Below are 53,022 nucleotides of genomic sequence, written 5' to 3'. Positions count from 1 at the left end.
ATTAAGTTAATCGTGATAATCACCGAGCACATACCAATACATGATGCCCTAAGATTCGTGAACTACGCAAAGAGGAGGGGCGTGACCATAATAGGGCCTAACTGCCCAGGGGTTGTAAGCCCACTGAGGTCTAAGGTCGGGATACTGCCAAACCACATATACACGAAGTCTGGGCCCGTTGGTATCGTATCGAGGAGTGGAACGCTGACCTACGAAATATCCTACCACCTAACCCAGGCGGGTATTGGACAGTCAACGGTGGTGGGTATTGGCGGAGACCCAATAATTGGGACGGACATGCTTGAGGTCGTGAAGATGTTCGAGGAGGACCCAGAGACGAAGTACATAGTAGTCATTGGCGAGATAGGCGGCACAATGGAGGAGAGGCTCGCCCAGTACATAGGGTCTGGGAAGGTCACAAAACCCGTGGTGGCATACATATCGGGTAGGACAGCACCACCAGGTAAGAGGATGGGCCATGCAGGGGCCATAGTTAGCATGGGCATGGGCTCCTACGAAAGCAAGGTTAAGGCATTCCAGGAGGTTAATGTACCCGTCGCCAAGACACCCACCGAAGTCGTTAAACTAATCAAACAATACATACGTTAAAGCACAACCTAAAAATTGCTAAAATAAAATTAACTAAGTTGAATCGTTATTATTAACGTGAAGATCAATGTAATCATTCAGAAGAATCTTAACAAGACCCTCATTAATTATAGTACTAATCAACTCGAGATATGCGTCGGCGGGCGTTACAGACTTAATGGTGATACCCAACGACCTGCTAATACTTTTAATATTATTGGTGCATTCCTGGAGTAATGGGCACCTTGGGCAGGCCCTTGGTGACTCCTTACCATTAATAATTACAAGCCCAGCCCTCTGATCGACAATCGCCCCCTTATCGTTGAGAACCTCGAGAACCGCGTAGTCACCGAGCTCCCTAACCCTGTAGACTAGGAATATCGTGGCCGCCAGGTAATAACCACCATCCTTCCTAACCAACCAACCATGCCTAATGAGGGCGTTTAGGTACCTGAAAACCTTAGCCCTGGGCATGTTCAACCTCCTAATAAGCTCCGTAGGCTGGCCACGCCGAAGGCGATTAGCTTGAGGAGCTTAGCCCTATCAAGCTGAACGCCGAAGTCAAAGTTATACTCACTGAGTATGCGAATACCGCCACTAATGACGCTGGGGAACTTGGGTACCCTAATACCAACCCTAACCTTAATACTCATCAATAGCCATAGTAAAAACAGGTATTAACCAATTACTCTCCAGACCAGGGCAAAGCACTGATTATGTCGATGATGACTCGGCCGCGGCGGTAGCACCACCGGATTGCTCAATGACCTTATCAAGCTCCTCAATCCTCTTCCTGATTTCATCCTTAGGCAGTGCAATCTTCAATAACTTACCATCCTAATCTCATACTTAATAACCCTCTCAGACTCGTCATAAACATACTCAGGGGGTCTAGACATATCCTCAGGCTTAAACTTAACCTCATCAAAATCAACATAGGCAATATCGTGAATAGGCGTTGGTATTAAAGCACCGACTGGGCACGCATCAACACAGAAGTGGCACAGTATACACTCCGTATACCTAATACCCGGGTAGAACTTACCATTCGGGGCCCTATACATTTGGATGGCATTGACCGGGCAAGCCATGCACATTGGAAACAGCTTATGCACTTCCTAATGTCCAGCATTATCCAACCCCTAAACCTCTCGGTACCCACCTAATCTCGCGCGGGTATTGTATCGTGAGTCTATTCGGTTCCACAGCCTCCTTAAAGCCCGTGATTAATGCCTTCGCATGGTAAATTATGTCTTCGGCAAGCGTTCCCTTCGGTGGCTTAATCTTAATGACCATTGATGATGAGTAATGATAGCACTAATTAAAGCTTTAACCCATAATCAAAAGTATTAATCGTTCATCTCATTTATAACTACTCAATTAATATATGAAGGCTTCTGCTTTAAATTGAAAGAAAAAAAAGTTTAAAAACTGAATATGCATGAGAAATAAATTGAATATGAGAAATATAATGTTAAACATAAGGAATAAGAGACTTGCCATACTAACGTTAATAGCGCTGGCTGCTGTTGCAACAATAGCGTTGGCTGACGTAATATTCGTATATACAGGTACTGTTAACGTAAAACCAATGAGCACTTCACCGTTGGTCTTCGCAACAGGTCCAAACGCTGGACCAACAAATACTGCCGCTGAACCGTTCATAAACTTTACAGGAACAAATAGTGGCTTCACGGTCAGCTTGGTAATAACCAATAGCTCCGCTGTCTATTATTACGAGGCTGGTCAATTAACGGTTAATACCGCCGGTTACCTATATGTAACCGGCGTATCAAGTTCGGGCACAGCAGCCGTTAGCTCAATGACGATCTACATAGCGCCACAAGCAAGCCCTAACAACCCGACGTGCACGATAGTATTAACATACTCAACTACATCAAGTAGTTGGACATGGACTGTTAATGGGGCCTCAACAGGCACATGCAGCCTAGGCTCAGGCACATATTACATACATCTGTATGTATCACCGAACCTACCAGTGACCAGTTCATCCACCGAGTCAATAACTGTGAACTTCGGCTATAACACGGTGAGTGGCACAGCCATACCTATACCGTGAGGTGATTAATTTGTGGCTTTAAACACCCCCTTTAAAATCACAATTCTTATCTCCATCTTAACCCTTATCCTCTCCCTAATCCTGATATGGGGCACGGCTAAATCAGCCATGAGCCTAATTCACTATTACGTATTAAGCGACACTCCATACATAAAGGTAGTGTCCCTGAACGTGACCTCCAATGGCGTGATCATAAGGCTAGCCGTAGTAAATAATGGTAACTTAACCTTCAGACCCTCCGGTGGTTGGGTTGAGGTCGTTGAAACAGGGCAATATGGTAATATAACCCTTATGAACGGCTCCCTAGTTGTTGAGCTACCCTTGACACCGCAGTGGGTCGGCCTTAGTAATGCTGGTATTAAGGGTTTAGTTAGGGGTTATCTTAACGGTAATCCCGCCTACATAGCCTTCTTTGACGTTGCGCCCGTCCATGTGGTAAATAGGGTTTACATAATTGGGTTCAATTACAGTAATTGCGTAATTACGATAGAGCTGGGTATTAATACGGTAGTTCCCGTAATAATAAATTCCGTAACAAATATGAGTCTATTCACGCACACAAACCCAGGCTATTACCTGTTTAATGACATTGGGTCTACGATTATTAATACCTACGTGACTGCCGGGGATCATATCATTAATTTAACAATACCCATCAAACCAAGTAGTAATACTTATGTGTACGCATGTAGCCTCAACGAAATGCTCAGCAGCGGTTATGTACTTTATATGCCCATGAAGATCACGTATATATACCCAGGCAAAAACGTTACAATTAATCAATTAATGGTAAAGGTGATTCAGCCGGGTGGTTAGCATGAGGCTTGAAGTCTTACTACAATTACTGCTTGCCGTAGTCTTTGTGGTTACGTGGTTCTTTATGCCAGCCTATGGAATTTATGGTAGGGATTATTCAATAGCCTTAATGCCCTGGGGCTATTTGGTGGACTTCTTCGGCTTAAATTACGTTGCTCCACCACCGACCGTATTCGCTGTGTGGCTCTTCGCATTAGATGCTGGTTTAATACCGGTTATTTGGCGTAGGACAAGGTACCCGCTCTATCTCTCGGCCTTCTTCGCAGTACTCTCACTAATGATGCTACTGGACACAATATTATTTCAACAGAGGTACCTACAGGTTAAAGGCTATGCGGTGTTCCCAACCCCAAATGGTTACTTATACGTATATTTACTGCATACATCAGTGCTTGGCCTGCCCACGTACATACTCCTGGCCCTGGCTATATTATCAGTATTTAATATGGCCACTGGGGCTAAGTGGCTTGATGTTGATGTGATGTTAATCATTAGGCGTAGATATGTATTGCATCGTGATGCACTAAGTACGGTTGAGCTCATGCTCAGAAGGATTAACATTAAGTATGTTAGGTACGATAACGAGATTAGGGTAGGCAATGTCGCATTAATTAAAGATGGAGACAACTTAATAATTCGCAAAGACTCGAGTACAGAAGCCGTTGGTATTGAAAATGCGATTCTAGAGCTCATTAAGGCCGGGTTTAGCCAAGTGATTACTGAGGGGACGATTGATTATGAGGGTGAGTAATACAATATTGATGGTTCTTATACTACTGTTGTTACTAGTATTATTATGTATACCCATTATAGCTGACGTGATATTTAAGTACAATGGAATAATTAACATTAAGCCAACTCGTTCACCAATAACCGTAATAAGCGGTTCATGCCCATGCGGCTGTGCCTCGTGGAGCCCAACACCTAGTGGTTTCTCATCCACATTAACCGCGTATACCATGAGCACAACGAGTGGTTATGTACTGACCACGCCGCTTGTGGTGCTGAATGCGAGTACGGCAGGCACAATAACCATGACCCTCAGCACGAATACAATTGTGAGCTACGACTACATAAATGGCACGCAGATATACAGGCCAGGGAAGCATAAGCCTAAGGGCAGGTACAAACCTACTAATACAAAAGCTCGTGCTAAGTAGTCCCGTAACGAGCACCATTATGCTCAACGGCCAGTACAGCTACTCACTAACCACCGGAGTAACGTATTACTACGGATTCGCGGAAACCATAAACCCACCCACGTCAGACGTAATGAACCTGCTAAATGGCTTACAGGCGTGGTATGTACCCATGTTTACCAGGGTGACCTTGGTAATCCATTTACTGGGTACTATCCTACAAACTCCTGGCCCGCATATTACGGCCCCTCGAGCTCACCGAATAACTACTGGTATTATATATCGACAAGCATTAATCAGCCTGTCCTTAAGATGGTTAGCTCAGCCTATAGCTGGTCCTCAGGCGCCATGTTCTGGCAGGAAAGCTATAGCGGCGGTACAGTCACCATAACAATGATAGGCGTGTACTCCAATAATGGGACGCCCCAGACTTCGCCGGCATATCCCTACGTTGGTGATGGCTACGTAATTTACCTATTCCTAAAACCCACCCAATGGCAAATCAGTAGCAGTTACAATTACTCAATACCCTACGTCTCATCTAATATCTATACATTCGCAATATCACCCGTGCAGGGTGACGTGATGTTCCCGCAAAGTCCATCACCCTACCTAGTCATTGAGTGGAACCCACTCTGGCAATACGCATACACGACCAGTGGTGCGCCAGGCCAGTGGGATGTTTGGATAGCCTCAAATCGTAAAGGATCTTCTGCGAATGTTGGACCAAGTCCATCCCCGAATCTGGGTAGCCCTTACTCCGGTTGGGATGGTATTGGAACCGGCTATTTCCAGCCCAGGCCCGGCGACTACATATGTATTACGGTGAGTTATAACCCTAGCACCAATACATTAACTGGTACGGCATATGACCTAAACACGGGACAGTCGGCAAGTTTCACGCTGAGTTTAAATGGCTACTTTACACCACCGGGTAGTGGCACCTACGTATTTGGTGTGGCAGGGACAAATGGTGCTGGACAGGCTAATTGGGGTATTATCTACGTTAATTACCAGAGTTGATAGCCGTCGTTACCTCAACACCTTCGGTGTTATTTGCTTTGATTCTTTTATCTTCTCTCATGATCCTTTCGTAGATCGAATTTTTATCTATTTTTATGAATTATGAATAGAGTCATTACCGTGATTCTATACACGGACTTAAAAATAGCCCCTAAGTATAACTCAACCTTGCACTCACGAGTGCAAGTCGTTTCTTCTCAAACTTGAACCTGCGCCATAGTAAGGCTGTTTCTCGTCTTTATGACTCACATTCCTTAAGATTGCGCCTTAACGGGTATTAAAAACGTTAAGTTAATTAAGGATGAGTTTAAACTCCTCTCATTAACGTAGTCCTTACATCCTGAACTCACCAAATCCCCATTCACTCTTCGTAATTATCTTTTTTTCTTGGCTCTTCCATATTTACTATAAAAATACTTTCATTCTTAATTCCACAATGCCTTATTTTTATTTACGAGACTTACCACATCATTAACCTGGCCAGGGCTTGATAATCACTAGTCTAGAAACAAGAACCCTATAAGATACCGGATTCTCCATCAGTTAAATATACTGCAATGGTTTCGCTATGGCTATGTATGTGTTGTTGTGTTTGCTTATTGTAATTGTGTGGAGTCTCGATAGTGCCGTGTTTACTAATCCGTGTATGTAACCCTCCGTGAAGGCTGTGTTTAGTTCTTCGTCGAATGGGTTTGCGAATTCTATCTTTACCTCGTTTCTCGTCATTTCTATGCTTTTTATTATTAGTCTGTTGTATGCCGTTGCCGTGTATAGGTATGTCCTTATCGTCGTTATTGGGTCTCCCATGGGTATTTCTGTAACTATTGCTCTTGCGTATTCGTAGCCAAGCCTGTATAATGTTCGTTCCACTTCCTGCGCACCTACCTGCTGCAGTACTGCCTTAAATGCTGTGAGGAGCTGCCTTTGGGAGAAGGCTAGTGGTGTTATTGGTTGATTTATGACACCTAGCGGTTCAATATCTTTGATAATACCTAGATCATAGATTGCCTCACTCACGTGATCCTCTATATTAAGCATTAGTGCGTATGAGTTTCCAATTACGTTCCCTATATTAACGCCCTGTTTTAGTAATGACGCCGTTATCTCATTTAGTATGCCGGGTCTGTCCTTGATTACCCTTATTAGTAGCCAGTGCATTGTTTCTATTTGTTATCACACTGAATATAAACCTTAGTGTAATATTATTAAAAACATTTACACGTGTACCAATTAATATTTGTTTTATTGCTCATGTCTTAATTAGATACTATTAAAAGATTAAAAGTAAAAAGAAAAGAGGGAACCATGAATACACAATGTTCGGGCCTTACTTACCGATACATATGTAGTCCCAGTAGGCTACGCCCTGGAACTTGTAGTAGCCTTGGTATGGGTTTGGTAGGTAGATTCCGAAGCCTATGTATTGGTATGTTGGGTTGCCCCGTATGTAGTTGCTTACAGTGAGCATATAGTTTATCCATGTGCCCGTAAATATCGTGCCTCCCCTAATGTTGATTACACCATTAATATTAGGTAGCAGACTTTGTATGGCATTATCCAGGTTGCTTATGGCATTGCTCCCCGATGGGCTGGAGCTTGTGGTGTTTGATGGCCAGTAAATGACTAATGCCTTTCCATTACTCATTACAATAAAGAGGAAGAAGACGGTGCCGTTAACAACGAATTGCGCGGGGTATAAATAAGCAGATACGTGCGGGTAATTGCTGGGTTTTATTTTTAGGGAGGAGACGTCGTAGTAATACATGACCACGTAATAACTTTGCAATCCAAATTCCTCAATTGCATACGTATATATTGGGTTAGGAACCCCAGCTAAGTTGCCCTGAAACACCGCGACTCCCCAGTAGGGATTTGAGCTACCCTGGGGATAGGTACTATATTGCAATCCTGCTAATGATGCGTTTCCTACATATCCAAATGCCATGTTTTGGCTTTGGCATGGTGCTGGGAGCGGTATTGAGGCGCTCGGTGGTTGTTGCACACTTATTTGTGCAGGGAGTACTACCTCCGTGTAATTATTCACAAGTACTGTTATTGGTACTGTCATCGTCCCAATACTCGTTATACCAATTGGGATTGCTACAGCCGTTGAGCCTTCTGGTGGTAATATTGTACTGTTTGTTACGGTGTCTCCATTAACATTGGCTATTACCGTGGCATTTACCCAACCTGTGGAGTTATTCGTGAGTAAAACGATTACTTGCACCGTACTCACCGAGCCTAAGTAGACCACTGACGGTGCTATCACACTGACCTCTATTGGTCCTCTGTAGAGGTCTATGCTTGGTGTTAATCCATTACTCATTGGTATCGTTATTATTAAATTCCCTATTCCTTCATTGATTAACGTGTTTGGCACTGTCACGTAAATAGTGTTGCTGATCACCACGTAGTTACAGTACTGCATGTATTGGGTATTTCCCGTATCGTATTTACAAATCGCCTTGACACCACTAAGCGGTGTGGCTCCACTTAGTTTTATAGCTACTACGTAGTTATTACTGGCTGGGTTGAAGCTGTTGAGAGACATAGTCACCTTAATGCTCATGAGAGTTTCCAACGTCTGTTGTCTTTCCATTACGTATTTACTGAAGCCGTTAAGCACTGAGTAAATTATGGTGAGCGCCATTATGACTATTATGATCATTATCACCATTACATAAAGCTCCCCCAAGCCCTTACTGCCCAAGTCCCTTCTCAGCCGTAAAGCCATCACACGAGACCACCCTCACCAGGTAATTCGTGCTATATGGTATATTTAGGTTTGGAAAATTGAGTATAACTACCTGCCCGGGCCAAGCCTAACCAGTGGGTTTGTTACGCAGTTACTCGCCACGGACACTGGGTATATGGTTGACTCATTCAGTATGTACACGCCCGATATACTGCACGGCTTATTACCATAGTTGTATAGGCTATGCCTACTGAGGTTATTGAGGAGCCCGTGGTGTTGAATGCCGTACTCATTATCGAGAACTCGCAGGAACCACCAAGCGCATTTGCCAGTGAGTAGCCAAGTGACTCCAGGTATCCGTAGAAGTACCCGAAGATTAGTAGGCTTAGGGCCACGGCTATGACTAGCAGTATTGTTGCACCAACAACCTCACTGATGCCGGAGGAAACCATAGAAAACCACTTATGATTTAATTTTTACCCAACAATACATAATGCATTTGTCTGACTACGATGAAGCTACTACGGATGCTGCATATTTAGTGCCGCTTGATGTCACGAATAATAGTTCATAGGATGTGCCAGGAGTCACGCTACATGTTGATGCAAAGTTTGAACTATTCGTGATATCCACGGTAGCTCCTGGTGATATAGAGGTTGCGGTTATTGGTATCTGACATATTAGGTTCCCGTTCGTTGCATTTAGTAGGTAAACGCCTGTTATGGTTACGGTCACCGAGCCCGTGTTCTGGACGTAGGCATTTAATCCCTTACTTATTGATAGGCTTGCCGCGACTACCTGGAATTGCTCTGGCGTCGCCATTGAGCTTACCTTACTCGTTGTTGCTGATAGGTACCCGCTGAACCACATGTAGAGTAGTACCGCGGCTACTACCGTTATTACTATCAGTAATATGGCCGCGACTATTGGTTCTATACCAAGCTTTTTCTACTATTTCTATTCTGCACCATCAATTCCTAATCCACACGCCCTCTTTATAAACCTATCTTTCAATTCACCGAATCTCTTCACACGATGTGTACGTACATTATCACGTACATTAAGTAATTTATTAGGGCTGTGATAATTATTAGAATAGATGCATGTAGTAAGCCCACGGTTGATTTCCCATATACTATTCTCCCGATTATCGCACCTGCAATTATTGATTGAATAATACTACTTATCATTATAATTGACGAGAATAGTTGCACATTAATCATGGACAATGTTGGCACTGCTATCGCGCCAGTTGATGTGCTTATCGTTATTTTACCTATGCTTGGCATCATTAGGTAAATTACTACATCAGCAAGTATTATATATATTGCAATGACTACGTATATTAGAGCTAGGTAAGGCTTAACTTGATTCGCCTTTTCTAGGTAATAACTTACTAAGTCCTCAAAGGACTTATACGCCATGTCCAGTGTCTCCTGGAGCCTTGCCCCTGACTTTATTGCGGTATCGAGTATTGCCGCAAGCATCGCAAGGTAATTATTACCCAACTCGCTGGATGTCTTGGTGAGACCTTCCCTCATTGTTGCCACACCCATGATTTCCTTTCTGATTGACTCAGCTATTATCCTGCCAAGTCTGCCCTTACCGGCTTTCGTTAGCGTTTCAGCAACACCACTCAGAGATTGACCCGAGCTTAAGCCGTCTCTTATTATTCTTATTATCGTGGGCATGTCCATGAGTATTTCATTATTTACACGCCACAGCCTATACTCGATTATTGATAGGGGTAGTAATTCAATGGCTATCGCTATTGCCGTTACTGTGACACCTAATACGCTGTAGGGTATCGGTATGCTCAATGTTAACTTGCCAATACTCACCTGTACGTATGTCTTTGGCAGTAGTATGTACGATAATGTAATCGTAATTATTATGGTTGTTATCACCACTAATATTAATGTCGTTTCTCTATTCATGTTATTGCCTTAATTTAATGCATTCTACTTCTAAGTTATAAATCTAAATTTTAAAATTAGGATTTAAAACCCAGAATTGAAAAAGACAAACCGTGGATAAAGAGGATGTTGAGCTAATTGACGAGTACGAGGTCATTAAGGGGTTAGTGGGCGTGCTCATTGTTAGGGACAGGGACACGGGCTCTATCTATACAACGTTATTGAACCGACACTGAGCGACAACGCCAATAGGGTGCTCATGAGGACCAGGGAATTAATAAAGACAGGCAGCGCATTGCCCGAGAGCGGCGATATCGAGGAACACCTCAGGTCATTGGTCAATGAGGCAATGAGTAAATTGAGAATTAGGCTAAGCGATGATGAGTTGAGGAGTGTCATGTACTACCTGGTGCGGGACACCGTGGGCTATGGCAAGATAGACCCACTGATTAGGGATGAGTATATCGAAGACGTCAACGTTAATGGGCCTAACAAGCCCGTCTACGTGTGGCACAGTAGGTATGAGCACCTCAGGACCAATATCACCCTAGGCAGTGAGGAGTTGGGAAGCCTCATTGTGAAGGTTAGCCAGAGGGTTGGTAAGAACGTTAGCTCGGCATACCCAATACTCGAGGGCCTACTGCCCGAAGGTCTTAGGGTAGAGCTTAGTCTCCGAGATGTCGCGCCCCATGGGCCAATAATAACCATTAGGAAGTTCAGGTCCAATCCAATAACCATTGTTGATTTAATAATGAATAATATCATTAGCGCTGAGGCGATGGCGACTCTATGGTTTATGCTCGAGAACGGCATAAACTTGGTCATCATCGGGCCCACTGGCGCAGGTAAAACAACACTGCTCAACGCCCTGTTATTCCTTATAAGACCTGAGGCTAGGATCGTGACCATCGAGGACACCAGGGAGATCAATATTCCGCATGAGCAGTGGATACCACTAGTCGTTAGGGAGTCCGAGACGCCCAATGTGCAGAGTGTTACAGCTTATGACCTGGTCAAGGTTTCAATGAGGATAAGGCCTGATTACCTAGTCGTTGGTGAGTTGAGGGGTGAGGAGGCCTACGTATTCTTCCAGGGATTAGCGAGTGGTCATACCGGCTTGGCGACCATACACGCCGGTTCACTTAACGCTGCCGTCAGGAGGCTTTTGTCTAAGCCCATGAGCGTGCCCCCTGCCCTAATACCGCTGGCTAATATATTCATAATGATTAATAGGGTTAAGCTGGGTGATAGGGTTGTTAGACGTGTTATTGACATTAGCGAGTTGTTGGATATTACTAGGGGTGGCTTGAGGGTTAATACACTGTTCAGGTGGAGTAAGGATAGGGATGCCCTAGTTAAATTAAGCGATAGCGCCTTAATCGCTGACCTCATTAGGGCAGGTAGGGCGTCTCAGGAGGAGGTTGATAGGGAGCTTAGGAGGAGGGTTGAGGTCTTGGACGCCATGGCGAGGTACGGGTTTAGGTCACCTGATGCCGTGTTTAGGGTTACTAGGAATTACTACGTTGATCCCGAGAGGACCTATAGGGCCGTGATTAGCGGTGAGTTGCCTTGATTAATCCATTGACGGTTTATAGGCGCTGGGTTAGTAATTACGTCAATAGGCTCTACCTACTCAGCGGTTATGGCTTTAATAGGGACTTCGTAGCCGTGATAGCTACGTACACTCCAATAATCATTGTGGCATTAATGGTGGCCTACGCACTTACGCTGGTGAGTACGGTGAGGAATGCATTGCTCATGGTAATTATTGTATTATTGATTGATTACCTGTCCGTGCTCATGTATGCCAATGCGAGGGTCTACGTGAGGTCGAGCCACTTCGAGAGGTACTTGGTGAATACCTGATGGTCATGATACCGCTGGTAGCCAGTGGGGTTACGCTTGAGGAGTTGGTCAGTACCCTAGCCACCATTGAGAGGGACCCGTACATAGCCAGGGAGTTCAGGCTAATACTTAGGGACGTTAGGGAGGGCGGCATGGACATACTCACGGCCATTAGGGCGAGCCTGGACCGTGTCCCCTCCAGGACCTATAACGAGGTTTTCGGCCTAATAGCCGAGTCATACTTACTCAGTGCGAACCTAGCTGACATATTGATGCTTAAGCTCGAGTATCTAATTAGGAATAGGTATAATAAACTAAGGAGTACGACCCAGGTGCTCGGCCTATTCATGGAGATTTACCTAGTCGCTGCGTTACTCCTACCCGTACTGCTTGTGCTAATCGTAATCACATTGTCACCATTGGGACCCATATATTTTGGGCCCATTGTCCTTAGTCCGATGCTCGTGCTTCTAATAACTACTTTAATATATTCACCAATAATGGGATACATCATATACTTACTAATTGATTCAGTAATATCATCAATAGAGTAATCCATTATCAATCATGAGCTTAAGCATGTTTCCTTATCTTAATGATGCAAATATGGGAGTACGGTAAATCAAGTAGCTAATGTAATTACAGTAAAATAATACCTATGGTAGTATTATTCACCAAGTAGTTTAGTTATGTCCATGTTTAGTGGCCACTTGTTTTTAGCCTCGGTGAAGTTCTCAACCTCCTTGGCCTTCTTGGTGTGTTCTAGACTTATTGCAATTATTTCGATTTCGTCTAATGATTTTATTCCGTATTTTTCCCTGGCTTCCCTCGGTATTGTGAATTGCTCGATGCTGTGTGCCTAGGCCTCAGTAGGAGTACATTCCTCAACTCGATGACCCTGCCTCCATGCCTAATCACAACATCCCCAAAGGCTTCCTTACTAACTAAGTCTCAACGGACATTGAGAGCATTAAATTTAATGGAGAGTAACCTAACCTCGTCTCCAGTAACATAAGGCCTCGACTAATATCAGCCCATTAAAACCACCTTATCCCAGCAAGGGACTCCGTAAATTACTAGGATTAATTACTGCAAACCAGCTTCCTAATTAACGTTCATAAAGTATTTATTCCCGGTTCATTGCTTAATGCCTAATCATTAAATGGAGGTTAGGGAGTTGATTAGAGATGTTGCCGTTAATAGGAATATGCTTGCCCATGCATATAGGTCCTTTAGTAGGGATGAATTACTGGGTTTAAGGCTTGGGTTCTTAGGAATATACCCGCCTGGTGAATCAATTATTGTCGTTGATTAATAAGAGTGGTATTGATCCATCAACATCCGGTGAGATGCTTAATAGGGTCTTCGCTAGGCATGGCGTGGTGCTGGCGTTCCTCTTTGGTAGTCGCGCCAGGGGTAGCGCTGGGGAGGATAGTGACTATGATATTGCGGTCCTTGCGAGGGGCCCACTTAATCATGAGGAGGTTGTTGAATTAGTTAAGGATTTAGCCGACGCACTTGGCGTGCCCGTAGATAAGGTGGACCTCGTAGACCTGAGCAGGGCACCCAATGAGTTAGTGTACGTGGTTTTAAGGGATGGCGTACCTATCTACGCTGTCGATTGGGAACTAGCGCGTAGGTTGGTTGCCCGTATGTACGTGAGGATTCTGGGCGAGTCCGACTTAGATTATGTGTATTACAGGGTGTTTAGGGATAGAATTTCTAAAAAGCGTTATTAAGCGATTTGCGGCGTTTTCAATGTGGAGGTTGGTTACTTAGATTATAAGAGGGACCCCAGGGCGTATGTCTATGCCAAGGTCCTTGACGGCTTAACCGAGGCTAGGCTAGCGCTGGAGATGCTGGGTAGAGGCATGATTCAGAACGCTTCAGCTAAGGCGTTCATGAGCGTTAAGTCTATAGTCAGTGCGTTGGTTGTTAAGAATTTCGTCAAGATCATAGAGGGGGTGGATGAGAGGAGGAGGGCTTGGTATGAGGACGTGGGTTACTCGGCACCAACCACTGGGTTAGTAGGTATTTCTAAGGACCTGAAGAGACTGGGCATAGAAGTGGAAGTCATAGTAAAAACCGCATTGATGCTTCATAGATTCTCCTACAACGGCTTCGACCCGAACCTAGTCGATTATAAGGACCCTGATGAGGTTAAGGATGACATCACTGAGGTCGTTAACTGGGTCTTAACGATTAAGGAGTTATTCCTAGACGTCTGGGACGAGAGGCTAGAACGGGAGGTTGGTGAGTTAAGGAGGTTGCTTGGGCAGTACAGGGCTTAATGAGTATCTGAGACTTAATTATTTCTCAGAAATATTTATAGGCTCAGATTATTAATAGTTTAAGGTATGCTGGAGGTTAGGGTTAGGGTTTCTAGGAAGAACACAATTTACATACCTAAGGCAATTTCTGAGGCAGTAGGTATTTCTGAGGGTGATTACGTTGTTTTAAGGGTTGATGGTAATAGAATAATCATTGAGCGTGTTGAGGATCCATTTGAGTATGCGTTGAAGGTTAAAAAAGTTCGCTGAGGTGACCTTTGAGGAGTTTGAAGGGGAGTCTGAAGGGATGCAGAATGAGTATTGGGGCAGGGATTCGGATACTTCTTGATACGACCTACCTCCTACCTATTGTAGGTATTAATGTTAAGGGTGTGGAGGAGGTATTAATCGCGCTGTCAAGGGTGAGGAGGAGGTTTAGGGCTGAATTCTATTACACGCAGTACAACATTATTGAAATCCTGGGTAAACTCTCCAGGCTTAATTACGATGAGGATATCGTGAGGAGGGGTTTAAAGATCATTGGCGGTGAGTTCATACTCACCGAGCCAACACTTGATGGTTATATTAAAGCCCTCAGGCTTAGGCGAAGAGGGTTCAATGACTTAATAGACCTACTTCTATACGCCACAGCCGTCACAAGGGATTTAAAGCTATTAACCAGGGATAAAGACCTCATACAATTCCTAATGCGTGAGGGCGAACCACTCAATAATATTCTTCCCGAGGAGGATTTCTTAAGTAATGCCTAGGTCAATTGCGGTGATTTCCGCAATCACGTAAATTGTCGCACAAACAGCATGTAGTACTCGGTCTTCTCAATCCTGCCAGTCACCGGGTCGACCCTGAGCCCAAGGGTCTCCAAGGTATCAACACCGATCACGGGCATTGCACCACTGAACGCGAGTATCCTCACAGGGCCCCTCCTACCCTCAATCTCAGCCTCAGCAATGAACACCCTAGCCCTCACCACCCTATCATCACCCAACCTAACCTCAACCTCGAAGGGGGTCTCTATGAAGTGTTCCTTAGCCAATTCCAGGGGCATGACCGTGAAGGACGCGCCGGTATCCACTAGCACCCTCTCCATTGCGAACTCATCCCTACCCCTAAAGCGAACACTAACAAATACGTGACCCACCGCTCCACCCACCTGTATTATGGTGAATCTAAAAATAAATCTTTTAGTAATTGGGAATACTTAGTCTCATAGCCGCCTCCCTGTACATTGGTCCAGGAATTCGTAATCCCTAATTATGCTTAATCTCTCCAGGGTCCTTATTACGTTGCTCAGCGATGTCGGTGACACCGTTGCACCCTCAAAATCCTCCACGCACTTAACGACCTTAGACCACGTATTACCACCATTGGCAATACACCTAAGCACCAGCGCCGTCCTCCTGGCGTTAACGACTGAGTAATTCGCCTTAACCCTTATGAGCCTCTCTAGCTCGTTTAAAGCCTCATTAATCGCGGCTTCCCTAATCATGGATAGGTCCCCAGCGCCCCTAATGTAGGCGTTGGCCGCATAGACAAGCCAACCAGGTATGCCGTCAAACACGTTCGTGATTTCCTCAATAATACTCATAGGAACTTCAATGTTTAACTCCTTAAACCCCCTCCTCAGGAAGTCGATGGACTCATCATGAGTGAACCTATCAATCCTCACCTCATGGAAATACCTACCAAATAATGGTGAGTTTGGGTCCTCAATACCAATGAAGTCGTAAAGTAAGCCAACCTCGGAACCCGTGAGTATAAATGTTATGTTCCTATCAAAGTCATAGGCGTGGGCTAAGGCATTAAGAACCTCACCCGACAATGGACCCTTAACCTCTGGGCCTCATCAAGTGCTATCACGATTCTCTTCTCATTAAGTCTATCAAATAGCTCGGCAAGGCTGATCTGTTCCCTACCCCTCCACCTAACCTCGACAGTGTTACCCATGATTGAGATACCCCTAATCCTTCTCAGGATATCAATAAGTTTATCAAGACTCGATGATAGGGCATTGGATATTAATCGATAAAGATCAGATCTACCATAATTATCCCTCAATGATCTACAGTCAATTAATACATAGGGTATGCCAACTTCATTCAATGCCACATTAATCACTGATGTCTTACCAATCCTCCTAATGCCGGTAACAACGATCAAGGGCTTATCAATGTTGCTTAGGATATCATTCAATTCTTCATCCCTATCGTAGAGGTCAACCCTACTTGTCTTCGGTCTCTCATCAAGGAGCATGGCTACAACCCCTTTAATTAACTACAACCCCTCTAGCCATAAAAACCCTTCTAACCAATGTGAACCTCCATAACGGCCCTGGTAACGACTGGGTCAGGTATGACGTACGTATTGTTGACCTTACTTAGGTAGCCATACCTAATGAGATTCTTCATAAGCCTATTAAACACAGCATCAGAGACCTCACCTGTCCTAACCTCAACATATCTCCTAATCTCACTCCACGTATTTAATCCATGGGCCACGGCATTAAGTATTGCCAGATACCTAGCCCTCGACGGCTTAATAACAGCGTCAAGTTCACTAAGTACCAGCTTAACACCATCATTGAACACCTTATCCAAGGCCTCCCTGTGGCCCAACTTATCAATACCCCTTAAGTAACCATATAACGTCAACCAACCAACAATGCCATCTAACCGCTCATAAACCTCCTCCAACTCACCCTCACTGACCTCAACACCCAACTCTGTGAAACCCCTCCTAAGGAAATCGAGACTGGCATCCTTACTAAACCTATCCACGTAAACCTCCTTGATATACCTACCATAAAGTGGCGCCTCGGGATCGTCAATCCTCAGGAAATCCCTCAAAGCACCCACTTCACTCCCGGTCACTATAAACGTGACATTACTTAAATTATCATAAGCCCACGCCAACACACCATCATACCTAACATTCGAAAACCTCATGTACTGAGCCTCGTCAAACACCAGTATAAACCTCGTGGAATTACGGCCACACCACCCATCAATTACATTGAGCAACTCCATCAAGTTCATCCTTGACCTCCTAGACAACCTAACTTCAACGCCACCTGCGCCAACCCTAACCCAGTCTATACTTCTCAATGCATCTCTAAAGCCCTCCCAAAACCTCTCGTTCCTTCCCATGAATTCCCTAAACCCATCAAGAACATGCCTAACCAGGCTACCAACATTAACATTACCCTCAACAAAGTATATCTGCCTCACATCAATAAGTACGTACGGTTGAGAAAGGTCGCTTAGGAAAGCCTTGACCAGGCTCGTCTTACCAATCCTCCTAATACCATAAACAGCAATGAGTCTATCACCCCTAAACACGCTATCCCTTAGTTCATTAAGCTCAACCTCCCTATCATAAAGATCCCTTCTGGTCGCCTTGGCTCTACGCTAAATAGCATGACTAACCCCCTCTATTAGTTACTAACCCCCCGGGTTAGTTATAAGCCTTTAATCAAGCAGTAATGATCAAGAATACTTGAATACAACGCGCAGGTTAAATCGCTTATGTAGGTCGTGATAGCGAGAGCCGAATTACTCCTGACCCTGACCAAGCACCTCACTGACTATCCTCTCTATCGACTTAACCAACCTCCTATCAGCACCGCCACCACCCAGGGAGTTTATGAATGAGTTAAGGACCTCGAGGTCCACGCCGTATCTGCCGTAGTAACTCGGTAGGTAGTGGAGGATTATGTTCTCTTCATACCTAAGCACCTGTAGAACCTTCATTAGCTTAAGGAAGTCTATCGAACCCTCAAATATGGGCAAGCCAAAGAAACCACCCCGCTTATTACTGAAGTAAATAGCCTTAACATAACCACTCAACTCAACAAACCTCCTAACGAAATCCCTTAAACCCCTCTCCCTAGCCACGTGAAGGGCGAGACCGAGCCTATGCGGTGAAACCTCATTAGCAAGCTCAGTGACCTCGCCGGGGCTCCTCAGGAAATCCCCAACACCAAACTCCCAAATAACCCTGACACCATACATTGAGGCCTCATCGAGTAATTCCGCCAGGGTGTTGGCATCGTTAATGCCGGGCCTGGCCACCATGGAATCCACGTTAAGGTAATCAAGTAATGCCATGAACCTCTCCGCATCACCCCTCCTCCTAAGGTAACCAACCCTAACCTGGCCAATCCTAAGCCCAAGATCCTCAAGCTCCACCGCGAGGCTGGCAGGAACTTATCAACGCCTGGGAAACCCCTAATGTCGAGCTCCGCCTGGCACTTAGCCTGGGTAGGTCCCTAATGGGCTTAACACTAATGAGTAGCTCCACAACATCGATAATGCGGGATTAATTAATAAAACTATCGATAATGAACAGGGAACCAAGCTTTTTAAGCCCGATAAATAATTATAGATTCACCATGAGCGAAAACCTCGATGAGATCGAAAGGAGGAGGATAATGATGAAGATGATGATGGAAATAATCAACAAGGCCCAACAGAAAACCAGCACCAAGCGTGAACTAACCCGTGAGGAGGTTATTCAATTAATTAGGCGGATAACGAGGGGGGAGAGGGCTGGCGAGATAATAGACAATGCCCTGCAGTTATATGGTGACACTGCGGTTCAAGTATTTAGGCAACTAGTTGAGCTTTACCTGGGCGGTAGGCTGGGTGAACTCCAGGATTATGAACTCTACCAGATACTCGAGAGGGTTGGGCTTCACGTACCATTGAGGACCAGGATAAGGATTGTGAGGCACGGCAGGGAAGAGAGTATTGGAGCGTCAGGCGAGTAATGGCTATAGTAATAAGTTACGCCTCGGCGGAATCACCACGCCCTGGCTTCACACAATGCTTCAGCACTATGTACATTATTATTACAATCGTCACCGCAACGGCAACAACGTATAAATACCTATCGATCAATCCCATGATTAACGACCACTGAGTCGCAAACGCGTAACCAATATACACGAGGATTGAGTCCCAGATCAAAATGCCCAAGGAATGTAACGGCAACGAAACCCGTAACCCTCATATCGGCCAGCACCGCGCCGTACTTACCGAACCACCAATTCAATGAATTAAGTCTCCTCCTATCAAGCCAAATAACCTAACCATACTTAAGTAGGAACAGTATCCCGAGGTAGTAAGCAATGCAATAATCAATTAATGAACCAACGAGATTACCGAATGTACCAATTAATATACCGAGCACAGGGTCTATGAAGCTCAGCGATGCGTAGTAACCAACAGGGGCATAACGACCTCGCTGGATATTGGTAGCGACATGCCCTCGAGAACCCATAAACGTCAGTTATGGCGAAATTAATATCTGTCCTCTTATTAATGATATTGATTAAATAATGAGGATTGGTGCCATAGTACTTGCCGCAGGTGAAGGTAGGAGATTTGGCGGTAATAAACTACTGGTCAAGATTGGTGGTGAACCAGTCATACTGAGGGTTTTGAAGGCATTAAATGAGTTTGAGAGGGTTGTCATTGTTGGGGCCTATGCCAACGAGTTAATGCCCTACCTATCCAATGAGATCGTTATTTACAACCCACATTACAGAGATGGAATGAGCACATCGATAAGGCTTGGCCTACGCTTCTTCCAGGACTACGACGCAGTCCTCGTGGTGCTTGCGGACATGCCCCTAATAACCAACGAGGTAGTATCAAGGATAGTTGGTGCGTACCGCGATGGGTGTAGTGCCGTTGCGCCAATGCACAATGGCGTCAGGGGGAATCCAGTGCTCATTCATAGGGCCCTATTCCCAGAATTAATGAGGTTAAGCGGTGATGTTGGTGCAAGGGAGATATTGAGGGGTAGGGCTGACGTGTGCGTCGTGGAGTGCGGTCCCGAGGTCCTCATCGACATAGACACAGTGAATGACCTAGCCAGGGTCCTCAACATGGTCAATACCAATAGCCAGTAATAGGCTTCCAATGAACGTGATTATTGGGATTGCATTAAGCACCGGTCTTGGCGATGGGAGGTGCTGAGGCGTCGCTAATCACAAATGCGTTGTCAAACCCCTTAACCCTATTCGTAAACTTATCCGCCTGAACAAACCTATCACTATCAAGAACGTCCTCCGGCACGTACTTAATATCAACACCAACGTGCGGCGGTATGACTATTACAGCATCAAACTTAAGCCCCTCACCCTCCATGGAGTAGCCAACCCTCTTCTCAGGGTCTATATGGTCAAAAGGAGAGAAGTTAGTTGATTTTAGTCCCGTGGGCCCTGGGCAAGGTTATTGACAGCTTAATCTTGCCATTGCCCTTGCTATTGACCTTGCCCTTCTCTCCTTGCCCTCGCTGATTACTTCCTCGAGCATTCTCCTTAATACCTCACAGACCTTAGCAACCAACTCAGGGTGTTTCTTAATTGCATCTATGTTTAAGTAGACCACGTATCTCCCACTCCGCTTACTCAGCTTGGCATCTCTATAACCCGTATTCCTTAATAACTCCAAAATCCTCACAGCCTCCCCATAGTCCATACGATGCACCCTAAGCTCAACAGAATAATTGTGCGCGCAAACGTTCATCCTAATGCCTTCAACGACCTCAATCATTGAACGGCCCAGTGGTTTAATCCTCATACTCGCCAGCACGAGTAACCGCTTAAGCTTCTCCGCATCGAGTAGTCTACTCAAGTCCTCAATCAACGCCTTACTCACTTGGTCACTGACTATTTTGCGGGCTAGTTCAACGGCCTTCGAGTAATTAACCGCGTACTCCATCTTGTACTCTCCATCCCTCTCCCTAAATCCCAAGCTCTTTATTTTCTCGATTATGTCGCTCCACAACCCATGCTTCGACTTATCCATGATAAGTTCAATCCTCTTCTTCTTAATATCTATGCTGCCATCACCCAAAATTGCGAATAGCAGAAACGCTAAGAAATTCTCATCACTTAATTTGACAACATCCTCGGCAACCTCGGTCTTGCTCTTAAACACACCCCTGTAGTCAACAGCCTTAATTGCCACACAACACTCACGCCACCATCATTGACACTTAAACCGTTTATGTACACATGTACCTTGCCTGGAAACGTTAATGGAAAGATTACTGCTTGCCAAAGCCGGTTAGTGTTCATTATCGGGTAGCCATCCTTATCGATTGAGCCGTCGGTCAGCATTAGCCCACATTGCGAAGCTCTCAATACCTCATCGTTGATTAACTTTAGTGTTATGACATGGACGCCCTCAAGCCCGGCCAACGTTATGTTCACCATTACGCTATTCCTGACCCTACTTATTGCAACTGCCAGTTTCTCCGCGTACAAGTGAACCACGAATGGCTTATTACTATCAAACGGATCGCCGCTTATTATTACCCTTGCTCCTCCACTCCCTAGTTCGTTGATTAACTCCTCAAGCTCTGGCTTATACGTGCTTAGCCACCTCTCCCTTGCCCGCTTTAGTAGCCTCAGCATCCTCTTGGCTATCTTGTGCATTGCCCTCCTTAGGTTGCTATACTCTCGTCATTGCTTTCCTCGACCTTAGCCTTAATTTCCTGCAGCCAGTTGCTTAGGGCGTTGATTGCGTAATCAAACGGCGTTGTTATATCACTAAGCAACACACTTCTATGTTTCCCGACCCTATTGAGAAACTCGTTGATTAGTTTCATGGTTTCCTCAATGATTCTTGGGTCGTTAACGGGTTCGCCGCACTCGAGCCTCTTATTACCCCTGACCCTCCTGCCCCAGCAAATCTCTAGAGCCATGGAGACATCATTGATTGACTCCCAACAGGCTAATAAGCCACTACCGGACTGGTACTGAGCCGGTTTAAGCATCGATTGAGAGGTGGTCGACAAGGTTAATGTAGTTCACGCACAAGGCAATCACGTACTCAATCGAGGAGGAGAGTAATGAGGACGGCATTAAGCCCAAGGCGCACATCAAGGAGGCACCACCCAACGAATGCCCATTCAACGACATAACCGAATGAGGAGACAAGAATCCTAAATCAAGGCATTAAAACCACACCCTCAACCATTGTTCCCAAACCCAGGCGCCGGAGAACAATATTTAACATAATGCCGAGTGGCAATACATATGGTATTAGTTAGAGCATAAATGTGCCCTACTAAACACAGACCCTGTGAAGTTCGTAAATGCTGTGTAATTCGGCGGTTTTAAGTACACGGTTGAGGACTTCGGGAACTATGTATCACCAATCGTAGATCAGGCGGTTAGTCAGGTACTTAATCTGGTCTCCCTAAATGAGGTCTACGCAAACCTGCATAAGGTCACTGATGCCGTAACGGCGAGTCTAAGGTCATTCCTTGATGAAGTTGGTGTTCACCTAATCACGTGTAGGATTGTTAGGTTGGAGCCTGAGGATGAAACGATGAGGAGGGTTGTGCAGTTCATGCTCGCGGAGATCATGGCCCAAAGAAGCGATCCCGCGGCCACCAACATGATGCGAGGAGCCCTTGTTTCACGGCCCTCCAGAAGAATAGGGAGATAGAAATATCACCCAAAAATGCAACACCCATACCTACCATAGCGACTAGATAGGGCATTGGGGTAATATGTATTATCAGCACTAATAATGGACTGAGCATTAATAGGACAGCGCCAATAGACCCAGTACTCAACGAGTGGGAGTACCCGTTGAAGCCCAGGTACATCATTACTGAGGATGGTAGGTATGTCAACGTGATTAATAGAATTGAGATGAAACCAAAGAATCTCGGGCATAGGATAAGCATGAAGTACAGGAGCTCAGCTACGAACTCCAGGACCAAGCCGAACCTAATAAGTCCACGGTTAAGCATGACAATAATTAACCACACTGGTTTAAAAGGCATAGGGAATAGAAATAGCCAAAGAAAGTAAGGACATGAAGGTTTATATTCGGCATTCTCAACCATGTTAATGTGGGTCACACGTACATCGACGTAACAATCAAGGGCAGGGCAGGCTCAAGAACACTCAGGATGCTCGTAGACACAGGCTCAACATACATAGTCCTGGACCCAGACACGGCTAAGGAACTCGGCTTGCTTGAAACACCATACACCGTGGAATTAACGATGGCCAATGGCACTAAAGAGAGGGTCAGGGTATACATCGGCGAGGCTGAGGTCAAGGGTAGAAGGGGGCCGGTAATAATTGCCGCCCTAAAAACACCAATACCACTACTTGGGGTGTACACCCTGGAATCACTTGGGTTTAAGGTGAATCCCAGGACTGGAGAGCTCGAGGAAGTAGGGCCGGAGGGAGGCTACCTGCTTTAATTCGTTAAATACTCCCTAAGCCCAACCTTAATATCCATCCTTCATAAACGCCCCACCTAATGTGGTGCTTACATACTAAAACGCCTAAGCATATTAGTAAAGCCTAATCAAGCTGATGATCAACATTGCCGACTTACTTTCCCTGAACACCCGAGCTAAGATTTAAGGTTTCACTAGGTCACAGGTATCATAGATGGTTGTTTATGATTGTGCTTGTTATTGCCGTGGTTATCTCCGTTATTGGTGCTTACACCTATGTGCTCTTCAATACTGTCGTTGAGGACCCAGCCCTTAACGTAACCGCCAAGTACGTGCCCAGCCTATTGTCGGGACCCAGCTTCGTGGTTCACGTATATAATGAGAGCGGTCAGCCAGTGATTACCTGCCTCACTGTCTATGGGTTGATGCCCAACGGCTTAATAAGCCCCATAGACTTCAAGTGCGGTAAGGGTTCGGTGAGACCCAACTGCATAGTCATTAGGGCTTCGCGAAGTCCTGGAGGGAATCCCTAAGGGCTATGGGTAATGACCCAGACATTGCAGAGAGACCTAATAATGCTTGGTGTCGTTGCTACGGCAACGACATTAAGTCATTCATTAAGGGCGTACTAATAAACTCAACATGGCGGTCTAGCCGGTCTATTGGGAGCGTTTACTTCGTACTTGAGTACTAACCGAGTACGCCCTGGGTAGTCGAGGAATTATCGATTAATTATCCCTCGGGTGGCATGTACGACGTGATGTACAGCACCAGCAAGTGCCCATGAGTCACGTAGCCACTCCTACCTAAAGACACCCCTAAACTCAACCTCAACACCCCTCCTCTCCCTAACAGCCCTATCATAAACCAACTTAGCGAGCACTAAATCCTCAACCGCAATACCCAGGGACTTAAAGATGGTTACCGAGTCATCACCCAACCTACCCCTGACCCTACCAACCACAACATCAGCCAACGGAACAACCCTAGACCAAACGACATCACCAGCCATTATCAAGTCCCCAGCCTCCTCCCTGGCCTGACCCACATCATCAACCGCAATAACGTCTGCCCTAAGAACGGCATCAGGCGCCAACTCAGCCTATTAGCCCAATTACTACCAATGGCATTAATGTGCATCCCAGGCGCTATGTGGTTGCTGCGTATGAATGGGTCCCTCGAGTTCGTCGCCGTGACCAAAACATCAACGCCCTTGCAAACCTCGCCATAATCACTAGCAACCACCGCATCAAAGCCCCTGGACTTAATAAAACTGGCGAACTCCTCGGCATGCCCGCGAGTCCTACTAAAGACCTTAACCAACCTAAGGTTCAAGACCCTACTCAACGCCTCAAACTGAGCCCTAGCCTGAACGCCAGCACCAACAATACCCAACACCGACGAGTCCCTCCTGGCCATGTACCTGGTGGCCACGGCCGAGGCAGCCCCAGTCCTAAGCTGACCAAGCCTATCAGCCTCAATTATAGCCAACAACTCACCACTATCAAGACTAAACAAAACAACCACAAACCTAGTACCATACCTAGTACTCAGGTAAGTCTTTAGACCGGCTACTTTATAGTCACCGAGGACAATTCCCTGGAGCACATGGAGCACGGCACCGCTTGCAATTGCCCTACGTCTAGGCAGGTTAACCGCACCACCACTACCCAACAACCTAAAGCCATCCTCAACAGCCCTAATGGCATCATCAAACGAAACCAACTCATCAATCTCAAACTCCCTAATCAACAACACAAGAGGCATTAGCAAAACCCCTTTAAAGAAGTGCCCCGGCAACAAAAACAGTGAAGAGGTCAGAGTTAGCTGAGAAGGTGATGACCCATTCATGAACAGATAACGCCTACGCCACGCGTAGCACCATCATCGTCATACCATAAAGCGCCAGGTTGGTTATGAACCAGGAAACGACGGAAGCCATGGCAGCCTCCCTCCTAACCGCACCAAAGACCCTAAGCAGGGAGTACATAGTAACCACCGAAATGACGTCGCCAATAACGCCAATAACGTCGAGCAGCACCGCCGAGAATACGAGCTCCGGGTATAGGATGAGGATTACAGTAACGAAAACCGCGCCGAGGAAGCCATTCATCGAAGTAATCAATAACTTGAGGAACTCGATATCGCTATAAAACGCTGTTATAAACCACATAACGAATGCGTTGAGGAAGAGCGCCATGGCGAGAATCACGACACCGCCAATCATGAAGAAGGGCTTAAAAGGCTCAACGGCGTTCAGGTTTATCTTGAGGAGGGTGACCATTAAGAACTTAAAGAACTCCCACTGACCATAAACAACAACGAACATTATAAGAAGACCCGACAGGGCTAGGTAAACCTCGTACCTACCCATCACAGCCACCCAGGAGCTGAAACTACTAGGTAAGCCTCGATGACAGCCCCAACAAACGTGAAAGCCAGGGCAAGCAACGCCAAATAGATAATATGCTTATCAATCCCGAACTTATTATACATAATTAACTTGATTATGGACTCCGCAATCGAGAAACCAACAAAACCACTAACAGCATAACCAAGATACTCAAAGACGCCGTAAGAGAGGGTAATGAGCACGTAATGAGGTGGCGAGACGCCGTGATAGAGGTAAACCCCACGGACAGTCACGGGACTAAGAACCCTACCAAGTCCAGTACCAAGATCAAAGAGCCAAAGTGCCGTGGGCAAACCAACGGCGAAACCACCAAGCATAACCTTAACATCACTAAGGGCGTTGGTCAGGAATATCGTTAATAGGTAGTAGAGGTAAGAGTGCACAGGCCGAGGGATACCCTGCAAAGAGCCCCTACTGACGGGAATACCGCTAATAAACCCAGTGGCGAAGCCGACCCCATGAGGCTAGGACGAGTGCGGCTTTAGTAATCATGGAAAGCTAGGCATGCTCCATCACGTACCTAATCCTCCTCTCCAGCCTAGCCCTCAAGCCACGGTTCCTAACCGGCACCTGCTCCATCAAGGACCTCAGAAACTCCACATACCTAGCCCTACCAACAAGCCTAGCGGCATAAACATCAGCATCACGCTCACTTAGGTCGGCTAAGGCATTTGAGAAGTAAGCGTCTAGGAAAAACAGTAGAACAGCTAACAAATACAGAGGCACGAATAGATGAAACATCCCCGTCAGAAACATGGCAACGGAGGACGTAATAAGCAATGCTATAATAAATGAACCAGGTATACGCCCCAATAATCTTATGACAAAATTCCTGGAGGTTAGATGACCAAGTTCATGCGCTATGATGGAACCAACATCGAAACTAAGCGCATCTTCCTTTACAATAATCATTTTAGGGATGTAATTGGACATAGCCAAAAAATCCGTAACTCTAGACGACGTGTAGCCATAAATGAACAAGCCATACCTAGGCTTTATAAGAAGGACCCTAATCGATGAAGCGCCTAAATTACTGCTAAGGAAATCACCCGCCATACCTAAATACTTAACTTTATGAATATACATACCCGAGGTAATATACGGAGAAGTGCCATAAAATACGTCGATCATAAAAACTATTAACCACAGAATCAATAATTCAACAACGACATTCCGCCCAAGTAAGTTAAATAAGGCAGGGATAAAATAAAATAAAAATATAGACGTGAATAAAATTAATATAATTATCGATGGATTAAAGTAGTTTATTAAAACATCTTTAAAACTCAGCATATTATATCGCGACCTAAAAACCACATATAGAGAGCCCAGTAATACCACACTAATTACGATATAAAAAGCAAATATGAATAAGGGAATTCCTAAACTTACGAACCTTAAGGGAATCACAAGGATATGCAAATATGCAGATAAAATACCGGATAAAATATAAGGAAGATATATACGTCATAAAAAAATACAAACCTAAAAATTTGATTTAATTTAAGGTGCATACGAAACCCTATTATTCACATACAACCAAGTGTCCATATACCTAAGACTAAACCACCCGTCGTTACAGTTAAACCACCAAACAACGGCACCCACCCTGGAAGTGTGACGGTTTCCGGCAACCCTAATGCGGCTAACCCAGATGTTATAGCACCAGAAATCACACCATCAGTGAAATGATCAATAAAATCAACAGCTGGGTTAAAAGCCATGCAGATAACATTTGCATAGAAATTCTGTTGCCACCATCCTGCCGCCGAACCTATAAGATATATCATTGGCATTATTATTGGTGTTGATAGCATTAGTGCCGCCATTGATGCCGCCAGTACCAACCTCTTTACCTTCTCGGTAGTCACGAGCTCGCTCATCACCGATTCCTTCTTTAACTAATATATATATATTGCACTCCGTAAATACCTAAAATATATTCACCTAAAGACAATAACCAACACAGCCAGAACCTCGCACCAACAAAAACATGAACAATCCCAACCAAAACACCCCTAGCCTACCTCCCACTCACGCCTTCCATGAACGAATTCACGGCAGTATAAAACTCCTCATAAACAAGCTACCCACGTCACGGCCAATAAAATCACCACACTTAATAACAACCCCACAGACACCCACACTGACTACTGCGACCCCCTCACCCTCGACATGCCCAATACCGAAATCGGCAACCTAACCCCTTAACACCCGCCTATCAACGCCATATTACTACTTAAAACATACTTCATTGATTACTAGTCCATCCCAACAATATGATACAGAACATAAAATACCTAGGCAGAAACATAGTAATAACACTGAACCAGGAAGCCACAGCCCTGGCAAGCACGGTAGATGGAGGACTAAGAAGCGGCATCAAATACATAATACATCACCAGGTCCCAAAGAATTTCAACGAGGAACCAACCAGAGAGATTGAAAAGACCCACAGGGAATTAGCAATAAGAGGCGAAGAGGCAATAACCTTCCTAACAGCCACCGAGTTACCGAGAAACCACGTAATGCGCAGGGAAACCACAAACGATATAGAGGTCTATGTATCAATAACAATTGGATTAACGAACCCATATAAAATAGAGGGGTCGGAGATAAGGACCTGGTTAACGGGAGTATCGACAATAAACATGGCAATAATTGTAAACAAACCATTGACAATACAGGCAATGATAGATGCAATAACACTCGCAGCCCAGACAAAGGCACTAACACTAGCCGAGCTAACCGGTAACGGGATGCACGGAACAACCACAGACGCAATAGCAATACTAACGCCAACAAACGGCGATAAAGAACCCTACGCAGGGCCAGCAACAGCAATAGGCAAAGCGTGGTCCACGCAATACACAACGCACTAATTAAGGCGTATGAAGCATATACAGGCAGGGCGCATGAGGATTAAGCAAAAGAACTTAACCCGGCGGTGGGCCGGTCCCGAGGCTCTCGGGCCACCCCTGATCACGCCCTCCCTGACGCACTTCATTAGTATTAGGAAGCCGCGTAGTGCTATATTTATGGCGCCAATGACATCCCTATCACCCTCAAAGCCGCAGTAATTACACGTCACCTTACCCCTAGCCCTACCCAGGTAATTACCGCACCTTGGACACACACTACTGGTGTACTCAGGCTCAACAAGTATTACAGGTATTGAATCCCTAACAGGCATCATCACCTCGCCTTATAACTCATCCAGAACCAGGAAACCTTAACGGCAGGGCACCTACTCACAACCCCACCAAACTCATTAACCATAAACTCCCAAACCACCCTAGCCCTGGCGAGGTCACGCTTATGCCCACTAAACCGCCTAAGGTCCTCAAACGCCAGACCAACCAACCCATCACGAACCCTCTGAACACTATGGGAAGCCCTAATCACGGCACCTAATACCTTACCAACTATGTTACTCGTTAACTCATTGCCACGGTACTTATCAATCCCTGGATACTCAACCTCAGCCACATAAGCCCTCGTCATAACATCATATACGCCCAACGGTATTAACGAAACACCATTCTGCCTAGCATATATCACGGCCAACTCATTAAGCAGCCCAGCCCTCACACCAACAAACGCCACAACAGAACGCCTAACACCAACATCGACACCCACCACAGTCACGTCCACGGCAGGCACACGCCCGTCCTTACCTTCCCCATCCTTACCCATACCCGTCACCCGAACATCCACGGGGCGGGACTGCGGGAGGGACCCACAGCCACCGCCCCTCGTTATTAGACTATGGCGGGGCGGCCCGCCCCGCGGATATTCGGGTGACGGGTGTTTTTTTAATCAGTCTTTTCTTTCAATCACTGGTCATCTCGTGGGAATTCATCACGGCGTTTCTCAGGATATCCGAGGACCAAGCCATCGGCTCGGTCTCTCGGTATCCATCATCCTCCCCTTCCTCCTCCCCCTGATTGGGGGATTGAAAAGAGGAAGGGATTTTTAACGGGTTCGCCTGCCGTGGGCATGACTATGGTGGGCTAGGTTTTTGTTTCGTTGAGTAGTTTTTCACGTAGTTTCTTTGTTTCGTGTATCCTTATTTTCAATTCCTCGTTAATACCCATGTAAAGGGCCTCACCTGGCTTTATCCTGCTTAGTATGTCCCTTAATCTTGATTGTGACTTAGCTGGTCCACTATGGCTTGTTATTATTGTTGGTGTGTTTAGGTCCTCAATGCTCAGTTTACCGATGCTATGTAGTACCATCCATGTGTTTGTAATTCCCCTCGTCATCCTAACAATCCTTAGTAATGCATCCTCTTATGGTAGTATTGTTATGTCGTCCAGTATTAGTAGGTTGTTCATGCTTTGCTGACATATGCTATTGAGTATTAGGGCCGTTGTTACGTATGCTCCCTTAACGTCTCTACTAATAAGTATTGTAATTACCCTGCCGACTTCATTATTAATGTCTTGGTCAGTCACGGCATCACGCAGTAGTATCATTCGTCCTAGAAGCCATAGTGCGTGGGTATTACGTGGATTTCTACTGAGGTACCTTAGATACCTAACGTAATTATTGTATGCCTTATACCTATAAGCCATGGATACTAATAGTGATATTCCTGGCCTGGTGCTTAAGTCCTCGTATGAGTCGAGTATTAGGAATAGGTTGTCGCGTATGCATTTCCAGGGTATTGAGGGTTTCGTGATAGACCCAAGTGCGTCGCTTGGTTTATGCGTTACGTACGTCATGGACGAACCCATCAACTTAAGCCTCATTAAGCCCAGCGTGGTGACTATGGTCGTCTTACCCGAACCCGGCGGGCCAATAACTACTAATGGTTTATCACCCAAGTCAACCAGTATCCTGGCCAGCTTCTTATCAATTCTCAACTCCCGGCCTCGGACCGACCCACCACCTAAATCGCCTACGAGGTTTCCCCAGGCTTGACCCTGGAGATTTCCCTCGCGGTTCATGTGCCGGTATTAATCATGGTTAGCCTACATGCCTAATCACCGTGGTTATTAATTTCGAACTTATCTTTAAGTGATGTTTACCGTCACTTTCTCGATGCACCATACCTGGTGTAATAATAAGTGCTCTTTCGCCGTGAGTCGTTATTGCGCCTTCTCTGGTATATAAACTGCGCAGGGAGGTCTTGCATGGTTGCGCACGATTTGTTATGTTTAAATTATTCCTTTTGCATGTCTTTACTATGGAGTTGGGGCTCGTTAGTTCGGGGAGTGGTCAGTATGTGGAGTTTGTCCTGCCCTATCTTAGTTCTTACAAGCCGTTTATTGCGGTTTATGATGCCAGGGGTGTCAGGGTTGTTGAGGGTGGTAATGTTGTTAGGGCTCAGGTTGTTGGCAGTGATTATGCCGTTGTAAAGGGTTACTTCGTTAATTCTAGGCCGTACATCGTGGATGTCAGTGTTAATGGTGATGGCGCTAGGTTCTTGCCAGCCTATTTAATCAATTAATTAGTAGGGCGTCTCCTGGTAATGGTGATAGTGTTGTGCTGTACATCCTGGAGTTCAGGGTCCCTGATGACGTGGGTATATCCGTGAAGTTTCATAAGGAGGTTAGGAGGTGCTTTGCGAAGTATGGCCATGCATGGATTGGCCGTGAGGTTTGCATCAATGTTGACAGGTGGAGGGAGGTATTTTCGAGGTATGGTAATGCTTCATCCGTGTTTACCCAATCCACGTGAGTGTTAATGATGCCCTGCGTATTGTTGATTCAATAATTGATTCGATGAGGGCTAGGATAAATTACTTAAGTGATGACCTGAGGTACGAGCTGAGGGCTTACCGAAGGGCTAGGCTTAGGAAATTGATCGCAGAATTCAATGAGCTGTTGAGGGGTTGGGAATCATTTAGGGCCTCCCTGGTGAGCAACCATGCAATTGGTCAGGGGATCCAATAACTGTAACCTGGTGGTTAGGGAGCACCGCGTGGATGAGATTAAGGGTAAAGATGCTTCGTTATTTGTTGATTTATCCATGGCCGACTACGTGGAATTAGTTATTAGGGACTCGGTAAAAGGTGTCCTTGTTCACTACCCATACAGGGTGATTTACACGCGTGATGGGGACTTATTACTCATTAGGACTGAGAGTTATGGTGATAATAAATTGAGGAGGCATAAGTCCAGTGTTTGTCCCTTCAGGGACTGCCGTTACTTATTGGGTCCGCTGGCCAATACGCGTCTTGTGGTTAGGGTTGTGGGGTTTCGCAATGCCGACCCTGTGATTAGGCTTTCATGATTCAGTATTGGGATGGGCACTGTAATTCATGCCTTGAGATTTCCCTATAATTATTTTCCCTAGCCAGTATTAAGGATACATTGTCTATCAGCAATGATTTGCCTGAAGTTTACTTTCAATTCCTATTTCATAGGCCGTCTCAAGTATTTCCTGGGGGTCTATTTTCTTTGTCTTTATGTAAGCTATTGTTATGTGCGGCTTAAACTCACCTGAGTACTTATCGCTCATTGGGACGCTTGAATCCCTCAGTATGCTAATTATGACCGACCTAAGCCTACTCAATTGCTCATTATTAATTACCTCCACGGCCAGTACCTGGGCTTGAGAGCGCTTGGCAGCAGCATTAATTGCCCGAGTTTAACCCGGAAGCATGGTATCGAGTTTAAGCTTACCCCAACCCTATCGTCAACCTCTTGGCTTGGTCTCTTATCGCCAATGTATGCAATGGTTATGTGCATGTTTTCGCTATCCATGGGTATTACGGGTAATGCCCTAATCAACGGCGCCACGTCTAAATCCCTAGTGAATACTCCGTAGAAAAAGCCCACGGGATTAACCCGGGGCATTAATCTAAATACTTTTTCGGTATTGCCCATGATTTATGATGACGTAGGTGAAGGTTACGGTTAGGCTAATTGGCCGTGTTCTCGGTGGTATGGCTTTACTTAAATTCCGTGATTCTTACGAAAGCTTTATAAACCGGCTCATTTGACATTTGTATCGTGTCTAACACTGTCAAGATAACCGTTAAGAGAACGCCAATGGATTATGTCGAGAAGAGGAGGAGGCCTGATTGGTGCCCTGGGTGTGGTGATTATGGAATTTTACAGGCCCTTTATCAGGCTTTGGCTGATTTGAATCTCGACCCACATAATGTCTTCTTGGTTTCTGGCATCGGTTGTTCTGCCAAGACGATTCACTACGTCAATGCCAATGGTGCTCATACACTTCATGGTAGGCCCATACCGTATGCAACTGGTATTAAGTTGGCTAATCCGAACCTCGAGGTTATTGTTATTGGTGGTGATGGCGACTTGATGGGCATCGGCGCTGAGCACCTTGTTCACGCTGGTAGGCGTAATGTGGACTTCACGGTCCTCATGTTCGATAATGGCGTCTACGGCTTAACAAAGGGTCAGGCGAGCCCAACCCTCAGGAGGGGCGTTAAGACCAAGGCCCTTGCTAGGCCGAACATTTATGATGCGATTAACCCGGTGGTTTTGGCCCTTTCCGTGGGGTTCACGTTCGTGGCCAGGGGCTACGCCTACGATGTTAAGCACCTCGCATACCTAATCAGGGAGGCCATTAGGCATAAGCTCTGCTTTCATCGATATACTGCAGCCATGCCCAACGTATAATGACGTGAACACCAAGGAGTGGTATGAGGCTAGGATTTACAAGCTTGAGAACGAACCTGGTTGGGACCCTGTGGTTAGGAGCCCAAGTGAGGAGGAGGTTACGAAGAAGCTCACGCAGGCCTTCCTTAGGGGTATGGAGTGGGGTGACAAGATACCAATTGGTATATTCTACCAGAATGAGTACGTACCGACATATGAGGAGAGGATTCTCGAGCAAATGCCCAACTACCTAAAGGCGCCACCAGCCTGAGCCCACTCTATGGTCCAGACGGCTCAACAATAGTTAATGTGGAGGAAATTCTCAAGGAGAAGGAGGTTTGGTGACTCAGTACCTCCTCATTAAATCACCTATTAATTTAAACACAGAATCAACATCACCATTACCTCTCACGTTCGTTAGGGCCGTCATTAAAATAACGAGCCTAACCAAGTGCCTTAAATCCTTAATACCGCCCCTATAAACAACCTTAACACCCTCAATCCCCAACTCGCTTGTAAGCCAAACCTCTAGGTTAATGCCGTACTTCCTACCAACATCCTTAACAACCCTATATATGGCATTCTGCACTTGGTCACGTTAATGGCCACCAACGTACTCGGCGGTTTATATAGGTCGTTCGTAACCTCAACCCTCTCGCCCACGCAACCCCTAAAAGTCTCCACACTTACCGGTAGATCAGCCAATGCTAGGACTGAGCCATTGCTTAGTAAGTACATTGGTATTGTCCTTGGGGTCTTGGTAAGGAGCATTGGTGAGTTTGGAGATATTATTACTGTGCCCACTGCCTTAATAACCCTGCCCAGGGCGCTGTAGGCATAGACATCGCTAATGCCCAGCGCATTACCGTACTTATTGTGCAGGTCCAGCACAAGCTCTATGAACCTCGAGGAATCCATCGATCAAGTAAGGTTTAGTGCGCCATTATTTTTAACTTAACCCTGGCATTAATGATGAACGTGAACCATGCAAATCACGGCTTAGGTGGACCTTTAATTCATTATTAGTCTCGTCGATGATTCGCGCATAATGGCAATTAAATTATAGGAGAGTTAACCGGTACAGGGTAATGCCTCAAAGGCGTATGCTGGTCCCTGATTGCCTGCTCTTGATATTACGTATTTATGGCCTGGCGTTAATGTGTAGTTTAGAGTATTTGTACCCATTGTTTGTATTATTACGTAGCCGTTACTTACGTAGCCATTTATTGAGACTGTAACATTGGTGACTAGTAATATCCTTGAGCTGACGTAGTAGCTCACCGTGTAATAACTAGGTGGCGGTAAGGCACCGCACATATCTCTTATATCTACGATATTATTATTGTTAAAACCATTATTGAAGATCATTGAGTAATAACCTGTTCCGTTTAGGATCATTGCATATACCTGGCGTGGTTCATCCTGGTCTGAGACTGTTCCAGACAGTAGTATCGCTATGACCTTGTAGTAGGGTGTGCCATTCACCAATACAGGGCCTAAGTCTCGAGCCATGTATGGCTGGGTGCACGGTTGATAGGCGCCATGGGGTACTGCTACCATTCTTGTACTATAAATAGCCCATACATCAAGCCTAAAGAGGCCGACTGCCGAACCATACTTGCATAAATTGCTGCGGGTACTTGTGAGAAAACTTCACTTATTAGGGTGGTGGGTCCTGAATTGAATATATAGGTGGCCGTATAAGCAAGGGATTTTGCACCTGCATATCCTGCATATGGGGAGTTGAGTAATATAATTGGCGTCCATAACACGCCCTCTGCAATCATGGGACCGGGCTTACATACATAACCAACATCGGCTAATACGTAATTCGTAAAGACCAGGATTAATATTAGGAAGACCATCGTAATAAAGCGTGGTGATTTATAGACTTGCAAAATAAAGCTCAATGCATGACTTAACCTCATGGCTTCTTCCCTCCTTTTGTAAATCATAACTTAAGTATTTAAGTAGTGATCGATTGTGGGAGTGAGTTTTTTTATTTCGTTTAGAAGTTCCCTAATCTGTGGAGGGTTCGATTGAGGATTTGTTGATTGGTGTTGAGGATGGTGATGTGGAGTCCTTCATGAAGCTTATTAGGTTTGTTGAGGATAATTATAGGAAGGTCCTCTATACAATGGGTTATGTCGAGCTTGGTGATTACATTCTCATCAAGTCCTGCACATACATACTACTGAGTAATGATGGCATGGCATACGCCCTGCTTAATGGTGATAAGCCCGAGGTAATTAGTCTCGAGGCTGTTGGCAGTATCAACGAGGTTATTGATGAGGTCTGTGGTTCTGAGGAGGAGTGATGGTAATGAATTTGTATTACGTGATTTAATATTACGAAAAATTTATATTATGTTATTCAGTATTACATATGTGGGTTCTACCGTAATCCTTACCGTTAGGGTTAGGAGGGAATTGAAGGAGAGGGCCGAGCAGCTGGGCATAAATATTAGGGAGGTTGTCGAGAGGGCGCTTGAGGAGGCAATTGAGGAGAGGGAAATGGAGAGACTTAGGGAGATGGCGAATGAACTTAAGGAATTACTTGGTGGCATTAGTGGGGAGGAGGTTGTTAGGTTGATAAGGGAGGATAGGGATGCGAGGTAAGTACTTATTCGACGCATCAGCCTATTTTTACTACTTCAACGAGGTGATATCATCACTAGGAAGGCGGTGATCAAGGACATCTATATACTACATTTAACAATATATGAAATAGGTAATGTACTGTGGAAGGAGGCGCACGTGCTCAAACGTATTAAGGACCCCCACAGAACCGCCGAAATAGTCCAGGAAATACTTAAGCAGATTAACATGCTCGCTGACCCACCACTCGCTGAGGTGTTGAGATTATCGTTAAGTAGAGGATTGACGTTTTACGATGCAAGTTATGTATATGCCGCGGAGAGTATGGAGATGACATTGGTAACTGAAGATAAACAAATACTTAAATCAACGAGTAGCGCCATTAGTTTTAAGGAGTTTGTTGATGCCGTGGCGCGTGATGATTCACGGCATTAGCTAGAAATGGATATAAATGCTGCGGTGGTTATATACCGTGTGAAGATGACCGCCATGACTGATGGCGAATGATGAAGAACTTGGGTTCTTGATACTCACTCATTGAGTGATTTCGTGAATTCCGCGTAAAGGCTTTCTAGGGCCCTTACAGTGTCATCATTTAGATAATTGCCGTCGGCGGCGTCCACGTACTTCGTTAATTCCTCAATGCTTGTTGCTGTAATCGTTACCGTGCTAATTGGGTAGGAAAGCACGTACTTAATGGCTAGGGTCTCCAGGTCCATGCCCAGGGACTGGGCTATGGGCTTAATCCTCGTATTCGTGAAATCAAGTGCCTTAATTAACCAGTCCCTATCCCTCAAGTTTCTGTGGTCATTTGGTCCGAAGTTTATGTCCTGCCTACTCGTTAGTACGTTTGATGCATGCGGAACCCTGGTTATCAAGCCGACTGACCTATCAACACCACGCCTTATCAATGACCTGCCAGGCTCCTGCTCCAGAATGTTGAATACGAACATTATTGACTCATAACCCTCATCAATGGCTGCTAAGCCTTCATTGAGTATGTTTGTCTCTGGGCCGAGGGCGACGCCTACGTGCTCGACGTACCCATCCTCCACAAGCTTTAGTAAGGCTTTGTGTAATTCCTTGTCCCTAATTACATTGATTGGTGGGTTGTGGAGTTGAAGGAGTGTTATTTTCCTACCCAGCCTATTGAAGGATTCCCTGACAGCATTAACAATGTAATTAACGCTGAAGTTCTGGACATGCTTACCATCGACCAATTTACCAATCTCATAACCAACCTTAGTGAATATATTAACGTCATAACCCCTGAGGACCTCACCAAGTATTTTCTCACTAAGCCCATCGCCATACATGTCCGCGGTATCGAACGTATTAATACCGAGGTCCAAAGCCCTCCTTATCAGGGCCATGTCATGGTCGCGGTCATGCGCCCCATACATGCTCGTACCAATAACCCAAGCGCCGAAGCTAATCTCCGAAACCTTAATGCCAGTACTACCCAGGACTCTATAATGCATTATTCATGGCTTCTACGGACCTGGTTATAAATGCGGATTGAGTGACCAGACACTATAACTGGTGCTAGCTATTGCTGGCATTGCATAGAGTTTATTAGTTCATGAAGTTAATTAATGCCTAGCCATGGAGCTTCCAAAGCCCTGGTTTGACATTAATGGTTATAGGAGGACGAGACTCCTTGAGGCTAGGTACGAGGCTGAGATAGCGATTAACATGCTTAGAGAGGGATTGGTTAGAAACGCCGCTGGTAAGGCGTTTCAGGCATGGAAATCATTCCTCGCGGCAATATCCACAGGCGAAATTAATGAATTGAGCAAGGTGTATAGGCGTAGGGTTAAGGTTAGGGGATTGAGGGAAAGGATTAATGAGGCGCTGTATATTGTTGCCTTCATGCCAACGACTAGGATGTTTGAAGTATCAAAGATACTTAGCGCCCTCAATCCCATGATACCATACCTAACCCTGGCGTCCCTTGAATTGCATAGGTACCAGTATAATGGGCCTGACAGGGAGGGCGTATTCAGCGTATTTAGAAACGATAATGATGCCAAGGAATTCATTTGTAAATTTCTAAGTGACATGGCAACCATATATCGGGAACTAGTTAAGGAGGAATTCATAGACCTAACACAGTGTAAGCAAGCCAATAGTGCCTAAATCACTGTATCTGGCTGCGGTCTATATATCCCGTGGAAATTACGGTTCAGGTCATCGAGTATTTAATTAATAAATAAACTATTTAATTAATCAATAATTATACATATAGTACTTATGCCATAGCCCAATGCGCGCGCCCGCACCCACTCACCCAAGGCTTTATTTCAATTACATATAATGGGACTGCGCGCATCCTTAATTAAACTAATTATTAATTATCATATATTAATTTACTTAGTACTTCATGTATTTCAATCTTACACTGCATTCAACGCATTACTTAAATAAATGGTTCGCTACATCACCATTAATTATGGACCTGGGTAGTGCTAGGGTTTTGGCTGGAGTTGGTGCGATACTTGCTGGTGTTGGTTTCCTTGGCTATGGTGTGTTAGGTGTTGTTGGTATGGTCATATTCCTAGTGGGGATTATCGAGATCGCCAATAACCTCCGTGACAATACATTGAGGAATGACGCGATTACTTGGTTCATACTAACCATTGTGGCCTTTGCCGTGTTCATCACCGGTCTTTTCCTACTCTTCTTCATTCATAACCCTGCCTTCTCCATGCTCGTTATGATTATGACCCACGCCATCGGCATGCCTGGCGTGTATTATGGGCGTAATGGCGTGTCTGGGTTTGTATATACTCCGTTTACGGAGTTTCTACAGTTCATGGAGCTCATAATGGTCGTGAGTATTTTCGCGTCCATACCATTGATTGCCTCGTCAGTATTCATGTACCGCATTACCAAGAAGACCCATGCATATACGGGCAGTAATTACGTTAGAATTGGCGGTTTACTCTACGTAATAGGTGCTGCACTAACGCCAATAGTCATTGGGCTGATACTACTGCTCATTGCCTGGATAATGATTGGTGCTGCATTACTAACCACTGAGGTTAAGCACCCATGATTACTGCCCTGCCGCGCCCTCGGGCGTTATTACCTTTATCCCCATCCTCTCAGCCATAACCCTTACGTAGTCAGGGTTCCTATCGCCTATGTACGGCGTTATTACCAATACCCTATCAACCGCCTTGCCCGTGACCCTCATGTAGAGCTCGGCCTTACGCTTAATAATGATTAAGTCACTCCTCCTTATTGCTGATGATATTTCCACAATCATGGTGATATTATCCTTAACGATTACATCAAGCTCTATTTCGCTTGGGTATCCATAGACGTAGCCGTCCGCGTCGTAATAAAGCCACTTCTCGACTGTATAACCTGCATCCCTAAGGATCTCCCTCACGCCATCCCTAAAGGCGTCTTCATTAACTACGCCCCAACGGCACCAAGGGCATCAAGTTTGATGGACAGGAACTTAATCTGACTATCAACATACTTCTTCAGCTCCTCAACATCCTTTTTCGTAGCCATCGTGTCCTTAATCATCTGTATCTCCTTCCTTAATTCCTGAACTTCCTCCTTAGTCGCCATTCTATTCCTTATATCCTCAACCTCACGTCTTAACTCCTCAACCTCTTCCTTTGTAGTCATTCTATTTCTTATATCCTGGACCTCCTCCTTAGTTGCCATTCTACTTCTTATATCATCAACCTCCTCCTTCGTAGCCATTACGTTTTTTTTATTCCCTGCACCTCCTTCCTTATTTCTTCGAATTTGCCATCTGCGTACTTCCTCAGCTCCTCGATGTCGTGCTTCGTGGCTAGGTTCTGCCATGGTGTTAATTTGGCGAGGACTTGGTAAATAATCTCAGGTCTAGAAACGAGAACCTCAACTAAAATATTTGGGTTCTCCAACAAAACCCTCTTAATCTCCTCAGCCAGCGACACTACGGGTTAAACATCATAATCCTTAAATTTAAATCTATGGTTTCACTAGGCCACGGATACTACTAGGAACCGCACTTGATATTGATTAGTTCCGCACCACCTGACCCATTAATCATCACCGCGGTGTCTGTGGCATTTATGAACCTGTCTATCCATGAACCCGTGTTAGCTATGCGTAGTCCATTATTTATATTGGGTACATGCGTATGTCCAATCACGACCCAGTCATCCCTCCCAGCCCTCACTACGAACCTAACTAACCTGTCGTATGAACCATTAAGTAGTTTATTCATAAGCGATGCTATCAACCCATTCCTAACAACGTAATCACCATGCAAGAACCAGAAGGTCTTACCGCCTATGATTATCTTCATTACACCACGAATCACCCTAACGCCAACACCATCAATGATGTACCTAACCTCACCGTGGTTGATCCCCGGATCATGATCGTACATAGCCATCACGTATATAACCTCCCTCAACCCATTAATGCCTGTTAAGTTTAGGCGGTGTATTAATTCATGAATATGGTACTGACTCAATGCTTGTCCGTGCGCCCTGTCAAACAAGTCCCCATTAATGACCAGGTAGATGCAATCCTTACCCAAGCTCCTTAAATAATTACCAATACAGCCCAGATTCCTCCTGTTTGATTCTAGGTGTAGGTCTGATACGGCGATTATTAATGGGTCATTACCCAACTCCATCGTTGTCACATGGACATTGCCATACGTGAATGGCATTTCGTAAATTAATAATGCAGTAATTAGCCCCAGCATTAGTAATGCCGTAATTGTCACTTGGTTCATGGCGCATTAAGTTAACGTGCATTATTTAATATTTAATGGTCAGTACTCCGCCGTTTATCTTCATCCCTCGTAGCCCTTGAACCTCATCACCATTAATTGTTTAAAGGGGAATTGGTTTTAAGGTTTTAGTGATGAGATCCTAGCCGTTGGATGTAATGACATGGATCACCGGGCTGATCAATCCATATTATCTATAGCTAACGCAATGCTTATAAATAAGTGTTGCGGCTTAGTCTATTGGGTGGTTTTATTGCCAGGTATGCAATAATTGGGCTTGGTAAAATAGGGACCGCCATAGCCAAGTCCCTAATAAAGTCTGGTGTTGATCCTTCAAGTATAAGTGGTAGTGTTAGGAGAGTCGAGAGTATTAATAGGGTTGGGCGTGAATTGCCCGGTGTCTTTGTCTCCACGAATAACGCGGAGGTTGTTAAGGATGCTGATGTCGTAATACTTGCCGTTAAGCCTTACCAGGTTCTCGATGCCTTAATGCCGATACGCGGTGTTCTCAATAGCGATCAACTACTCATCTCTGTGGTTGCTGGGGTCACCACGGGCATTATTGAGGGGTTAGTGCCTTCCAAGGTTGTTAGGGCTATGCCTAACATAGGCATTGTTATTGAGAGGGGCGTAACAGCTATCGCGCCTGGATCAAGGGCTTCCGAGGATGATGTTAAGAGGGCATGCGGCATATTCGGTTCCATGGGCAGGTGCGTCGTTGTTAATGAGCGGTATATGGATGCGATAACGGCCATTAGTGGTTCAGGGCCCGCCTTCATAGCCCTAATACTTGAGGCCCTTTGGGAGGCTGGGCTTCTGCTCGGCATACCCACTGATATTTCCTGGGAACTAGCCGTAGGCACACTGGAGACGAGCGCCGAATTGCTTAGGTTTAAGAGACCGTGGGAGGTCGTTGAGGAGGTCACGACGCCTGGCGGTGTAACTATTAGGGGTATTAAGGTCGCTGAAGAGGGTGGTCTCAGGGGCTTGATTATGAGGATGATTGAGGAGACTGCGAGGAGAGGTGATGAAATTAGTCGTGAGATTGAGGAGAGCATTAGGTCAAAAATCAGTGATTAGGTACGCAATGCTTAATACCTCTGTCAAAATTCGTGAACCCCGTGGGGAAGGGCACAAAGAGTGTACGTGGTGGCGTTAGGCATGTTAATGATGGCATTGGCTCCATCATAGAACCCATTTACCAAACCTCACTCTTCGACTATAGGGAGCCTGAGCAAAGGCCGTCACTTCACGCATAGTCCCACTTAAGTATAGTAGGGAGGATAACCCGACGGTACATGCCGTGGAGAGCAAGATGGCCGAGCTCGAGCATGGCGCGGATGCTTTAGGAACCTCCAGCGGTATGGCCGCAATAACCACACTAATGATGTCATTGCTCTCCAGGGACTCCACCGTGCTCATGCCCCTCGACGTCTACGGCTCAACGCTAGTCTCATGGAGAGATTGAGTAGGTTTGGCGTTAGGACCGTGATTACGGACCCGGGTACTGACAACGTAATTAAGTCATTAAGGAGTGGGGTCAATATAGTATTTATTGAGTCCGTCTCGAACCCACTTCTCAGGTTTATGATATCCCCGAGATAGTTAAGGCTTCCCATGAGGTTGGCGCTGTCGTGGTTGTTGACAACACCCTAGCCACACCAATAGGGTTAACCCCAATAGACCATGGTGTTGATTTCGTAATACACAGCGCCACTAAGTACCTTAGTGGGCATAATGATGTTGTGGCTGGCTTCATAGTTGGCGGTGATGATAGGATTAAGGGTGTTTGGGAGTGGAGGAGGTTCCTCGGCACAATCATGGAGCCATTCACGGCATTCCTAGTCGATAGGGGATTGAAAACACTGCACATAAGGATGAGGACCCACGAGGAAAACGCCAGGGCGGTTGCCGAGTTCCTAATGGATCATCCAAAGATCGAGAGGGTCTACTACCCATGCCTCGATAATCATGAGACGTACGAAACAGCTAAGAAACTACTCAGTAATTGCGGTGGTATTGTAAGTTTCGAGGTGAGGGGTGGCCTGAGGGAGGCGATGGCCGTTTATAAACACGTGAAGATGATAATACCGAGCGTCAGCTTTGGCGGTGCAGAGAGCATAATAACGCATCCAGCGAGCACAACACATGCGCATTGGAGCCCCGAGGATAGGGCCAGGGCAGGCATTAAGGATAACCTACTTAGACTGAGCGTGGGCCTTGAGGATCCCGAGGACATAATTAACGACCTCAGCCAAGCACTTAATTATGCCTAATCTTTATTATGATTTTCATGAATAAAACGATAGGTAAAAGGTACGATACGATATTTATAATCTACTTACTATCGTTTCTTGGTAGGTTTTTGTTTACATACGTGTTTTTATGGGCATTATTTACCTCGGGTACCAGTGGGTTTAGGTTATTCTTGGTGACCATTGCCTACTCGCTATCAAGCCTCGCAACCTTCACACTGGTTAGGGTCAGGATTGCCAGGGTTCTTTATTCCTTTATGTCCTTATTTCTTCTCATTAACCTTCCTGACCTAAGCTTATTCATCACCGCATTACTCATGGGTATGTTGAGCATCCACATATCCTCAGTGCTCCCAGGCCTAGTTAGTAGGGAGAGACTTGGTCGTGTGAATTCGGAAAGGGTTATCGTGGGCTCACTGGGTGACTTGGTGGGTGTTGTGATGGCTCTAATCGTTAAGCCCACCTGGCTTTACCTAGCAATACCCCTCTACCTGCTGACGATGCTGCTCCCACGGTTTGAGTATAGGGGGAGTGAGAGGCTCATCTTTTCCGAGGCTAGGTTGGTCTACCTTAACTCATTTCTATTGGGCATAGCTATAGCTTAACCCCAACACTCATGGCCATGTGGTCCAGGGGCAGCGCCTACGAATTAGCCCTAATATATTCAGCACCACCAGTAAGTGGCGTAATCAGCGGCTTCCTTGGCCGTAGGTTATTGAAACTAGGGCGTGAGTTAATAATCGCCATCGTCTCCGTGATTGTTATGGCCACTGCCACTGGATTAATGGGTGTTGTAAGTAATCCCATAATTGCCTGGGCCCTCGCCTTAACCCGCTGGTTCTTCATGACCATGTTCGGTACAGCCATAACAACATTCATACAACTCAGGTGGAGAAGGGATGCATTACCTGGGGTATTCTCCACAAGCGCAGTTGTGGGAGAGTCTGGGAAACTCACAGGGGCCTTCCTAGTATTGCCCTTAACGTCGATGACCGTGCAGTGGGCCTTCACAACCGCAGCCCTAATAACCCTAACGGCAGCGCTCGCATTACTGCCATATAGGCATAAGAATTATTAGAAAATTAACAAAAGAATATTAAGACCCCTCATTAAACGTGAAATACCATAGAGCTTATAATTATGAATTTTATGAATTAACCTTCGGTAATTGCTCATAATTAATAAGCACGCTGAATTGCTTAAAAGCCATTCGGTGTATTATCATTAATGCAGACACAGAGGCTACAAAAAACTTTCAGACAACGTATACGTAGTACCTGGTAGGACGAATGCCGGTGTATTAGTCATAGACAATAATGAGTGCGTGATAGTTGATACGGGAATTGATGAGGACTCAGGGCGTAGAATACTCAATGCCATTAAGCCCTTAAACCTGAGGGTTCGGGCCATAATCAATACGCACCACCACGCAGACCACATCGGTGGTAATGCATTAATCGTTAAAAGGAGCGGTGCCGCCGTCTACGCAACACCAGAGGATAAACCCTTCATAGAGAGGCCCGTGCTTGAGCCACTCTACCTCTTCGGCTCCTTCCCACCCAAGTTACTTAGGACTAAGCTCCTCGAGGCTGAGGGTGTGCCGGTTAGGGATTTGGACGACATACGTAGGGAGGTGGGATTTGAAGCAATACCACTACCAGGGCATACGATGGGCATGGCTGGGATATCCTACGGTAATGTATTGTTCACGGCCGATGCGTTCTTTCCATTAGACGTTATTCGAAAATATGGAGCGCCATACCACTTAAATGCTGGTCTCGCGCTTGAAAGCCTTAAGAAGCTCTCTGAGTGTGTGAGTAGGTATGGATATGTCGTGCCGGCCCACGGCGATATACTGAAGCCTCAGGATGCTATTAACGTAATTAATGAAAATATTAATGCAATAAATAGGTTGAGGGAACTTGTCCTCAATAGCATTAATGATTCCGTGGCGCTTGAGGACCTGATTGTGAAGATATTCTCGTTGCTAGGTATAAGCATTGATTCACCACATAATTACCTACTTAACCGCTCCGCGCTGCTCTCATACGTTGCCTGGCTGACTGACGATGGCTTACTAACTATTGATACTGTGGGTAATAAACTGATCGTCTCAAGGTCGAGGAAGTGATATTTTAACTGAACTGGCATCTCCCTTCTAAATGCCATTGACTTAGGGCGTTGTTTTATATTCACGTGGCTTAACCATGCCTTAATGAGTACGTCCCGTAAGAAGGTAGTCATTGTTGGTGGTGGGATTGCTGGGTTAACAATCGCGAATACGCTGGTTGAGAAAGCTAAGGACTTAGTCGAGGTTACCGTGATAACTAGGGATAGACACTACGTGGGTGGACCCACGAGACCATTACTACTGACCAACGAGGAGGAGTATGGCAGGATCATCAGGGGTTATGAGGAGGTTGGGTTGAAGGGTGTTAATGTCGTTACAGGTGACGTGGTTAGTATTGACCCTGGCAATAGGGTCGTTAATTACGCCGAAACCCTACTCGGCAATAAAGTAAGGAGCCTAGGCTATGATTACCTGGTACTGGCGCCTGGCGTGGTCTTTGATGGCTCGTCAATAAACGGCTATGATAAGTACTGGTACGTGAACGCGAACGTTTACGACCCAGGCAGGGTTCATGTGCTTAAAAATAGGGTGTGGAGCATGAATGAGGGCACTGTGGTTGTATATGCACCAAAGGCTCCTTATAGATGCGCCCCTGCACCAACGGAAACGGCATTGCTTATTCATACGATACTCAAGTACAGAGGTGTTAGGGATAAGGTTAGGATAATACACATTGATGCGAATGATAAGACGCAACCGCCCGTAATAGCTGACGTTGTTAAGGCGATTTATGATAAGGCGGGCATTGAATTAATCACTAATCAGGAAATAATTGAAATGAACAATAGGGAAGTCGTGACAAGGAGCGGCGAGAGGTATAGGTACGACCTACTGGCAATGCTTGAGCCAACAGGGCCCCGTCATTCATTAGGGATGCCGGCCTAGGCACTGATTGGGTTGAGGTTAGGTCGCCGACAGACCTGAGAAGTCCTAAGTTCGATGATGTACTCGCCGCTGGTGATGTGGCGAAGTTGCCATATCCAAAGAACCAGGAGATTGCGTTCGAAAGTGCATTATTTGCGACAAATAAGATCCTAGAGGACCTTGGCAGCAATGAGAGAGTGCCTGTGCAGTATGCATTTGTTGGTTGGGCTTATGTTGGTAATGTTGAGGGTAGGTTGGAGACCGTTAGCGTTCAATTCGGCTTTGACTATACACAGCAACCGCCAAAGCCGAGTAAGGACCCTGAACCAAAGAGGGATTATACCGTACAGAAGGATCGTTGGATGCAGACGTACTTAAGAAGGCTGTTTGGCTACTGAGCAGCACTTGCTTATTAGCATTTCAAATTTATTGTCCTCAAGAATCATTAGATATGCATCCTCACCATCATTGTAGTAACTCCTTAATACATCGCGCACGTCAAAGCCAAGCTTCCTATAGAGCGTTATGGCTGGTGTGTTTGATACTCTGACCTCGAGTATCACGTGGTCAATGCCCCTCTCAGCCATTGAACATATTGACCTGCACATTAATGCGTTGCCAATACCCATCCTCCTGTACTCCCTTAGGACCCCCACTGATATTACGTGACCCCTGCCAAGGCCCTCTATGCACGATATTATGTAGCCCACGGGCCTTCCATTCATGAATGCTATGTAGGAGTAATTTGTGCAGTTCCTGCATAGCCAATTAATGAAGCCTAGGGTGTACTGCTCGCTCGGCTTAAATATTTCCCTTTCGAGACTTACTATTATGTCCATGTCATTATCCGGGTCGCACCTACGTAATTCAAGACCACTCTTCATTTGTTCATAGACCTGGAAAAGTAATTTAATAATATGCTTTACCACCTATTAAATGGTTGCTAGGGTACTCGCCACCGCGGATATTCACTCGCCGAAGTACTTCCCAAGGTTTAGGGAGTCGATTAAGGACTTGGCAGGTTTGATGCTGTTTTCATAGCGGGTGATTTGATGGAGGAGGGGAGGATTGAGGGTTTGAAAATATTGATCAATGAATTAAGGAGGCTCAGTGATACGATAATTGCGGTACCGGGTAATGAGGATTATGATGAGGTCATGCCAAGGGCCAGGGAACTTGACATCATTAAATGGCTTGATGATGAGGTGATCAAGTTAACAATAAATGACGTAACACTCAGAATAATCGGTTCGAAAGGATCCCTAGAGAGGCCAACAACATGGCAGTTGAGGCACATACCCCACATAGCGGATACGTATAGGCGTAGGGTTGATTGGCTTAAGAGGACGATAAATTCATCGAGGGAATTAACAATCCTACTAATACACTACGCACCAACGTTTAAGACGCTTCAGGGTGAGGACCCAAGAATTTGGCCGAGCCTTGGGGTTAGGGATTTGGAGGGTACGATCTTTGGTAATAACGTGATCGCAATACATGGGCATGCCCATAACTCAGTGGTTAGGTGCGTTAAGTCTGGCAAGTCCTACATCATTAATGCTGCATTCACGAATATATGGAAGCCAATAATACTCGAGATTGGTAATGATGGGTTAAGGTCAATAAGTATCGATTGCCAGGAGGTTAAGTACGAGAGGGGTAGTGGGCCCTCAATACTTGATTTCATGAGGTAATTACTTAATAAGTCCTTAACCATGGCTTTGATGAATGAAGAAACCACCTAGTGCCAGTAGCCTGGTGGTCTACCTCGGTATAGCTGTATATATCGTGCTGATTTCGTACTACACATTACTGAAGTACCTAACCTTCCATACCCACGCCGCAGACCTCGGAATCTTCGCCCAGGCGCTGGCATCAACACTGTACTACCATAGATTATTTTATGAGAGTGTTGATGTGGCGATAATACCGAGGCCGGGGCCAATAGGCTATAGCTTCTTAGACGTCCACTTCTCGCCAACGCTATTTCTATTCCTACCCATATACGCGGTGTGTCCAAGCCCCATCACGCTTCTCGTGACGCAAACAATACTTATAGCCCTTGGCGCACTTCCGATTTATTGGTTGGGCAGATACCTAGGTAGGGATTGGTTGGGTGCCTTCTTCGCAATAATTTACCTAATGAACCCGTTGGTTCAGGGCGTGAACTCCTTCGACTTCCACATGGAGCCGTCTTCATGCCGTTGGCCCTGTACTTAACGTACTTCCTAATAAGGAGGGAGTGGAGGATTTACTACCCAGTGCTATTGCTTACGCTTGGTACCATCGAGTTTGCGCCAATACCCATAGCATTGCTCGGCCTCTACTATGTGGTCGTAAACCTCAGGAGAAGGCGTGAACTAGTGCATGGTGTTTTAACCATCGCCATATCAATTGCCGTCCTACTAATCGCCCTATGGACAAAGGCAATACTTAACCCACTCGGCCCAACAACAGCCTCGCCGCTCTCGGGACTGCCCGAGCAATACGCATCATCATTTAGCTTCGGCATCCTTATCTCAGTCATTAAGGACCCATTATTAATACCGAGGCTGTACTCGGTGTATGGTACGGAGAAATTCCTATACTTCCTGGAGCTTTACGCACCCACCGCATTCACGTCCTTCCTAGACCCGTTAGTCCTCCCATCACTCGCGTGGCCGCTGGCATCCTTCCTGACGAGTGACGTCATTTACTACAGCCCATTCTTTCAATACAGCTCCTTCTCAATACCATTCATAATAACGGCGTCGCTGATGGCCCTATCAAAAACACCCATTGAGTGGCAGAGGAGGTTAATGGCATTGGTACTAATTTCAACGTTGGTGGTGCTCCTCGGTGTCAGCCCACTGATACACTTCCAGTACCAATTAACGAGGACCGACTACGAGATTTGGAACGCATTCAGCCTAATACCGGGTAATGCCACAGTGCTTGTCCAGAATAACCTATACCCGCCATTCTCAAACAACATAAACGCCTATACACAGTGGTACCCATGGTTAAGGCCCGAGTACATAATTGCCCAGCCAAATAGCCCCTGGTTCACCTGGTGGGGTACGCCATATAATGAGTATGTGAATACGGCATTAATGGAGGGCTACGGGGTCTATATGGTGATTGGGAATTCATTATTGGTCTTAAGGGCAAACTACACAGGTAAGCCAATAATATGTGAGCCGCTAACCCTAAATGTAACGCCAAGCATGGCATCCATAATCAATGGACAAGTAATAAACGGGGAAATAATCCACACACCAAGTGAGGCGTCGGGGACTTGGTTCACGGTAAGTGAGGCATTACCGCCAGGTAAGTATTACATAGCAATACTATATTCGTGGGTGGGCCCCGAATACTTGAAATCATTAAATGCAACCCTCGCATACCTACGAATTAACGGTTACGCAGTAGACCTAACCGCAGGCAATAACGAGGCGTCAATCACGATTTACAATAAGTACTACGGGAACATCACGATAACGGCATACGCCAACTACATCGTGAACACCACCATATACATAAGGCAATTACTGATAAGTGGACCACTCTGCGGTTAGGATAGTCTGAAGGGCTTTATGTCTATTATCTCAACCTCATCACCAGGCCTAATGCCGTAGGCCTCCCTAACCTCCCTGGGTATCGTGAACTGCCTAGAGTCGGTGTGCTTAGTCCTCAATAACTTAACGCCCTTAATAGTGATTGGTATGCCGTTGTAGGAAATGGTGATGACCGCGTACTTAAGCCCGGAAATACCCAGAACCCTCACGAGACTCGCGGGTATGAGGACCTGGTTATTCAGGTAAACCCTAACCCTATACGGCAACTTAGTAACCCTATAACCCGGCGCACCACGCCTCTGCCTCAACTCCTGCCCATCCATTACAAAACCAAGCCCCAGGGAAGTATAAAAAAAATTAATGTTTAATAGAAAGAGAAAAGGACGAACTAGACCACGGACAATCCTCCCGTAATAAATCATCGCGTAAAGACTATAAGGAAAGGTGTTAAAAAAATGCGAAAGGAATGATTTTAAATAATGCATTATGTTTATTCTAAACAGTAGAGGTCACGAGTTACATCGAGCGCCCAGGAGCCATGATGGGTAATAACCACTCGCATTTACCATCATGCCCATTGGATAGAGGGATTGCGAACCTGTGGTGCTTGTTACCTGTGGGCTTCCTATGAACGTTACGTAGAAGGTGGAGGATGGGTAATAATATATGTATACATTGGCGCTCAATCCAAAGTTGTTTTGGTTAAAGAGTGCCGTGTTCACGAAGGCGCTGACAATGGTTAATGCATCACCGGCAGCCGTAATCACGTAATCAACGATTTCGGGTAGATCGCCGAAGTAACCACCAGCCAGTAGTGAACCGAACATGAATGCCCAACCGATTGGGTTGGGGTTGTATGTGCTCGTGATGCTTGATAGTGTGTACTCAATGTAATTCGTGCCGATGCCTGGCTGCGGTGCGTTTGAGCATGGGGTCCAGCTAATACCTTGATTATACTCATAGGCGTCCAGTAGGTTTATGAGCAATTGACCGTAGTTCTTATACATATAAACCACGCCATCGAACACCCCGGTCATCGAGCCATTACCGACATCCAGGTACGGATAGACATATAGGTACTGCCCATTGAAGTCAGACTCAAGTGGAGCCAGCGACTCGGTGCCGTTGGCCCAGTAGCCCGTTGGCATTGCCAAGCCAGGGGCTACTTCGTATTCCTGGAACGCCACGTAAGCCACGTATGAGGGCAAACCAACATAAAAGAAACCACCGCTGGGTACGGTATATTGTAGTATTTCCATGCCACTTACAGTAGATGTTTCTTCATTAAGTGGTCCATAACTAATGGCCGCTCCAACGATATTATTAGGCATCTCTATCGTATATGTATTACCGAATTCGTATGTTGGTCCTACGAGCACTAGCCCATTTGGTACGTTTATACCACTCTCGTTTAGTACACCGAAGAGTCCAGAGCCGCTCTGTGCTGTCCCCTCAATGTTGTTAACATCGATTGAACTTATTTGCTGTAATGCGTTGGAGCTCCAACCAATGAAGACTAAGGGTACTCCGCCCTCGAACTCGCTGCATTGTTCTAATTCCCACACGTAAGAGACACTATCTGAGCTTGATGGCGTTGGTGGGTACGCAACATTACTACTCGATGAGCAACTACCTATATACGTGAATCCAAATGGATCATTGCTCCCATTAACCCTACCTAGCTTAACCATTTGAGTATTTGCCATCGCATCAATGCTACTTAGCGGCGTTACGTGAGTAGGCTTCATTTCATCAAATTTGGCGTTAACGGAGATCTCGATCGGTCTCTTCTCCACTACCCAGGCTGGGTTGTACGGTATTGCTGTTATGACGGTCCAGGTCTCGTTATTGACCCCGTAGGTTATGAATGCTATCAACGAAGGCCAAACGGCGCCACCGTAATCGCTAATCCACGTGTCGGCAACGTTCATAATCAATGGGCTTGCCAAGCCTATGCTCACCGTGCCAACGCCGTAATAATAACCCACAGCGTATATCTTTGTCGGCGTAATTGCGAAGAGGCTCACGGAGAACGGAACTGGCGCGCCATTCATGGTGCCGTGAATCACCAACGTGGGTGCTGGGAGACCACTCGCATTGTAGTAATCAATCTCATATGCCTGACCTCTGAATGTCATGAAGGGCTTTGGCTGAGCCGGTATTTGCGCGAGCACTGCAAGCGCTATTGATGCTATGCCAATAATGAGGACTATTAACGCGACTAAACGCGACCTACCAATAAACAACCCTAACCTGGTACCCATATTTATCGAGTTCCCATAATTCACGGGATTTTTTTATAACTCCAGCTATTCTTAAAAGTGATTCGAGCAGTATTAAGATAATTTCCACAATAATGAGGGCTAGACACGATTTTAACTGCTGCGCAATATTGCCGCACGGTTTGGGAGGTAGATTCATCATTCATAGAGGGTGAGGGATTTCCCAAAACGATGGATGAGCTAAGCTTGGGCTTAAATCCGTTAATGTATGTAACGATACGATACGGTGCTCGACTACGTCATTGAAAGGTACTAATCCCACTTTCTTAATAAATCACTGATAATGCTGTATGCCATGTTGAAAGTATGGCTTGAGTAATCGATTTTTTTACACTGCCTAAACACGTAATAAAATTATTAAGGACTTACCGTATGACCTTATGGGTAAAGCCATGGCTGTAGGTAAGATTGAGAGGGTAAAAAATGTTCCTTGAGGATGCCGAGAGCTTCCTTACCAGAGGCTCTAGCGAGCTTGAGGAGGGCATTAGACTTAATGACCAACTTAAGATCCGCGATGCCGCAGAGAAGCTTTGGAATGCCGTTGTAAGCGCCACAAATGCCTTAATTCTTTATTACCTAGACGTTGTACCGGCGAGCCATTGGGAGAGGAGGAAGTTCCTTGATAAGTTGGAGGATGAGGTGCCTGAGGTAGAGAGGCTTGGCTTTAGGGATCGGTATGGAGCCAGAGAGCGATACCTACACCAGATGACCTTTTACGATGGAATAATAGACCCTGAGATGCTTAAGAAGGAAGTCGATAAGGTGAGGAAGTACATAGATGATGTAAAGAAACTCATTACGGATAACCCTACGGCAATCGCAAGGTAATTTCGCACTTATTTCATGCCATACCACATTAGGTGATGATGCTAATTCCATAATCATCATCGATTTAATTCGATACTTGTTAACAAATCCATTGATATAATCTCCGCACCTACCATAACCTAAAACATGATGAATGGCCTAACTTTGCTCGGCTCACCTTTT

General features: G+C 45.6%; 81 protein-coding genes and 4 pseudogenes (1 of these 85 only partly in view). 42 read left to right on the top strand and 43 right to left on the bottom strand.

Translation table 11 applies throughout. The features are described 5' to 3' along the window. Positions 1 to 609 carry the 3' portion of a succinate--CoA ligase subunit alpha gene (sucD, locus tag JCM16161_RS12120; RefSeq protein ID WP_054856048.1) on the top strand. 270 nt of this gene lie to the left of the window's left edge, so only the last 609 of its 879 coding nucleotides appear in the window; its start codon lies off the left edge, out of view; its stop codon occupies positions 607 to 609. A 33-nt stretch (positions 610 to 642) separates the two neighbouring features. Here the strand turns inward: sucD and JCM16161_RS12115 are convergent, their stop codons facing one another. The 4 genes from JCM16161_RS12115 to JCM16161_RS18805 form a co-directional block, all read right to left on the bottom strand. Next, positions 643 to 1,062 (bottom strand): hypothetical protein, encoded by a 420-nt coding sequence (locus JCM16161_RS12115; protein WP_054856001.1) that lies wholly within the window; start codon positions 1,060 to 1,062, stop codon positions 643 to 645. A gap of 2 nt (positions 1,063 to 1,064) precedes the next feature. Beyond that, positions 1,065 to 1,241 carry a hypothetical protein gene (locus tag JCM16161_RS18815; RefSeq protein WP_243671596.1) on the bottom strand — a complete coding sequence of 59 codons (177 nt, stop codon included), beginning with the start codon at positions 1,239 to 1,241 and terminating at the stop codon, positions 1,065 to 1,067. Positions 1,242 to 1,409: 168 nt separating this feature from the next. Beyond that, positions 1,410 to 1,652, bottom strand: coding sequence for a 4Fe-4S binding protein (locus JCM16161_RS18810; protein WP_243671595.1), 243 nt, complete (start codon positions 1,650 to 1,652; stop codon positions 1,410 to 1,412). 67 nt (positions 1,653 to 1,719) lie between these two features. Then, positions 1,720 to 1,884 carry a hypothetical protein gene (locus JCM16161_RS18805; RefSeq protein ID WP_243671594.1) on the bottom strand — a complete coding sequence of 55 codons (165 nt, stop codon included), beginning with the start codon at positions 1,882 to 1,884 and terminating at the stop codon, positions 1,720 to 1,722. 163 nt (positions 1,885 to 2,047) lie between these two features. Between JCM16161_RS18805 and JCM16161_RS12105 the strand changes: the two genes are divergently transcribed. The 5 genes from JCM16161_RS12105 to JCM16161_RS12085 all read left to right on the top strand — a co-directional run bounded on the left by JCM16161_RS12105 (position 2,048) and on the right by JCM16161_RS12085 (position 5,646). Next, complete coding sequence (locus tag JCM16161_RS12105; RefSeq protein ID WP_054856000.1) at positions 2,048 to 2,668, top strand: hypothetical protein; 621 nt, start codon at positions 2,048 to 2,050, stop codon at positions 2,666 to 2,668. Positions 2,669 to 2,827: 159 nt separating this feature from the next. Continuing rightward, positions 2,828 to 3,484 (top strand): hypothetical protein, encoded by a 657-nt coding sequence (locus tag JCM16161_RS12100; protein ID WP_243671593.1) that lies wholly within the window; start codon positions 2,828 to 2,830, stop codon positions 3,482 to 3,484. Next, a complete protein-coding gene (locus JCM16161_RS12095) occupies positions 3,477 to 4,235 on the top strand; it encodes a hypothetical protein (protein WP_054855998.1) in 759 nt (252 codons plus the stop codon). The genes JCM16161_RS12100 and JCM16161_RS12095 overlap by 8 nt, the downstream gene beginning before the upstream one ends. Before the next feature lie 10 nt (positions 4,236 to 4,245). After that, positions 4,246 to 4,644 (top strand): hypothetical protein, encoded by a 399-nt coding sequence (locus JCM16161_RS12090; protein ID WP_243671592.1) that lies wholly within the window; start codon positions 4,246 to 4,248, stop codon positions 4,642 to 4,644. Positions 4,645 to 4,935: 291 nt separating this feature from the next. Then, entirely contained in the window at positions 4,936 to 5,646 is a 711-nt protein-coding gene (locus tag JCM16161_RS12085) for a PA14 domain-containing protein (RefSeq protein ID WP_243671591.1), read from the top strand. Positions 5,647 to 6,189: 543 nt separating this feature from the next. On the opposite strand, the gene JCM16161_RS12080 is transcribed toward JCM16161_RS12085, so the two are convergent. The 5 genes from JCM16161_RS12080 to JCM16161_RS12060 form a co-directional block, all read right to left on the bottom strand. Continuing rightward, on the bottom strand, positions 6,190 to 6,804 hold the full coding sequence (locus tag JCM16161_RS12080) for a hypothetical protein (protein WP_054855995.1): 615 nt from the start codon (positions 6,802 to 6,804) through the stop codon (positions 6,190 to 6,192). Between the two features lie 169 nt (positions 6,805 to 6,973). Next, positions 6,974 to 8,380, bottom strand: coding sequence for a hypothetical protein (locus JCM16161_RS12075; RefSeq protein WP_243671638.1), 1,407 nt, complete (start codon positions 8,378 to 8,380; stop codon positions 6,974 to 6,976). Positions 8,381 to 8,529: 149 nt separating this feature from the next. Beyond that, entirely contained in the window at positions 8,530 to 8,793 is a 264-nt protein-coding gene (locus JCM16161_RS12070; RefSeq protein ID WP_054855994.1) for a hypothetical protein, read from the bottom strand. A gap of 55 nt (positions 8,794 to 8,848) precedes the next feature. Next, the gene (locus JCM16161_RS12065) at positions 8,849 to 9,211 is read right to left on the bottom strand and encodes a hypothetical protein (RefSeq protein WP_054855993.1); all 363 of its coding nucleotides are present in this window, start codon (positions 9,209 to 9,211) and stop codon (positions 8,849 to 8,851) included. 158 nt (positions 9,212 to 9,369) lie between these two features. Further along, positions 9,370 to 10,278, bottom strand: coding sequence for a hypothetical protein (locus JCM16161_RS12060; RefSeq protein WP_054855992.1), 909 nt, complete (start codon positions 10,276 to 10,278; stop codon positions 9,370 to 9,372). A gap of 238 nt (positions 10,279 to 10,516) precedes the next feature. Here JCM16161_RS12060 and JCM16161_RS12055 point away from each other — a divergent pair, with 238 nt between their 5' ends. The 8 genes from JCM16161_RS12055 (at position 10,517) to JCM16161_RS12030 (ending at position 15,142) form a co-directional block, all read left to right on the top strand. Beyond that, entirely contained in the window at positions 10,517 to 11,830 is a 1,314-nt protein-coding gene (locus JCM16161_RS12055) for a type II/IV secretion system ATPase subunit (protein ID WP_243671590.1), read from the top strand. Further along, complete coding sequence (locus JCM16161_RS18800; RefSeq protein WP_243671589.1) at positions 11,827 to 12,123, top strand: hypothetical protein; 297 nt, start codon at positions 11,827 to 11,829, stop codon at positions 12,121 to 12,123. The genes JCM16161_RS12055 and JCM16161_RS18800 overlap by 4 nt, the downstream gene beginning before the upstream one ends. After that, positions 12,123 to 12,656, top strand: coding sequence for a type II secretion system F family protein (locus JCM16161_RS18795; protein ID WP_243671588.1), 534 nt, complete (start codon positions 12,123 to 12,125; stop codon positions 12,654 to 12,656). The genes JCM16161_RS18800 and JCM16161_RS18795 overlap by 1 nt, the downstream gene beginning before the upstream one ends. A gap of 608 nt (positions 12,657 to 13,264) precedes the next feature. Continuing rightward, on the top strand, positions 13,265 to 13,417 hold the full coding sequence (locus JCM16161_RS18790) for a hypothetical protein (RefSeq protein ID WP_243671587.1): 153 nt from the start codon (positions 13,265 to 13,267) through the stop codon (positions 13,415 to 13,417). Next, the gene (locus tag JCM16161_RS12045) at positions 13,392 to 13,841 is read left to right on the top strand and encodes a nucleotidyltransferase domain-containing protein (protein ID WP_243671586.1); all 450 of its coding nucleotides are present in this window, start codon (positions 13,392 to 13,394) and stop codon (positions 13,839 to 13,841) included. Before JCM16161_RS18790 ends, JCM16161_RS12045 begins: the two co-directional genes overlap by 26 nt. 21 nt (positions 13,842 to 13,862) lie before the next feature. After that, positions 13,863 to 14,393 carry a PaREP1 family protein gene (locus JCM16161_RS12040; protein WP_054855990.1) on the top strand — a complete coding sequence of 177 codons (531 nt, stop codon included), beginning with the start codon at positions 13,863 to 13,865 and terminating at the stop codon, positions 14,391 to 14,393. A gap of 66 nt (positions 14,394 to 14,459) precedes the next feature. Further along, on the top strand, positions 14,460 to 14,642 hold the full coding sequence (locus tag JCM16161_RS12035; protein ID WP_243671585.1) for an AbrB/MazE/SpoVT family DNA-binding domain-containing protein: 183 nt from the start codon (positions 14,460 to 14,462) through the stop codon (positions 14,640 to 14,642). A gap of 122 nt (positions 14,643 to 14,764) precedes the next feature. Then, positions 14,765 to 15,142 carry a PIN domain-containing protein gene (locus JCM16161_RS12030; protein ID WP_243671584.1) on the top strand — a complete coding sequence of 126 codons (378 nt, stop codon included), beginning with the start codon at positions 14,765 to 14,767 and terminating at the stop codon, positions 15,140 to 15,142. 23 nt (positions 15,143 to 15,165) lie between these two features. Here JCM16161_RS12030 and JCM16161_RS12025 read toward each other — a convergent pair whose 3' ends face one another. The 5 genes from JCM16161_RS12025 to JCM16161_RS12010 all read right to left on the bottom strand — a co-directional run bounded on the left by JCM16161_RS12025 (position 15,166) and on the right by JCM16161_RS12010 (position 18,577). Then, complete coding sequence (locus JCM16161_RS12025) at positions 15,166 to 15,543, bottom strand: aspartyl protease family protein (RefSeq protein WP_243671583.1); 378 nt, start codon at positions 15,541 to 15,543, stop codon at positions 15,166 to 15,168. 54 nt (positions 15,544 to 15,597) lie between these two features. Beyond that, positions 15,598 to 16,212 (bottom strand): ATP-binding protein, encoded by a 615-nt coding sequence (locus JCM16161_RS18785; protein WP_243671582.1) that lies wholly within the window; start codon positions 16,210 to 16,212, stop codon positions 15,598 to 15,600. Then, entirely contained in the window at positions 16,185 to 16,643 is a 459-nt protein-coding gene (locus tag JCM16161_RS18780; protein WP_243671581.1) for an ATP-binding protein, read from the bottom strand. The genes JCM16161_RS18785 and JCM16161_RS18780 overlap by 28 nt, the downstream gene beginning before the upstream one ends. Before the next feature lie 50 nt (positions 16,644 to 16,693). Beyond that, positions 16,694 to 17,728, bottom strand: a complete 1,035-nt coding sequence (locus JCM16161_RS12015) for an ATP-binding protein (RefSeq protein ID WP_243671580.1) — start codon at positions 17,726 to 17,728, stop codon at positions 16,694 to 16,696. A gap of 213 nt (positions 17,729 to 17,941) precedes the next feature. Then, complete coding sequence (locus JCM16161_RS12010) at positions 17,942 to 18,577, bottom strand: hypothetical protein (RefSeq protein ID WP_243671579.1); 636 nt, start codon at positions 18,575 to 18,577, stop codon at positions 17,942 to 17,944. A gap of 203 nt (positions 18,578 to 18,780) precedes the next feature. Between JCM16161_RS12010 and JCM16161_RS12005 the strand changes: the two genes are divergently transcribed. Further along, the gene (locus tag JCM16161_RS12005; RefSeq protein WP_054856045.1) at positions 18,781 to 19,158 is read left to right on the top strand and encodes a hypothetical protein; all 378 of its coding nucleotides are present in this window, start codon (positions 18,781 to 18,783) and stop codon (positions 19,156 to 19,158) included. A 16-nt stretch (positions 19,159 to 19,174) separates the two neighbouring features. On the opposite strand, the gene JCM16161_RS18775 is transcribed toward JCM16161_RS12005, so the two are convergent. Together JCM16161_RS18775 and JCM16161_RS18770 are read right to left on the bottom strand one after the other, a co-directional pair. Beyond that, positions 19,175 to 19,381 (bottom strand): hypothetical protein, encoded by a 207-nt coding sequence (locus JCM16161_RS18775; protein ID WP_243671578.1) that lies wholly within the window; start codon positions 19,379 to 19,381, stop codon positions 19,175 to 19,177. Positions 19,382 to 19,475: 94 nt separating this feature from the next. Next, positions 19,476 to 19,670 carry a hypothetical protein gene (locus tag JCM16161_RS18770; RefSeq protein ID WP_243671577.1) on the bottom strand — a complete coding sequence of 65 codons (195 nt, stop codon included), beginning with the start codon at positions 19,668 to 19,670 and terminating at the stop codon, positions 19,476 to 19,478. A 58-nt stretch (positions 19,671 to 19,728) separates the two neighbouring features. Here JCM16161_RS18770 and JCM16161_RS11995 point away from each other — a divergent pair, with 58 nt between their 5' ends. Beyond that, complete coding sequence (locus tag JCM16161_RS11995) at positions 19,729 to 20,304, top strand: nucleotidyltransferase family protein (RefSeq protein WP_054855988.1); 576 nt, start codon at positions 19,729 to 19,731, stop codon at positions 20,302 to 20,304. A 34-nt stretch (positions 20,305 to 20,338) separates the two neighbouring features. Here JCM16161_RS11995 and JCM16161_RS11990 read toward each other — a convergent pair whose 3' ends face one another. The 4 genes from JCM16161_RS11990 to JCM16161_RS18755 all read right to left on the bottom strand — a co-directional run bounded on the left by JCM16161_RS11990 (position 20,339) and on the right by JCM16161_RS18755 (position 22,178). Beyond that, positions 20,339 to 20,542, bottom strand: coding sequence for a hypothetical protein (locus JCM16161_RS11990; RefSeq protein WP_054855987.1), 204 nt, complete (start codon positions 20,540 to 20,542; stop codon positions 20,339 to 20,341). A gap of 84 nt (positions 20,543 to 20,626) precedes the next feature. Next, positions 20,627 to 21,367: a hypothetical protein gene (locus tag JCM16161_RS18765; RefSeq protein ID WP_243671576.1), complete on the bottom strand. Its 741-nt coding sequence runs from the start codon at positions 21,365 to 21,367 to the stop codon at positions 20,627 to 20,629. Further along, positions 21,292 to 21,837, bottom strand: a complete 546-nt coding sequence (locus tag JCM16161_RS18760) for a hypothetical protein (RefSeq protein ID WP_243671575.1) — start codon at positions 21,835 to 21,837, stop codon at positions 21,292 to 21,294. The genes JCM16161_RS18765 and JCM16161_RS18760 overlap by 76 nt, the downstream gene beginning before the upstream one ends. Before the next feature lie 8 nt (positions 21,838 to 21,845). Then, positions 21,846 to 22,178: a hypothetical protein gene (locus JCM16161_RS18755; RefSeq protein ID WP_243671574.1), complete on the bottom strand. Its 333-nt coding sequence runs from the start codon at positions 22,176 to 22,178 to the stop codon at positions 21,846 to 21,848. A gap of 416 nt (positions 22,179 to 22,594) precedes the next feature. Here JCM16161_RS18755 and JCM16161_RS18750 point away from each other — a divergent pair, with 416 nt between their 5' ends. Next, on the top strand, positions 22,595 to 22,855 hold the full coding sequence (locus tag JCM16161_RS18750) for an SPFH domain-containing protein (protein WP_243671637.1): 261 nt from the start codon (positions 22,595 to 22,597) through the stop codon (positions 22,853 to 22,855). Here JCM16161_RS18750 and JCM16161_RS11980 read toward each other — a convergent pair. Then, a complete protein-coding gene (locus tag JCM16161_RS11980) occupies positions 22,770 to 23,165 on the bottom strand; it encodes a hypothetical protein (protein ID WP_243671573.1) in 396 nt (131 codons plus the stop codon). The genes JCM16161_RS18750 and JCM16161_RS11980 overlap by 86 nt on opposite strands. A gap of 102 nt (positions 23,166 to 23,267) precedes the next feature. Between JCM16161_RS11980 and JCM16161_RS11975 the strand changes: the two genes are divergently transcribed. The 3 genes from JCM16161_RS11975 (at position 23,268) to JCM16161_RS18745 (ending at position 24,300) form a co-directional block, all read left to right on the top strand. Further along, a complete protein-coding gene (locus JCM16161_RS11975) occupies positions 23,268 to 23,627 on the top strand; it encodes an aspartyl protease family protein (protein ID WP_054855985.1) in 360 nt (119 codons plus the stop codon). 209 nt (positions 23,628 to 23,836) lie between these two features. After that, the gene (locus JCM16161_RS11970; protein ID WP_243671572.1) at positions 23,837 to 24,139 is read left to right on the top strand and encodes a hypothetical protein; all 303 of its coding nucleotides are present in this window, start codon (positions 23,837 to 23,839) and stop codon (positions 24,137 to 24,139) included. A 5-nt stretch (positions 24,140 to 24,144) separates the two neighbouring features. Further along, complete coding sequence (locus JCM16161_RS18745) at positions 24,145 to 24,300, top strand: hypothetical protein (RefSeq protein ID WP_243671571.1); 156 nt, start codon at positions 24,145 to 24,147, stop codon at positions 24,298 to 24,300. Positions 24,301 to 24,408: 108 nt separating this feature from the next. Here the strand turns inward: JCM16161_RS18745 and JCM16161_RS11965 are convergent. From JCM16161_RS11965 to JCM16161_RS11945, 5 genes and pseudogenes are all read right to left on the bottom strand, one after another. Next, a pseudogene (locus JCM16161_RS11965) lies at positions 24,409 to 25,373 on the bottom strand (ornithine cyclodeaminase family protein). A gap of 97 nt (positions 25,374 to 25,470) precedes the next feature. Then, on the bottom strand, positions 25,471 to 25,980 hold the full coding sequence (locus JCM16161_RS11960) for a hypothetical protein (RefSeq protein ID WP_243671570.1): 510 nt from the start codon (positions 25,978 to 25,980) through the stop codon (positions 25,471 to 25,473). Then, complete coding sequence (locus tag JCM16161_RS11955) at positions 25,980 to 26,402, bottom strand: stage II sporulation protein M (RefSeq protein WP_243671569.1); 423 nt, start codon at positions 26,400 to 26,402, stop codon at positions 25,980 to 25,982. Before JCM16161_RS11955 ends, JCM16161_RS11960 begins: the two co-directional genes overlap by 1 nt. A 115-nt stretch (positions 26,403 to 26,517) precedes the next feature. Beyond that, positions 26,518 to 26,931 (bottom strand): M48 family metalloprotease, encoded by a 414-nt coding sequence (locus JCM16161_RS11950; protein WP_243671568.1) that lies wholly within the window; start codon positions 26,929 to 26,931, stop codon positions 26,518 to 26,520. A gap of 617 nt (positions 26,932 to 27,548) precedes the next feature. Next, entirely contained in the window at positions 27,549 to 27,905 is a 357-nt protein-coding gene (locus tag JCM16161_RS11945; protein WP_054855980.1) for a hypothetical protein, read from the bottom strand. A gap of 393 nt (positions 27,906 to 28,298) precedes the next feature. On the opposite strand from JCM16161_RS11945, the gene JCM16161_RS11940 reads away from it, so the two are divergent. Beyond that, positions 28,299 to 28,901, top strand: coding sequence for an adenosylcobinamide amidohydrolase (locus tag JCM16161_RS11940; protein ID WP_243671567.1), 603 nt, complete (start codon positions 28,299 to 28,301; stop codon positions 28,899 to 28,901). Here JCM16161_RS11940 and JCM16161_RS11935 read toward each other — a convergent pair. The 4 genes from JCM16161_RS11935 to JCM16161_RS11925 all read right to left on the bottom strand — a co-directional run bounded on the left by JCM16161_RS11935 (position 28,898) and on the right by JCM16161_RS11925 (position 30,887). Then, positions 28,898 to 29,215, bottom strand: coding sequence for a zinc ribbon domain-containing protein (locus tag JCM16161_RS11935; protein ID WP_054855979.1), 318 nt, complete (start codon positions 29,213 to 29,215; stop codon positions 28,898 to 28,900). The genes JCM16161_RS11940 and JCM16161_RS11935 overlap by 4 nt on opposite strands. Continuing rightward, positions 29,215 to 29,715, bottom strand: a complete 501-nt coding sequence (locus JCM16161_RS11930) for a hypothetical protein (RefSeq protein ID WP_054855978.1) — start codon at positions 29,713 to 29,715, stop codon at positions 29,215 to 29,217. The genes JCM16161_RS11935 and JCM16161_RS11930 overlap by 1 nt, the downstream gene beginning before the upstream one ends. A gap of 317 nt (positions 29,716 to 30,032) precedes the next feature. After that, the gene (locus JCM16161_RS18740; protein WP_243671566.1) at positions 30,033 to 30,284 is read right to left on the bottom strand and encodes a hypothetical protein; all 252 of its coding nucleotides are present in this window, start codon (positions 30,282 to 30,284) and stop codon (positions 30,033 to 30,035) included. Positions 30,285 to 30,311: 27 nt separating this feature from the next. Further along, complete coding sequence (locus tag JCM16161_RS11925) at positions 30,312 to 30,887, bottom strand: hypothetical protein (RefSeq protein ID WP_243671565.1); 576 nt, start codon at positions 30,885 to 30,887, stop codon at positions 30,312 to 30,314. A gap of 323 nt (positions 30,888 to 31,210) precedes the next feature. Here JCM16161_RS11925 and JCM16161_RS11920 point away from each other — a divergent pair, with 323 nt between their 5' ends. Genes JCM16161_RS11920 through JCM16161_RS11905 form a run of 4 tightly spaced genes read left to right on the top strand, consistent with a single transcriptional unit; the run spans position 31,211 to position 32,259 of the window. Then, complete coding sequence (locus tag JCM16161_RS11920) at positions 31,211 to 31,474, top strand: hypothetical protein (RefSeq protein ID WP_054855977.1); 264 nt, start codon at positions 31,211 to 31,213, stop codon at positions 31,472 to 31,474. 35 nt (positions 31,475 to 31,509) lie between these two features. Further along, the gene (locus tag JCM16161_RS11915; protein WP_054855976.1) at positions 31,510 to 31,704 is read left to right on the top strand and encodes a hypothetical protein; all 195 of its coding nucleotides are present in this window, start codon (positions 31,510 to 31,512) and stop codon (positions 31,702 to 31,704) included. Beyond that, on the top strand, positions 31,701 to 31,919 hold the full coding sequence (locus tag JCM16161_RS11910) for a hypothetical protein (RefSeq protein ID WP_054855975.1): 219 nt from the start codon (positions 31,701 to 31,703) through the stop codon (positions 31,917 to 31,919). Before JCM16161_RS11915 ends, JCM16161_RS11910 begins: the two co-directional genes overlap by 4 nt. 28 nt (positions 31,920 to 31,947) lie before the next feature. Further along, a complete protein-coding gene (locus JCM16161_RS11905; RefSeq protein ID WP_243671564.1) occupies positions 31,948 to 32,259 on the top strand; it encodes a hypothetical protein in 312 nt (103 codons plus the stop codon). An 87-nt stretch (positions 32,260 to 32,346) separates the two neighbouring features. Here the strand turns inward: JCM16161_RS11905 and JCM16161_RS11900 are convergent, their stop codons facing one another. Continuing rightward, positions 32,347 to 32,565, bottom strand: a complete 219-nt coding sequence (locus JCM16161_RS11900) for a hypothetical protein (RefSeq protein WP_054855973.1) — start codon at positions 32,563 to 32,565, stop codon at positions 32,347 to 32,349. Beyond that, a complete protein-coding gene (locus JCM16161_RS11895; RefSeq protein WP_054855972.1) occupies positions 32,556 to 32,807 on the bottom strand; it encodes a hypothetical protein in 252 nt (83 codons plus the stop codon). The genes JCM16161_RS11900 and JCM16161_RS11895 overlap by 10 nt, the downstream gene beginning before the upstream one ends. Positions 32,808 to 33,020: 213 nt before the next feature. On the opposite strand from JCM16161_RS11895, the pseudogene JCM16161_RS11890 reads away from it, so the two are divergent. Beyond that, positions 33,021 to 33,941, top strand: a pseudogene (locus JCM16161_RS11890) (2-oxoacid:ferredoxin oxidoreductase subunit beta). A gap of 1 nt (position 33,942) precedes the next feature. On the opposite strand, the gene JCM16161_RS11885 reads toward JCM16161_RS11890, so the two are convergent. The 3 genes from JCM16161_RS11885 to JCM16161_RS11875 form a co-directional block, all read right to left on the bottom strand. Then, the gene (locus JCM16161_RS11885) at positions 33,943 to 34,185 is read right to left on the bottom strand and encodes a hypothetical protein (RefSeq protein ID WP_054855971.1); all 243 of its coding nucleotides are present in this window, start codon (positions 34,183 to 34,185) and stop codon (positions 33,943 to 33,945) included. Beyond that, positions 34,125 to 34,514, bottom strand: a complete 390-nt coding sequence (locus JCM16161_RS11880) for a hypothetical protein (protein ID WP_054855970.1) — start codon at positions 34,512 to 34,514, stop codon at positions 34,125 to 34,127. Before JCM16161_RS11880 ends, JCM16161_RS11885 begins: the two co-directional genes overlap by 61 nt. Before the next feature lie 153 nt (positions 34,515 to 34,667). Next, positions 34,668 to 35,081 carry a hypothetical protein gene (locus tag JCM16161_RS11875; RefSeq protein ID WP_243671563.1) on the bottom strand — a complete coding sequence of 138 codons (414 nt, stop codon included), beginning with the start codon at positions 35,079 to 35,081 and terminating at the stop codon, positions 34,668 to 34,670. Between the two features lie 541 nt (positions 35,082 to 35,622). On the opposite strand from JCM16161_RS11875, the gene JCM16161_RS11865 reads away from it, so the two are divergent. From JCM16161_RS11865 to JCM16161_RS11855, 3 genes are all read left to right on the top strand, one after another. Next, positions 35,623 to 35,913, top strand: coding sequence for a hypothetical protein (locus tag JCM16161_RS11865; RefSeq protein ID WP_054855967.1), 291 nt, complete (start codon positions 35,623 to 35,625; stop codon positions 35,911 to 35,913). A gap of 70 nt (positions 35,914 to 35,983) precedes the next feature. Then, complete coding sequence (locus JCM16161_RS11860) at positions 35,984 to 36,214, top strand: DUF4145 domain-containing protein (protein WP_243671562.1); 231 nt, start codon at positions 35,984 to 35,986, stop codon at positions 36,212 to 36,214. A gap of 66 nt (positions 36,215 to 36,280) precedes the next feature. Beyond that, positions 36,281 to 36,628, top strand: a complete 348-nt coding sequence (locus JCM16161_RS11855) for a type II toxin-antitoxin system VapC family toxin (protein ID WP_054855966.1) — start codon at positions 36,281 to 36,283, stop codon at positions 36,626 to 36,628. Positions 36,629 to 36,723: 95 nt separating this feature from the next. Here JCM16161_RS11855 and JCM16161_RS11850 read toward each other — a convergent pair whose 3' ends face one another. After that, the gene (locus JCM16161_RS11850; RefSeq protein WP_054855965.1) at positions 36,724 to 37,674 is read right to left on the bottom strand and encodes an aldo/keto reductase; all 951 of its coding nucleotides are present in this window, start codon (positions 37,672 to 37,674) and stop codon (positions 36,724 to 36,726) included. A gap of 124 nt (positions 37,675 to 37,798) precedes the next feature. On the opposite strand from JCM16161_RS11850, the gene JCM16161_RS11845 reads away from it, so the two are divergent. Both JCM16161_RS11845 and JCM16161_RS11840 read left to right on the top strand, forming a co-directional pair. After that, positions 37,799 to 38,332 carry a PaREP1 family protein gene (locus tag JCM16161_RS11845; protein ID WP_054855964.1) on the top strand — a complete coding sequence of 178 codons (534 nt, stop codon included), beginning with the start codon at positions 37,799 to 37,801 and terminating at the stop codon, positions 38,330 to 38,332. A gap of 313 nt (positions 38,333 to 38,645) precedes the next feature. Continuing rightward, positions 38,646 to 39,251, top strand: a complete 606-nt coding sequence (locus JCM16161_RS11840) for a DUF996 domain-containing protein (RefSeq protein WP_054856043.1) — start codon at positions 38,646 to 38,648, stop codon at positions 39,249 to 39,251. Here the strand turns inward: JCM16161_RS11840 and JCM16161_RS18735 are convergent, their stop codons facing one another. From JCM16161_RS18735 to JCM16161_RS11830, 4 genes are all read right to left on the bottom strand, one after another. Then, positions 39,252 to 39,590, bottom strand: a complete 339-nt coding sequence (locus JCM16161_RS18735) for a DUF3782 domain-containing protein (protein ID WP_243671561.1) — start codon at positions 39,588 to 39,590, stop codon at positions 39,252 to 39,254. Between the two features lie 26 nt (positions 39,591 to 39,616). Next, positions 39,617 to 39,916, bottom strand: coding sequence for a hypothetical protein (locus tag JCM16161_RS18730; RefSeq protein WP_243671560.1), 300 nt, complete (start codon positions 39,914 to 39,916; stop codon positions 39,617 to 39,619). Further along, a complete protein-coding gene (locus JCM16161_RS18725) occupies positions 39,916 to 40,134 on the bottom strand; it encodes a hypothetical protein (protein ID WP_243671559.1) in 219 nt (72 codons plus the stop codon). The genes JCM16161_RS18730 and JCM16161_RS18725 overlap by 1 nt, the downstream gene beginning before the upstream one ends. A gap of 62 nt (positions 40,135 to 40,196) precedes the next feature. Beyond that, positions 40,197 to 40,946 carry a hypothetical protein gene (locus JCM16161_RS11830; protein ID WP_054855963.1) on the bottom strand — a complete coding sequence of 250 codons (750 nt, stop codon included), beginning with the start codon at positions 40,944 to 40,946 and terminating at the stop codon, positions 40,197 to 40,199. A 237-nt stretch (positions 40,947 to 41,183) separates the two neighbouring features. Here JCM16161_RS11830 and proC point away from each other — a divergent pair, with 237 nt between their 5' ends. From proC to JCM16161_RS11800, 7 genes and pseudogenes are all read left to right on the top strand, one after another. Continuing rightward, entirely contained in the window at positions 41,184 to 42,023 is an 840-nt protein-coding gene (gene proC / locus JCM16161_RS11825) for a pyrroline-5-carboxylate reductase (RefSeq protein WP_243671558.1), read from the top strand. A gap of 41 nt (positions 42,024 to 42,064) precedes the next feature. Beyond that, positions 42,065 to 42,202 (top strand): hypothetical protein, encoded by a 138-nt coding sequence (locus tag JCM16161_RS18720; protein ID WP_243671557.1) that lies wholly within the window; start codon positions 42,065 to 42,067, stop codon positions 42,200 to 42,202. A gap of 56 nt (positions 42,203 to 42,258) precedes the next feature. Next, positions 42,259 to 43,219: pseudogene (locus tag JCM16161_RS11820) on the top strand (PLP-dependent transferase). A 17-nt stretch (positions 43,220 to 43,236) separates the two neighbouring features. Continuing rightward, entirely contained in the window at positions 43,237 to 43,803 is a 567-nt protein-coding gene (locus JCM16161_RS11815) for a hypothetical protein (protein WP_054855961.1), read from the top strand. An 11-nt stretch (positions 43,804 to 43,814) separates the two neighbouring features. Continuing rightward, entirely contained in the window at positions 43,815 to 44,276 is a 462-nt protein-coding gene (locus tag JCM16161_RS11810) for a hypothetical protein (protein WP_054855960.1), read from the top strand. 246 nt (positions 44,277 to 44,522) lie between these two features. Next, entirely contained in the window at positions 44,523 to 45,329 is an 807-nt protein-coding gene (locus tag JCM16161_RS11805; protein ID WP_054855959.1) for an MBL fold metallo-hydrolase, read from the top strand. 84 nt (positions 45,330 to 45,413) lie between these two features. After that, positions 45,414 to 46,591: pseudogene (locus JCM16161_RS11800) on the top strand (NAD(P)/FAD-dependent oxidoreductase). Here the strand turns inward: JCM16161_RS11800 and rimI are convergent. Then, positions 46,568 to 47,077, bottom strand: a complete 510-nt coding sequence (rimI, locus tag JCM16161_RS11795) for a ribosomal protein S18-alanine N-acetyltransferase (protein WP_054855958.1) — start codon at positions 47,075 to 47,077, stop codon at positions 46,568 to 46,570. The pseudogene JCM16161_RS11800 and the gene rimI sit on opposite strands and share 24 nt — an antisense overlap. A gap of 168 nt (positions 47,078 to 47,245) precedes the next feature. Between rimI and JCM16161_RS11790 the strand changes: the two genes are divergently transcribed. Genes JCM16161_RS11790 through JCM16161_RS11785 form a run of 3 tightly spaced genes read left to right on the top strand, consistent with a single transcriptional unit; the run spans position 47,246 to position 49,750 of the window. Continuing rightward, positions 47,246 to 47,887 (top strand): metallophosphoesterase, encoded by a 642-nt coding sequence (locus JCM16161_RS11790; protein ID WP_243671556.1) that lies wholly within the window; start codon positions 47,246 to 47,248, stop codon positions 47,885 to 47,887. A 34-nt stretch (positions 47,888 to 47,921) separates the two neighbouring features. Next, the gene (locus JCM16161_RS18715) at positions 47,922 to 48,413 is read left to right on the top strand and encodes a DUF2079 domain-containing protein (RefSeq protein WP_243671555.1); all 492 of its coding nucleotides are present in this window, start codon (positions 47,922 to 47,924) and stop codon (positions 48,411 to 48,413) included. Next, entirely contained in the window at positions 48,392 to 49,750 is a 1,359-nt protein-coding gene (locus JCM16161_RS11785; RefSeq protein ID WP_243671554.1) for a DUF2079 domain-containing protein, read from the top strand. Before JCM16161_RS18715 ends, JCM16161_RS11785 begins: the two co-directional genes overlap by 22 nt. On the opposite strand, the gene JCM16161_RS11780 is transcribed toward JCM16161_RS11785, so the two are convergent. Beyond that, positions 49,747 to 50,073: an AbrB/MazE/SpoVT family DNA-binding domain-containing protein gene (locus JCM16161_RS11780; RefSeq protein WP_054855957.1), complete on the bottom strand. Its 327-nt coding sequence runs from the start codon at positions 50,071 to 50,073 to the stop codon at positions 49,747 to 49,749. The two genes, JCM16161_RS11785 and JCM16161_RS11780, sit on opposite strands and share 4 nt — an antisense overlap. A 186-nt stretch (positions 50,074 to 50,259) precedes the next feature. Further along, positions 50,260 to 52,014 carry a hypothetical protein gene (locus JCM16161_RS11775; RefSeq protein ID WP_243671553.1) on the bottom strand — a complete coding sequence of 585 codons (1,755 nt, stop codon included), beginning with the start codon at positions 52,012 to 52,014 and terminating at the stop codon, positions 50,260 to 50,262. Positions 52,015 to 52,455: 441 nt separating this feature from the next. Here JCM16161_RS11775 and JCM16161_RS18710 point away from each other — a divergent pair, with 441 nt between their 5' ends. After that, entirely contained in the window at positions 52,456 to 52,860 is a 405-nt protein-coding gene (locus JCM16161_RS18710) for a PaREP1 family protein (RefSeq protein ID WP_243671552.1), read from the top strand. Positions 52,861 to 53,022: the final 162 nt, after the last annotated feature.

It is taken from the genome of Vulcanisaeta sp. JCM 16161 (assembly GCF_001316285.1).
The sequence above is the reverse complement of the archived record's forward strand: the minus strand, read 5'-3'. Positions and strand labels throughout refer to the sequence as shown.

Excerpts from the sequence above, each read along its gene's own strand:
- JCM16161_RS12115 (WP_054856001.1), bottom strand. The coding sequence starts at position 1,062 with ATGCCCAGGGCTAAGGTTTTCAGGTACCTAAACGCCCTCATTAGGCAT.
- JCM16161_RS18815 (WP_243671596.1), bottom strand. The coding sequence starts at position 1,241 with ATGAGTATTAAGGTTAGGGTTGGTATTAGGGTACCCAAGTTCCCCAGC.
- JCM16161_RS18810 (WP_243671595.1), bottom strand. The coding sequence starts at position 1,652 with ATGTATAGGGCCCCGAATGGTAAGTTCTACCCGGGTATTAGGTATACG.
- JCM16161_RS18805 (WP_243671594.1), bottom strand. The coding sequence starts at position 1,884 with ATGGTCATTAAGATTAAGCCACCGAAGGGAACGCTTGCCGAAGACATA.
- JCM16161_RS12105 (WP_054856000.1), top strand. The coding sequence starts at position 2,048 with ATGAGAAATATAATGTTAAACATAAGGAATAAGAGACTTGCCATACTA.
- JCM16161_RS12090 (WP_243671592.1), top strand. The coding sequence starts at position 4,246 with ATGGTTCTTATACTACTGTTGTTACTAGTATTATTATGTATACCCATT.
- JCM16161_RS12085 (WP_243671591.1), top strand. The coding sequence starts at position 4,936 with ATGGTTAGCTCAGCCTATAGCTGGTCCTCAGGCGCCATGTTCTGGCAG.
- JCM16161_RS12080 (WP_054855995.1), bottom strand. The coding sequence starts at position 6,804 with ATGCACTGGCTACTAATAAGGGTAATCAAGGACAGACCCGGCATACTA.
- JCM16161_RS12075 (WP_243671638.1), bottom strand. The coding sequence starts at position 8,380 with ATGGCTTTACGGCTGAGAAGGGACTTGGGCAGTAAGGGCTTGGGGGAG.
- JCM16161_RS12070 (WP_054855994.1), bottom strand. The coding sequence starts at position 8,793 with ATGGTTTCCTCCGGCATCAGTGAGGTTGTTGGTGCAACAATACTGCTA.
- JCM16161_RS12065 (WP_054855993.1), bottom strand. The coding sequence starts at position 9,211 with ATGTGGTTCAGCGGGTACCTATCAGCAACAACGAGTAAGGTAAGCTCA.
- JCM16161_RS12060 (WP_054855992.1), bottom strand. The coding sequence starts at position 10,278 with ATGAATAGAGAAACGACATTAATATTAGTGGTGATAACAACCATAATA.
- JCM16161_RS12055 (WP_243671590.1), top strand. The coding sequence starts at position 10,517 with ATGAGGACCAGGGAATTAATAAAGACAGGCAGCGCATTGCCCGAGAGC.
- JCM16161_RS18795 (WP_243671588.1), top strand. The coding sequence starts at position 12,123 with ATGGTCATGATACCGCTGGTAGCCAGTGGGGTTACGCTTGAGGAGTTG.
- JCM16161_RS18790 (WP_243671587.1), top strand. The coding sequence starts at position 13,265 with ATGGAGGTTAGGGAGTTGATTAGAGATGTTGCCGTTAATAGGAATATG.
- JCM16161_RS12035 (WP_243671585.1), top strand. The coding sequence starts at position 14,460 with ATGCTGGAGGTTAGGGTTAGGGTTTCTAGGAAGAACACAATTTACATA.
- JCM16161_RS18780 (WP_243671581.1), bottom strand. The coding sequence starts at position 16,643 with ATGCTCCTTGATGAGAGACCGAAGACAAGTAGGGTTGACCTCTACGAT.
- JCM16161_RS12005 (WP_054856045.1), top strand. The coding sequence starts at position 18,781 with ATGAGCGAAAACCTCGATGAGATCGAAAGGAGGAGGATAATGATGAAG.
- JCM16161_RS18770 (WP_243671577.1), bottom strand. The coding sequence starts at position 19,670 with ATGGGTTCTCGAGGGCATGTCGCTACCAATATCCAGCGAGGTCGTTAT.
- JCM16161_RS11995 (WP_054855988.1), top strand. The coding sequence starts at position 19,729 with ATGAGGATTGGTGCCATAGTACTTGCCGCAGGTGAAGGTAGGAGATTT.
- JCM16161_RS11990 (WP_054855987.1), bottom strand. The coding sequence starts at position 20,542 with ATGGAGGGTGAGGGGCTTAAGTTTGATGCTGTAATAGTCATACCGCCG.
- JCM16161_RS18760 (WP_243671575.1), bottom strand. The coding sequence starts at position 21,837 with ATGCACAAGATAGCCAAGAGGATGCTGAGGCTACTAAAGCGGGCAAGG.
- JCM16161_RS18755 (WP_243671574.1), bottom strand. The coding sequence starts at position 22,178 with ATGCTTAAACCGGCTCAGTACCAGTCCGGTAGTGGCTTATTAGCCTGT.
- JCM16161_RS11980 (WP_243671573.1), bottom strand. The coding sequence starts at position 23,165 with ATGCTTAACCGTGGACTTATTAGGTTCGGCTTGGTCCTGGAGTTCGTA.
- JCM16161_RS18745 (WP_243671571.1), top strand. The coding sequence starts at position 24,145 with ATGGGTAATGACCCAGACATTGCAGAGAGACCTAATAATGCTTGGTGT.
- JCM16161_RS11960 (WP_243671570.1), bottom strand. The coding sequence starts at position 25,980 with ATGGGTAGGTACGAGGTTTACCTAGCCCTGTCGGGTCTTCTTATAATG.
- JCM16161_RS11950 (WP_243671568.1), bottom strand. The coding sequence starts at position 26,931 with ATGATTATTGTAAAGGAAGATGCGCTTAGTTTCGATGTTGGTTCCATC.
- JCM16161_RS11940 (WP_243671567.1), top strand. The coding sequence starts at position 28,299 with ATGATACAGAACATAAAATACCTAGGCAGAAACATAGTAATAACACTG.
- JCM16161_RS11935 (WP_054855979.1), bottom strand. The coding sequence starts at position 29,215 with ATGATGCCTGTTAGGGATTCAATACCTGTAATACTTGTTGAGCCTGAG.
- JCM16161_RS11930 (WP_054855978.1), bottom strand. The coding sequence starts at position 29,715 with ATGGGTAAGGATGGGGAAGGTAAGGACGGGCGTGTGCCTGCCGTGGAC.
- JCM16161_RS18740 (WP_243671566.1), bottom strand. The coding sequence starts at position 30,284 with ATGACGAGGGGAATTACAAACACATGGATGGTACTACATAGCATCGGT.
- JCM16161_RS11920 (WP_054855977.1), top strand. The coding sequence starts at position 31,211 with ATGGAGTTGGGGCTCGTTAGTTCGGGGAGTGGTCAGTATGTGGAGTTT.
- JCM16161_RS11880 (WP_054855970.1), bottom strand. The coding sequence starts at position 34,514 with ATGGATTCCTCGAGGTTCATAGAGCTTGTGCTGGACCTGCACAATAAG.
- JCM16161_RS11850 (WP_054855965.1), bottom strand. The coding sequence starts at position 37,674 with ATGCATTATAGAGTCCTGGGTAGTACTGGCATTAAGGTTTCGGAGATT.
- JCM16161_RS11845 (WP_054855964.1), top strand. The coding sequence starts at position 37,799 with ATGGAGCTTCCAAAGCCCTGGTTTGACATTAATGGTTATAGGAGGACG.
- JCM16161_RS11840 (WP_054856043.1), top strand. The coding sequence starts at position 38,646 with ATGGACCTGGGTAGTGCTAGGGTTTTGGCTGGAGTTGGTGCGATACTT.
- JCM16161_RS18730 (WP_243671560.1), bottom strand. The coding sequence starts at position 39,916 with ATGGCTACGAAGGAGGAGGTTGATGATATAAGAAGTAGAATGGCAACT.
- JCM16161_RS11830 (WP_054855963.1), bottom strand. The coding sequence starts at position 40,946 with ATGAACCAAGTGACAATTACGGCATTACTAATGCTGGGGCTAATTACT.
- JCM16161_RS11815 (WP_054855961.1), top strand. The coding sequence starts at position 43,237 with ATGAATAAAACGATAGGTAAAAGGTACGATACGATATTTATAATCTAC.
- JCM16161_RS11810 (WP_054855960.1), top strand. The coding sequence starts at position 43,815 with ATGGCCATGTGGTCCAGGGGCAGCGCCTACGAATTAGCCCTAATATAT.
- rimI (WP_054855958.1), bottom strand. The coding sequence starts at position 47,077 with ATGAAGAGTGGTCTTGAATTACGTAGGTGCGACCCGGATAATGACATG.
- JCM16161_RS11790 (WP_243671556.1), top strand. The coding sequence starts at position 47,246 with ATGGAGGAGGGGAGGATTGAGGGTTTGAAAATATTGATCAATGAATTA.
- JCM16161_RS18715 (WP_243671555.1), top strand. The coding sequence starts at position 47,922 with ATGAAGAAACCACCTAGTGCCAGTAGCCTGGTGGTCTACCTCGGTATA.
- JCM16161_RS11785 (WP_243671554.1), top strand. The coding sequence starts at position 48,392 with ATGCCGTTGGCCCTGTACTTAACGTACTTCCTAATAAGGAGGGAGTGG.
- JCM16161_RS11780 (WP_054855957.1), bottom strand. The coding sequence starts at position 50,073 with ATGGATGGGCAGGAGTTGAGGCAGAGGCGTGGTGCGCCGGGTTATAGG.
- JCM16161_RS11775 (WP_243671553.1), bottom strand. The coding sequence starts at position 52,014 with ATGGGTACCAGGTTAGGGTTGTTTATTGGTAGGTCGCGTTTAGTCGCG.
- JCM16161_RS18710 (WP_243671552.1), top strand. The coding sequence starts at position 52,456 with ATGTTCCTTGAGGATGCCGAGAGCTTCCTTACCAGAGGCTCTAGCGAG.